Annotated in this window: 58 protein-coding genes and 1 tRNA gene (2 of these 59 only partly in view); 34 read left to right on the top strand and 25 right to left on the bottom strand. The window is 66.2% G+C overall.

The annotated features are described in order from the left end of the window. From MUK72_RS10845 to MUK72_RS10865, 5 genes are all read right to left on the bottom strand, one after another. Positions 1-141 carry the 5' portion of a lipid II:glycine glycyltransferase FemX gene (locus tag MUK72_RS10845; protein WP_244700294.1) on the bottom strand. It extends 870 nt beyond the left edge of the window, so 141 of the gene's 1011 nt are visible here — the first part of the coding sequence; its start codon is at positions 139-141; its stop codon lies beyond the left edge, outside the window. Positions 142-517: 376 nt separating this feature from the next. After that, entirely contained in the window at positions 518-1342 is an 825-nt protein-coding gene (locus tag MUK72_RS10850) for a carbon-nitrogen family hydrolase (protein WP_244700297.1), read from the bottom strand. Further along, positions 1343-1771, bottom strand: a complete 429-nt coding sequence (locus MUK72_RS10855; protein WP_244700301.1) for an SRPBCC family protein — start codon at positions 1769-1771, stop codon at positions 1343-1345. Positions 1772-1836: 65 nt separating this feature from the next. Then, positions 1837-2061, bottom strand: coding sequence for a DUF7123 family protein (locus MUK72_RS10860; RefSeq protein WP_004054626.1), 225 nt, complete (start codon positions 2059-2061; stop codon positions 1837-1839). 46 nt (positions 2062-2107) lie between these two features. Beyond that, positions 2108-2296 (bottom strand): DUF7525 family protein, encoded by a 189-nt coding sequence (locus MUK72_RS10865; protein WP_004054628.1) that lies wholly within the window; start codon positions 2294-2296, stop codon positions 2108-2110. Between the two features lie 126 nt (positions 2297-2422). On the opposite strand from MUK72_RS10865, the gene MUK72_RS10870 reads away from it, so the two are divergent. From MUK72_RS10870 to mobA, 11 genes are all read left to right on the top strand, one after another. After that, positions 2423-3382, top strand: coding sequence for an LEA/WHy family protein (locus MUK72_RS10870; RefSeq protein ID WP_244700304.1), 960 nt, complete (start codon positions 2423-2425; stop codon positions 3380-3382). 49 nt (positions 3383-3431) lie between these two features. Continuing rightward, complete coding sequence (thyX, locus tag MUK72_RS10875) at positions 3432-4175, top strand: FAD-dependent thymidylate synthase (protein WP_004054633.1); 744 nt, start codon at positions 3432-3434, stop codon at positions 4173-4175. A 59-nt stretch (positions 4176-4234) separates the two neighbouring features. Continuing rightward, on the top strand, positions 4235-5374 hold the full coding sequence (locus MUK72_RS10880; RefSeq protein WP_244700307.1) for a helix-turn-helix transcriptional regulator: 1140 nt from the start codon (positions 4235-4237) through the stop codon (positions 5372-5374). 61 nt (positions 5375-5435) lie between these two features. Beyond that, positions 5436-5510 (top strand) — tRNA-Glu (locus MUK72_RS10885). Between the two features lie 187 nt (positions 5511-5697). After that, positions 5698-6117: a peptide-methionine (R)-S-oxide reductase MsrB gene (msrB, locus tag MUK72_RS10890; protein ID WP_244700310.1), complete on the top strand. Its 420-nt coding sequence runs from the start codon at positions 5698-5700 to the stop codon at positions 6115-6117. A gap of 80 nt (positions 6118-6197) precedes the next feature. After that, a complete protein-coding gene (locus MUK72_RS10895; RefSeq protein ID WP_244700313.1) occupies positions 6198-7286 on the top strand; it encodes a PstS family phosphate ABC transporter substrate-binding protein in 1089 nt (362 codons plus the stop codon). Beyond that, positions 7283-8335 (top strand): phosphate ABC transporter permease subunit PstC, encoded by a 1053-nt coding sequence (pstC, locus tag MUK72_RS10900; protein WP_004054639.1) that lies wholly within the window; start codon positions 7283-7285, stop codon positions 8333-8335. Before MUK72_RS10895 ends, pstC begins: the two co-directional genes overlap by 4 nt. Continuing rightward, the gene (gene pstA / locus MUK72_RS10905) at positions 8332-9969 is read left to right on the top strand and encodes a phosphate ABC transporter permease PstA (RefSeq protein ID WP_244700315.1); all 1638 of its coding nucleotides are present in this window, start codon (positions 8332-8334) and stop codon (positions 9967-9969) included. The genes pstC and pstA overlap by 4 nt, the downstream gene beginning before the upstream one ends. Then, positions 9966-10844: a phosphate ABC transporter ATP-binding protein PstB gene (pstB, locus tag MUK72_RS10910; protein ID WP_244700318.1), complete on the top strand. Its 879-nt coding sequence runs from the start codon at positions 9966-9968 to the stop codon at positions 10842-10844. Before pstA ends, pstB begins: the two co-directional genes overlap by 4 nt. A gap of 51 nt (positions 10845-10895) precedes the next feature. Next, the gene (locus MUK72_RS10915) at positions 10896-12905 is read left to right on the top strand and encodes a molybdopterin oxidoreductase family protein (protein ID WP_244700321.1); all 2010 of its coding nucleotides are present in this window, start codon (positions 10896-10898) and stop codon (positions 12903-12905) included. Beyond that, on the top strand, positions 12902-13528 hold the full coding sequence (mobA, locus tag MUK72_RS10920) for a molybdenum cofactor guanylyltransferase (protein ID WP_244700324.1): 627 nt from the start codon (positions 12902-12904) through the stop codon (positions 13526-13528). The genes MUK72_RS10915 and mobA overlap by 4 nt, the downstream gene beginning before the upstream one ends. A gap of 18 nt (positions 13529-13546) precedes the next feature. Here mobA and moaA read toward each other — a convergent pair whose 3' ends face one another. Together moaA and MUK72_RS10930 are read right to left on the bottom strand one after the other, a co-directional pair. Continuing rightward, a complete protein-coding gene (gene moaA / locus MUK72_RS10925) occupies positions 13547-14506 on the bottom strand; it encodes a GTP 3',8-cyclase MoaA (RefSeq protein ID WP_244700367.1) in 960 nt (319 codons plus the stop codon). A gap of 119 nt (positions 14507-14625) precedes the next feature. Further along, positions 14626-15552: a WD40/YVTN/BNR-like repeat-containing protein gene (locus MUK72_RS10930; protein WP_244700370.1), complete on the bottom strand. Its 927-nt coding sequence runs from the start codon at positions 15550-15552 to the stop codon at positions 14626-14628. Positions 15553-15711: 159 nt separating this feature from the next. On the opposite strand from MUK72_RS10930, the gene MUK72_RS10935 reads away from it, so the two are divergent. Then, positions 15712-17328 carry a long-chain fatty acid--CoA ligase gene (locus tag MUK72_RS10935; protein ID WP_244700373.1) on the top strand — a complete coding sequence of 539 codons (1617 nt, stop codon included), beginning with the start codon at positions 15712-15714 and terminating at the stop codon, positions 17326-17328. Between the two features lie 22 nt (positions 17329-17350). Here the strand turns inward: MUK72_RS10935 and MUK72_RS10940 are convergent, their stop codons facing one another. Together MUK72_RS10940 and MUK72_RS10945 are read right to left on the bottom strand one after the other, a co-directional pair. Beyond that, the gene (locus MUK72_RS10940) at positions 17351-18631 is read right to left on the bottom strand and encodes an NAD(P)/FAD-dependent oxidoreductase (protein ID WP_244700375.1); all 1281 of its coding nucleotides are present in this window, start codon (positions 18629-18631) and stop codon (positions 17351-17353) included. A 149-nt stretch (positions 18632-18780) separates the two neighbouring features. Beyond that, positions 18781-20100 carry a dicarboxylate/amino acid:cation symporter gene (locus tag MUK72_RS10945; protein ID WP_244705324.1) on the bottom strand — a complete coding sequence of 440 codons (1320 nt, stop codon included), beginning with the start codon at positions 20098-20100 and terminating at the stop codon, positions 18781-18783. Between the two features lie 267 nt (positions 20101-20367). Between MUK72_RS10945 and MUK72_RS10950 the strand changes: the two genes are divergently transcribed. Then, complete coding sequence (locus MUK72_RS10950; protein ID WP_004054658.1) at positions 20368-20751, top strand: PaaI family thioesterase; 384 nt, start codon at positions 20368-20370, stop codon at positions 20749-20751. Between the two features lie 49 nt (positions 20752-20800). After that, on the top strand, positions 20801-21268 hold the full coding sequence (locus MUK72_RS10955; RefSeq protein ID WP_007742709.1) for a nucleoside deaminase: 468 nt from the start codon (positions 20801-20803) through the stop codon (positions 21266-21268). A gap of 37 nt (positions 21269-21305) precedes the next feature. Here the strand turns inward: MUK72_RS10955 and MUK72_RS10960 are convergent, their stop codons facing one another. Further along, the gene (locus MUK72_RS10960; protein WP_244700378.1) at positions 21306-21905 is read right to left on the bottom strand and encodes a hypothetical protein; all 600 of its coding nucleotides are present in this window, start codon (positions 21903-21905) and stop codon (positions 21306-21308) included. A 113-nt stretch (positions 21906-22018) separates the two neighbouring features. Here MUK72_RS10960 and MUK72_RS10965 point away from each other — a divergent pair, with 113 nt between their 5' ends. After that, on the top strand, positions 22019-23851 hold the full coding sequence (locus MUK72_RS10965) for a glycoside hydrolase family 15 protein (RefSeq protein ID WP_244700381.1): 1833 nt from the start codon (positions 22019-22021) through the stop codon (positions 23849-23851). Positions 23852-23898: 47 nt separating this feature from the next. Here MUK72_RS10965 and MUK72_RS10970 read toward each other — a convergent pair whose 3' ends face one another. The 4 genes from MUK72_RS10970 to MUK72_RS10985 all read right to left on the bottom strand — a co-directional run bounded on the left by MUK72_RS10970 (position 23899) and on the right by MUK72_RS10985 (position 28391). Further along, positions 23899-24702 carry a hypothetical protein gene (locus MUK72_RS10970; RefSeq protein WP_244700384.1) on the bottom strand — a complete coding sequence of 268 codons (804 nt, stop codon included), beginning with the start codon at positions 24700-24702 and terminating at the stop codon, positions 23899-23901. 103 nt (positions 24703-24805) lie between these two features. Next, on the bottom strand, positions 24806-26167 hold the full coding sequence (locus MUK72_RS10975) for an NAD-dependent succinate-semialdehyde dehydrogenase (RefSeq protein WP_244700387.1): 1362 nt from the start codon (positions 26165-26167) through the stop codon (positions 24806-24808). 47 nt (positions 26168-26214) lie between these two features. After that, positions 26215-26907 carry a helix-turn-helix domain-containing protein gene (locus MUK72_RS10980; RefSeq protein WP_244700392.1) on the bottom strand — a complete coding sequence of 231 codons (693 nt, stop codon included), beginning with the start codon at positions 26905-26907 and terminating at the stop codon, positions 26215-26217. Positions 26908-27131: 224 nt separating this feature from the next. Beyond that, positions 27132-28391: an inorganic phosphate transporter gene (locus MUK72_RS10985; protein WP_244700396.1), complete on the bottom strand. Its 1260-nt coding sequence runs from the start codon at positions 28389-28391 to the stop codon at positions 27132-27134. Between the two features lie 182 nt (positions 28392-28573). On the opposite strand from MUK72_RS10985, the gene MUK72_RS10990 reads away from it, so the two are divergent. The 3 genes from MUK72_RS10990 to MUK72_RS11000 all read left to right on the top strand — a co-directional run bounded on the left by MUK72_RS10990 (position 28574) and on the right by MUK72_RS11000 (position 31624). After that, positions 28574-28978, top strand: coding sequence for a helix-turn-helix domain-containing protein (locus MUK72_RS10990; RefSeq protein WP_244700399.1), 405 nt, complete (start codon positions 28574-28576; stop codon positions 28976-28978). Between the two features lie 63 nt (positions 28979-29041). After that, the gene (locus MUK72_RS10995; RefSeq protein ID WP_244700402.1) at positions 29042-30322 is read left to right on the top strand and encodes a DUF7405 family protein; all 1281 of its coding nucleotides are present in this window, start codon (positions 29042-29044) and stop codon (positions 30320-30322) included. 111 nt (positions 30323-30433) lie between these two features. Further along, on the top strand, positions 30434-31624 hold the full coding sequence (locus MUK72_RS11000; RefSeq protein ID WP_244700405.1) for an iron transporter: 1191 nt from the start codon (positions 30434-30436) through the stop codon (positions 31622-31624). A gap of 70 nt (positions 31625-31694) precedes the next feature. Here the strand turns inward: MUK72_RS11000 and MUK72_RS11005 are convergent, their stop codons facing one another. The 3 genes from MUK72_RS11005 to MUK72_RS11015 all read right to left on the bottom strand — a co-directional run bounded on the left by MUK72_RS11005 (position 31695) and on the right by MUK72_RS11015 (position 34107). Next, the gene (locus MUK72_RS11005) at positions 31695-32219 is read right to left on the bottom strand and encodes a winged helix-turn-helix transcriptional regulator (RefSeq protein WP_244700408.1); all 525 of its coding nucleotides are present in this window, start codon (positions 32217-32219) and stop codon (positions 31695-31697) included. Then, entirely contained in the window at positions 32203-32568 is a 366-nt protein-coding gene (locus tag MUK72_RS11010; RefSeq protein WP_244700410.1) for a DUF7471 family protein, read from the bottom strand. Before MUK72_RS11010 ends, MUK72_RS11005 begins: the two co-directional genes overlap by 17 nt. A gap of 144 nt (positions 32569-32712) precedes the next feature. Beyond that, positions 32713-34107: a hypothetical protein gene (locus tag MUK72_RS11015; RefSeq protein WP_244700413.1), complete on the bottom strand. Its 1395-nt coding sequence runs from the start codon at positions 34105-34107 to the stop codon at positions 32713-32715. A gap of 113 nt (positions 34108-34220) precedes the next feature. On the opposite strand from MUK72_RS11015, the gene MUK72_RS11020 reads away from it, so the two are divergent. Next, positions 34221-35465, top strand: coding sequence for an outer membrane protein assembly factor BamB family protein (locus MUK72_RS11020; protein ID WP_244700416.1), 1245 nt, complete (start codon positions 34221-34223; stop codon positions 35463-35465). Positions 35466-35589: 124 nt separating this feature from the next. Further along, entirely contained in the window at positions 35590-35799 is a 210-nt protein-coding gene (locus MUK72_RS11025) for a ribbon-helix-helix domain-containing protein (protein ID WP_004054695.1), read from the top strand. On the opposite strand, the gene MUK72_RS11030 is transcribed toward MUK72_RS11025, so the two are convergent. Further along, the gene (locus MUK72_RS11030; protein WP_244700419.1) at positions 35796-36239 is read right to left on the bottom strand and encodes a JAB/MPN domain protein-containing protein; all 444 of its coding nucleotides are present in this window, start codon (positions 36237-36239) and stop codon (positions 35796-35798) included. The genes MUK72_RS11025 and MUK72_RS11030 overlap by 4 nt on opposite strands. A 13-nt stretch (positions 36240-36252) precedes the next feature. Continuing rightward, positions 36253-36930 (bottom strand): MBL fold metallo-hydrolase, encoded by a 678-nt coding sequence (locus tag MUK72_RS11035; protein ID WP_244700422.1) that lies wholly within the window; start codon positions 36928-36930, stop codon positions 36253-36255. Positions 36931-37003: 73 nt separating this feature from the next. Here MUK72_RS11035 and MUK72_RS11040 point away from each other — a divergent pair, with 73 nt between their 5' ends. Next, entirely contained in the window at positions 37004-37690 is a 687-nt protein-coding gene (locus MUK72_RS11040) for a VOC family protein (RefSeq protein WP_244700425.1), read from the top strand. On the opposite strand, the gene MUK72_RS11045 is transcribed toward MUK72_RS11040, so the two are convergent. Further along, positions 37687-37983 carry a DUF5779 family protein gene (locus MUK72_RS11045; protein WP_244700428.1) on the bottom strand — a complete coding sequence of 99 codons (297 nt, stop codon included), beginning with the start codon at positions 37981-37983 and terminating at the stop codon, positions 37687-37689. The genes MUK72_RS11040 and MUK72_RS11045 overlap by 4 nt on opposite strands. Before the next feature lie 100 nt (positions 37984-38083). Beyond that, positions 38084-38263, bottom strand: a complete 180-nt coding sequence (locus tag MUK72_RS11050; protein WP_244700431.1) for a hypothetical protein — start codon at positions 38261-38263, stop codon at positions 38084-38086. A 179-nt stretch (positions 38264-38442) separates the two neighbouring features. On the opposite strand from MUK72_RS11050, the gene MUK72_RS11055 reads away from it, so the two are divergent. Then, positions 38443-38814: a hypothetical protein gene (locus MUK72_RS11055; protein ID WP_244700434.1), complete on the top strand. Its 372-nt coding sequence runs from the start codon at positions 38443-38445 to the stop codon at positions 38812-38814. A gap of 95 nt (positions 38815-38909) precedes the next feature. On the opposite strand, the gene MUK72_RS11060 is transcribed toward MUK72_RS11055, so the two are convergent. Further along, entirely contained in the window at positions 38910-39896 is a 987-nt protein-coding gene (locus MUK72_RS11060; RefSeq protein WP_244700437.1) for a bile acid:sodium symporter family protein, read from the bottom strand. A gap of 379 nt (positions 39897-40275) precedes the next feature. Here MUK72_RS11060 and MUK72_RS11065 point away from each other — a divergent pair, with 379 nt between their 5' ends. From MUK72_RS11065 to MUK72_RS11105, 9 genes are all read left to right on the top strand, one after another. Next, on the top strand, positions 40276-41463 hold the full coding sequence (locus MUK72_RS11065; RefSeq protein ID WP_244705326.1) for a LeuA family protein: 1188 nt from the start codon (positions 40276-40278) through the stop codon (positions 41461-41463). A gap of 355 nt (positions 41464-41818) precedes the next feature. Further along, entirely contained in the window at positions 41819-43621 is a 1803-nt protein-coding gene (gene ilvB / locus MUK72_RS11070; protein ID WP_244700440.1) for a biosynthetic-type acetolactate synthase large subunit, read from the top strand. Continuing rightward, positions 43618-44250: an acetolactate synthase small subunit gene (ilvN, locus tag MUK72_RS11075; RefSeq protein ID WP_244700443.1), complete on the top strand. Its 633-nt coding sequence runs from the start codon at positions 43618-43620 to the stop codon at positions 44248-44250. Before ilvB ends, ilvN begins: the two co-directional genes overlap by 4 nt. Continuing rightward, entirely contained in the window at positions 44247-45296 is a 1050-nt protein-coding gene (ilvC, locus tag MUK72_RS11080; RefSeq protein WP_244700446.1) for a ketol-acid reductoisomerase, read from the top strand. The genes ilvN and ilvC overlap by 4 nt, the downstream gene beginning before the upstream one ends. Continuing rightward, on the top strand, positions 45289-45645 hold the full coding sequence (locus tag MUK72_RS11085; protein ID WP_244700449.1) for a DUF7989 family protein: 357 nt from the start codon (positions 45289-45291) through the stop codon (positions 45643-45645). The genes ilvC and MUK72_RS11085 overlap by 8 nt, the downstream gene beginning before the upstream one ends. After that, complete coding sequence (leuC, locus tag MUK72_RS11090) at positions 45642-47063, top strand: 3-isopropylmalate dehydratase large subunit (RefSeq protein WP_244700452.1); 1422 nt, start codon at positions 45642-45644, stop codon at positions 47061-47063. Before MUK72_RS11085 ends, leuC begins: the two co-directional genes overlap by 4 nt. Next, complete coding sequence (gene leuD, locus MUK72_RS11095) at positions 47060-47671, top strand: 3-isopropylmalate dehydratase small subunit (protein ID WP_244700455.1); 612 nt, start codon at positions 47060-47062, stop codon at positions 47669-47671. Before leuC ends, leuD begins: the two co-directional genes overlap by 4 nt. After that, positions 47664-48638 carry an isocitrate/isopropylmalate dehydrogenase family protein gene (locus tag MUK72_RS11100; protein ID WP_244700471.1) on the top strand — a complete coding sequence of 325 codons (975 nt, stop codon included), beginning with the start codon at positions 47664-47666 and terminating at the stop codon, positions 48636-48638. Before leuD ends, MUK72_RS11100 begins: the two co-directional genes overlap by 8 nt. 39 nt (positions 48639-48677) lie before the next feature. After that, on the top strand, positions 48678-48824 hold the full coding sequence (locus MUK72_RS11105; protein ID WP_244700474.1) for a DUF7557 family protein: 147 nt from the start codon (positions 48678-48680) through the stop codon (positions 48822-48824). On the opposite strand, the gene MUK72_RS11110 is transcribed toward MUK72_RS11105, so the two are convergent. Together MUK72_RS11110 and MUK72_RS11115 are read right to left on the bottom strand one after the other, a co-directional pair. Next, positions 48821-49246: a DUF5799 family protein gene (locus MUK72_RS11110; protein ID WP_244700476.1), complete on the bottom strand. Its 426-nt coding sequence runs from the start codon at positions 49244-49246 to the stop codon at positions 48821-48823. The genes MUK72_RS11105 and MUK72_RS11110 overlap by 4 nt on opposite strands. A 63-nt stretch (positions 49247-49309) precedes the next feature. Further along, the gene (locus MUK72_RS11115) at positions 49310-51316 is read right to left on the bottom strand and encodes an AMP-binding protein (RefSeq protein ID WP_244700479.1); all 2007 of its coding nucleotides are present in this window, start codon (positions 51314-51316) and stop codon (positions 49310-49312) included. 118 nt (positions 51317-51434) lie between these two features. On the opposite strand from MUK72_RS11115, the gene MUK72_RS11120 reads away from it, so the two are divergent. The 3 genes from MUK72_RS11120 to mce are packed head-to-tail and all read left to right on the top strand — an operon-like array spanning position 51435 to position 54115. Next, complete coding sequence (locus MUK72_RS11120; protein WP_244700495.1) at positions 51435-52013, top strand: GNAT family N-acetyltransferase; 579 nt, start codon at positions 51435-51437, stop codon at positions 52011-52013. A 39-nt stretch (positions 52014-52052) separates the two neighbouring features. Next, positions 52053-53735 (top strand): acyl-CoA mutase large subunit family protein, encoded by a 1683-nt coding sequence (locus tag MUK72_RS11125; protein WP_244700498.1) that lies wholly within the window; start codon positions 52053-52055, stop codon positions 53733-53735. Then, entirely contained in the window at positions 53732-54115 is a 384-nt protein-coding gene (mce, locus tag MUK72_RS11130) for a methylmalonyl-CoA epimerase (protein ID WP_244700501.1), read from the top strand. Before MUK72_RS11125 ends, mce begins: the two co-directional genes overlap by 4 nt. On the opposite strand, the gene MUK72_RS11135 is transcribed toward mce, so the two are convergent. Beyond that, positions 54112-54625: the 3' portion of an alpha/beta fold hydrolase gene (locus MUK72_RS11135; RefSeq protein WP_244700503.1), read on the bottom strand. Its footprint extends 443 nt past the window's final position; only the last 514 of its 957 coding nucleotides appear in the window; the start codon falls outside the window, past its right edge — the gene reads right to left on this strand; the stop codon is at positions 54112-54114. The two genes, mce and MUK72_RS11135, sit on opposite strands and share 4 nt — an antisense overlap.

Below are 54625 nucleotides of genomic sequence, written 5' to 3' on the forward strand. Positions count from 1 at the left end.
GCGATAGCCGCCGAAGAGATGGCAGTCGCCGGATGCGTGGCGGTCGAGGACGGACAGCGCCTCGGGGGTGTGGAAGACCTCGAAGCCACGATCGGGAAGCGCCCCCGCCCACGTGTCGCGATCGAGCCGCTCGATCCTCATTGGTCGAGCGGGCGTGCGCTGGCGTTCATCATTCGGTATCTATTACGCCCCGGCAGCCGAATAAAGGGGTTGTCCTTTGCTCGTCGTGTCACACTCCGTTTGCCATGACGACGGCTGATATTGTCGGACAGAAGTACGTGAAAATTCGATTCCGAACCCACTGCAACGTACTGATTTTCCCATTACAGGTTCTCGATCGGATCTGTCCGACAGTATGACGAGTGGAACGAAACGAGCGGGACGGGGTGGGTCGCGTCCGGATCCGAGTGGGGGTGCGGGTTGCGGCGGGACGAGCGCTGTGTGCCGGCTGCGACGAGAAAAGCGTCACGTACCGGCGTTTACAGGAAAGCATCGGCGCCTGATAAGCCCCTCGTTTCTATCGCCGATCGCGGAGCGCCGGGAACTCATCACGCACGCTCGCCACGCGTTCGGGATCGATATCGGCGGTGACGATCGTCGGTTCGTCGGCGGCATGCTCACCGGAACCCGCTTGCGCCGAACTCTCACCCCAGGGATCGTAGATCGCCGAGCGCCCACAGAGTGCGGTCTCGCCGAACACGCCGGAACCGTTGCAGGCCGCCACGAACAGCTGGTTCTCGATCGCCCGCGCCCGCGGGAGGAGTTTCCAGTGATCGACGCGCGGATACGGCCACGCGCTCGGGACGAGAATCAGAGTCGCCCCCGCATCGACGAACTCGCGATACAGTTCGGGAAAGCGCAGATCGTAGCAGGTCGTGATGCCGATCGTGAACCCGTCGAATGCGGTCAGCCCGAGCGACTGGCCGGGAACGAGCAGTTCGGCCTCCCGCGACTCGTAGCCGAAGAGGTGGTGTTTGCGGTAGATCGCTCGCCGCTCGCCGTCGCGGTCGAAGAACACCGACGTGTTCGCCAGCCCATTCTCACTCGGCGTCTCGAACCCGTCACGCGTGCTTGCCGCAAGGTCCTCGACGATCGAGCCGGCGAGCACGCCGACGTCGTGGGTTCGCGCCGCGTCGGCGATCCGCGCGAGCGTCGGCCCGGCGAGCGACTCGGCCGCCCGCTCGTACTCGTCGAACGCGAAGTAGCCGACGGAGAATATCTCGGGGAGACAGACGAGATCCGCACCGTCGTCCGCGGCCGTGGCGATGGCCGCGAGCGCGCGTTCGACATTCGCCTCGATCGCACCGGGTTCGATGTCGTGTTGACAGCAGGCGAGGCGCATCTACGGCTCGGCCGCCGTATCCGCGCGGATGGCGGCTTCGAGGTTGTCGAGCTCGTCGTCGAGGTTACGCTTGAAAAATCCCTCGACGCCCGGCATCTTCCCCTCGACGGTGAAGCGGTTGCGCAGGCGGGTGCCATCGTCGACGGTTTCGAGGTCGTGTTCGCCGACGACCCGGAGGACGCGCGAGCGCCCGACGAACTCCACGTGGGTTGGCGGGTCGCGTTCGGTGTCCTCGGTCTCGACGGCGATCGTGCGGTCGACGAACGGGATCGGTAGGGCGATATGCCAGGTGGCATGGGTCTCGTCGTGGATCTCGAACGAGTCGACGACGCTGATCGCTTCGGCACGCTTGCCCGGATCGGCGATGAAGGCCCAGACCTGTTCGGGCGGGACGGCGAGCTCGAACGTACGTTCGACCCGGACTGTCATATCATCAGTAGGAGTTCAGTCGGTAAAAATCCGCCGACCCGGACGACCCGAACGCACTCGCCCACTTACCCGGGGGTGACGCGCCACGTGGTCGACTTCGCACGGCTCCACTTCTCGATGTCGATCTCCTCGGATTCCTCGTCGAGCCGCGGCAGCCGGACGCCGACCTGTTTGGCGCTCAACCCGAGCTGGTCGGCGATGTTCTTCGAGCGGAAGTAGCGCTCGCCACGCGCGACGCTGTCGTGGAGATACGCGAGGATCCGCCGATCCTCATCGGAAAAATCGGTCATTACGACCACTACGGTCGTGAGACTCTTAACGCTTTGTGGCAGCCGCTCACCCCGACAGCTGTATCGCCATGATCGCGATCGCGCCGGCGATCGAGGCCGCGGCGAACCCCCAGGCAGCGGTGAGTTGGGTTTCGAGCAGTCCACCGACGAGCGCGGCGAGCGCGCCGACGAGCGCGAGGACGACGAACAACACGGCGAAGCCGACGCCGCGGTCGGTCCCGACGGATGTGGCCATGCCGACGCTATCACCGGCGGGGACTTAGTTCGTTCCATCACGGCGGGCGCTGTAGCGGTTCACACCCGAATCGTGGCGGCCGATCGACAGCCTATTTTCCCCGACCACGAAGGCATACCCGATCGCATGAATCGTACGCGCGCCGTCGTCCTCGTGTTCGTCGTTCTCGCCGCGATCGGCGGCGTGGCCGTCCTCACCGTCGACCGTCCGACGGTCGCGGGAACCGAGAGCCGTTTTTCGGGTGTGAACGACTCGACGACGCTCGTCACGACCGAACTCCGCGTCACGAACCCGAACCCGATCCCGATCGAGCTCGGCAACACGACCGTAAACCACTCGATACGGATGAACGGCATCGAGATGGGCACCGGGAGCCGTGACGATATCCGGGCCGCACCGGGCACGTCGACGGTGAACTTCACGACCGCCATCGACAATCGGAACATTCCGACGTGGTGGGCGAGCCACGTCGAGCGCGGCGAGCGCACGCGGGTTGTCACGGGCGCGGCCGTCGACGTGCCGGTGTTCGGGACAGCGCGCGTGAGCGAGAACCGGACGCTGACGACCGACATCACCGGTGCGCTGAACACGAGCGAGCCACGGCCGATCAACGCGAGCCTCCCGTTCGTCGACGATCCCGTCCTCGTCGTCGAGCGCACGTCGGCGACGTGGGGGAACGTGACGCGCGAGAGGACGCCGCTCGACATCGGCCTTCAACTGCGAAATCCGACCGAGATCCCGATTCCCGTCGCTCGCATCGACTACACGCTCACGATGAACGGGATCGCCGTCGGCAACGGCACGACGGGCGAGGGAACGGTACTTTCGCCCGGCAGCGAGCAAACGATCACGGCGAGGGCGGCCATCCGCAACGACGAGCTCGACGACTGGTGGGTCAGCCACATCGAGCGCGACCAGCGGACCGATCTGGGGGTGTCGCTCACCGCCGTGCTCGAACTCCCTGGCAACCGAACGGTCGAACTGCCGCTCGACGATCTCGGCACGAACACCACCATCGACACCGACGTGTTCGACACGGGGAACGGGTCGGACGGCTCGACGAGTTCGATTCGGCTGACGCGCTGAGGATGCTCCTGACCGACAGGATATTACCCCGGCTGTTCCGTCGTTGGGTATGGATGTCCGTCTGCTCGAAGCGACAGAGGATCCGGAGCGAGTGATCTGTACCGCCGCGCGCAGCGACTATTCGTCGGGCTTCGTCGGTGAACAGTCGTTCGCGGAGACGATGAGCACCGTCGACGGGGAGACGACCGAGGAGAAAAAGCGCACGCTCATCGGCCGCCTGCTCGATCACGGCCACTTCGGCCCGTTCGAGCATCCCCAAGCCACGTTCGGCGTCAAGGGGATCAGCCGCTCGTGTATGGCTCAGCTCACACGTCATCGCCACGTCTCCTTCGACGTCCAGTCGATGCGCTACGTCTCCTTCGACGAGGTCGATCCCGCCGACGTACGCGAGGGCGCGATGGTCGTCACGCCACCGTCGGCGACCGATCCCGACTGGGTGGGGCGCAATCAGAGCGGCGGTGCGGTCGACGACGAGGTGGTCGAAAAACGCGAGCGGATCTTCCGCGAATCGGTCACGGAATCGGTCGAATCGTATCAGAAGCTGCTCGATACGGGGATGCCCCCGGAGGACGCCCGGTTCGTGCTGCCGATCGGCACCGAGGTGAACATGGTGCTGTCGATGAACGTCAGGATGCTGATGCACGTCGCGGACATGCGCGCCGCCGCCGACAGCCAGTGGGAAATTCGCCATCTCACCGAGTCGATCCTCGACCACGCCGCGGAGTGGTGTCCGCTAACGTTCGCCCACTACGACGAGCAGATGAAGGGGCGCAAGAACCGGCTCGCGCCCTGAGTCGTTCGGACGGTCGTGGTCATAGCGTTTTTATATGATGGTCCGATCATCTACGATGGATGAAGCGGCTGTCGGTGCTCGGCCTCGTCGCCGCGATAGTGCTCGGAGCAGTTTTGCTCCCCGCCGTAGCGATCGGCGACGCACAGGCCGCCCCGTCGAACGGCTCCGACACCGCGACGTCGTTCAACGACGCACGGTTCGTCGTCACGGTCTACGAGAACGGCTCTGCGCGCTGGACCCAGCGCTACAACCAACCGCTCACCAACGAGAGTCAGACCAGTCGCTTCCGTGCCTATGCGAACCGGTTCGGCAGCGAAGAAACGCCGTTGTACACTGATTTCAGGGAACGAGCGACGACGCTCACCGCGGACGGCTCGAACGCGACGGGACGGTCGATGGATGCGCGCGGGTTCAGGCGTGACACGCGCGTGAGTTCGCAGCCGCGGACGACGGGCGTCGTCGAGATGTCGTTCCTCTGGACGAACTTCACGTCCACCGAGGGGAGCCACACCGTCGGCGAGAGCTTCGAAAGCGGGCTCTATCTCTCCAAGGGGATGTCACTCGAATTCCGTGCCGGGCCGAACCTCGAAGTCGACTGGGAATCGGTCGAACCGGCAGCCGACGCCTCGACCAACGGCTCGGCGAACACGACCGATTCGCTGACGTACTTCGGGCCGGCACAGTTCGCGAGCGGACAGCCCCACGTCGTCTTCACCGAGGAATCGGCGCTGGCGGCCGACGAGGGCTCGTCGTCCGAACTGCCGCTCCTGTGGGGTGCTGGCATACTCATCGTCGTCCTCGTCGGCGGCGTGATCGCCTGGCGATCGGGCATCGCCGGGACGAGCGACGAACCACCCGATTCCGGAGCGGCCGCCGAAGCCGATATCGACGACGAGTCAGAGCCCGAAAGCGAGGACGAACCAGCGGCGACGACCGCACCGCCCGAACCGGCCGTGAGCGCCGCCGACATGAAGACCGATGCCGACCGGATCGCCGAGCTGCTCGACGCCAACGGCGGGCGGATGCAGCAGGGCGATATCGTCGAGCAGACCGACTGGTCGAAATCGAAGGTGAGCACGCTGCTCTCCGAGATGGCCGAGGAGGACCGAGTGAGCAAACTCCGCGTCGGTCGTGAGAACATCGTCAGCCTCGACGGCCACGAGCCCGACATCACCGGCTCGCCGTTCGAGGACGGGTAGGCTCAAAGCGCAACGGTTAAACCCGATTCGTCGCTACAAACGAGTGCAGCCACAGAGGTGTGCTCTGGTGGTGTAGTCCGGCCAATCATATCACCCTCTCACGGTGATGACCAGGGTTCGAATCCCTGCCGGAGCATTCTGCGACGAACACGAGTGAGGAGCCGATGCGACGCGGATTCGAGCACGCGAGTCGCAGCGCGCGGGTGCGACCGTCTCGCGCCAGTTCGAATCCCTGCCGGAGCATTTTCCAGCGATCACGACCGGTCAGCGACCGCTCGGTCGCATGCCACAACAGCCAAAAGCGTGCGCCCCCTTCGATAGGTATGTCGAACGAACCGGCGACGACCGGCGAGAGTCTGCCCGAGACCGACGATGAATGGCGCGAGCTGCTGACCGACGAGGAGTACGATATCCTGCGCGAGCAGGGGACCGAGCCGAAGTTCAGCGGCGAGCTGCTCGACGAGGACGACGACGGCACCTTCGTCTGTGCCGGCTGCGGCACCGAACTGTTCTCCTCGGACACCAAGTTCGAATCCAAGACCGGCTGGCCGAGCTTCTCGGACGCCGCCGACGAGAACATCGAGTTCCGGCGCGACACCAGTCACGGGATGGAGCGCACCGAAGTGGTCTGTGCGACCTGCGGTGGCCATCTCGGTCACGTCTTCGACGACGGTCCGGAACCGACTGGCAAGCGCTACTGCATCAACTCGGCGGCGCTCGGCTTCGACGAAGAGGACGCCTAACTACGCCGACCGTGCGGACACGTACCGCTATATAGATTTCATAGTAGAGTATTTATCCTCCCTGTGGCTACCGACAGACGATGCAGGGAACGCCTGTGAGTCGGCGTACGGTACTGGCTGGCGGGGCCGGGCTGTGCGCGGGGCTCGCTGGCTGTATCAGCACGAGCGCGACGCCGCCGGACAGTGCCAGCGGGAACGACTCCGAGGGGGGTGGGGCGGGCGATGTCCCGACCCTCCAGGCCGGTGGCTCCTCGACGGTGTACCCGATCGTCGACAGGGCGGCCTCCTTCTGGGGAACGAACGCGGCCCCGCCCGATGGGAAATACTGGAAACCGAAGCAATACGGCATCGAGACCGAGGAACGGCTCGCCGACTATTGGGCCGGGATGTACGGCTTCGACGCGACCGAGACAGATTCGCCGCCGGTCGCGATAAACGTCAGTCTCAGCCACTCGGGGACCGGCCTCGAAAAGCTGCGCAACGGCCGGCTCGATATCGGCAATTCGAGCGCGCCGGTGAAAGCCGAATTTCCCGATCTCGCACAGAAGAAGCTCTCGAACTATGTAGATCACGTCGTCGGCGTCGATGCCCAGCCGATCGTCGTCAGTCAGGCGATCGTGGACGCCGGCGTCAGCGAGATCTCGGCCGAGACGCTGAAGGCCATCTACAAGGGTGAGATCACCGACTGGACGGGTGTGCCGGGCTACTCCGGCCCGAGCACGGAGATTCAGGTCGTCGGGCGCGCGGAGGGATCGGGCACCGACACCGCCTTCCGCAACAACCTCTTCGGCGACCCGAACGCCGCGATCCCCGGCGTCGACATCCGGAAGGGTGAGAACCAGCAGGTGAAACAGATCGTCACCAACTCCGAGAACGCCCTCGCGTACATGGCGCTCGCGTTCGTCGACGATTCGGTGCCGGCGATCGCGCTCACCTTCCAAGGGACGAAGTACGTGCCCGGTGAAAATCTCGCCGAGGGCGGCTATCCGCTCGCGCGCGATCTGCACTGTTACACCTACGACGGCACCTCGAAGAAGGAGGCCGCGCTGCTCCGGATGCTCGTGAGCGAGTACGGCCAGCAGTCGTTCGTGACGGCCGTGGGCTACTCGGCACTGCCGCCGAAACGCCGGAAGAAACAACGGCGACAACTCCCAGACACCCAACGATGAGCGTCGAACGCGGGCTCGTCGGCCGATTGGGTGTGGGTGACAGCCCCGTCGGCGTGCTGCTCGGCGTCACGCTGCTGGCGGTCGCGCTGACCTTCTTCCTCGCGCCCGGGCTGGTGATCTACCCGCTCGCGGCGTTCGCGCTGGTCGTCGTCTACGGGATTTTCAGGGAGCAAGGGACGACCGCCCGCGTGCTCGCGCTCGCGGCGACGATCGTGACGGTGCTCGTGCTCGGACTGATCACGATCTATCTGGTGGCGCAGTCGATCCCGGCCTTCCGGATCATGGGTATCGACATTCTGACGAAGACGGGCGGCAAACTCTGGAATCCGAGTTCGGCGATCTATTCGCTCGTGCCGATGATGTGGGGGACGCTCGTCACGACGCTCATCGCCACCGCCGTCGCTGCCCCGCTCGGCGTCGCCGGCGCGGTGTTCATCGCCGAGATGGCCCCCGACTGGGCGCGCGGCCTGCTCAAACCCGCCGTCGAAGCGCTCGCGGGCATCCCGTCGATCGTCTACGGCTTCATCGGCTTCGTCGTCCTCAACCCGTTCATGGCCGAGCAGTTCTCGCTGCCGACGTTCGGCAGCCTGTTCGTCGTCGGCGTCGTCATCGGCGCGATGGCGCTACCCACGGTCGTGTCGGTCGCCGAGGACGCCATCGCGAGCGTGCCCGGCCCGATGAAGGACGGCTCGCTCGCGCTCGGCGCGACCGACTGGCAGACGACGACCGCCGTGACGCTGCCGGCGGCCTTTTCGGGCGTCTCGGCCGCCGTCCTGCTGGGCATCGGTCGCGCCGTGGGTGAGACGATGGCCGCGACGGTGATCCTCGCGCACGCACAGGTGCTGCCCGACCCGCTCTACGACGTGTTCGGCAACACCGAAACGCTCACGAGCCTCATCGCGAGCCAGTACGGCATCGCCAGCGGCTCGCAGATGAGCGCGCTGTTCGCCGCCGGCGTCGTTCTTTTCATTACTGTGCTCGGCCTGAGCATCGGCTCGCAGTACGTCGAACGACGGATGGAACGAACGCTCGGGGGCGGCGACACATGAGCACGGACACGGGCGTTGCGAGCGCGCTCGATCGGGGGAGCACCGGCCCGCTGCGGTACGCCGGCGGGGCGGTCGTCGCGATCGGTGCCATCGTACTCGTCGCGAGCCTGCTCGCGTTCGTCCAGGTCGTCCCCACCACGGTCGCGGGCGCGTCGCTGTTCGACGTGCTCGCGCTCGCGCTCGTCGCGGCGGCGTGCTGTCTGGTCGCGGTCGTCGTCGCCGCCAAACTCGGTGTGCTCGACACCGCGCCGGACCACACCGCCGGCACGTCGCTCGCGGCCGTGTTCGGTCTCGTCGGGCTCGTCGTCGGCGGACTCGTGGCCGCACAGACACTCGGTTTCAGTACTCTCTGGCCGATCGGTGCGCTCGCTGGCGCGGCACTCGGGATCGTGCTGGCGATCGTTCCCCAAGAGGATAGCGCGCTCGCGGCGACCGGTGGTGGGTTCGCGCTTCTGGTCGGCGGGGTCATTCTGACGGACGTCATCGGTCCGGACTGGCGATGGCAGCCGGAGGGGCTGTCGGCCGCGTTCACACCCGAGACGACACTGCCGATCCTGCTCGGCGTCGCCGGCCTGCTGCTCGCGTGGGTCGGCGCGCAGGCGGCCGCCGGTTTCGGCACGCAGGGGAAGGCACGCGGCGCATCGCTGCTCGTGAGCGCGAACGCGGCGGGGATGATCGCGCTGCTGGTCGTTCTCATCTCCTTCATCGCCGTGCGCGGCTGGGGACCGATGACCGAGGGCATCCGTTTCGGGTTGTTCTGGGAGCCGGTGACGTGGTTTCAGCCACCCGGCTGGGACGAATACGTCGTCATCAGCGCTCCCCTCGTCTGGTTCCACTGGCCGTTCGTGATGGAAGGGTTCGCGATCACGAACGCGATCAACGGCGTCGCGCCGGCGATCGTCGGCACCGTCTGGCTGGTCGTCGGCGCGGTGTCGGTCGCCATCCCGCTCGGGGTGGGGACCGCCGTCTTCCTGACCGAGTACGCCGAACAGGGTCGGATCACGTCGCTCGTCGAGATCGCCACGAACGGGCTCTGGAGCACCCCGAGCATCGTCTACGGTCTGTTTGGGTTGGCCTTCCTCGTACCGCGCATCGGCAACGGGAGCAGCCTGCTGTCGGGCATGCTGGTGCTCAGTTTCATGCTGCTTCCGCTCGTGATCATCACGAGCCGCGAGGCGCTGCTCAACGTGCCCGATCAGTACCGCGACGCGAGCGCCGCCCTCGGCGTGAGTCGCTGGCAGACGATCAAGAGCGTCGTCCTGCCGGCGGCGATGCCCGGCGTCGTGACCGGCGCGATCCTCGGTGTGGGTCGCATCGCCGGCGAGACCGCGCCCATCCTGCTCGTCCTCACCGGCGAGCCGTTTCCCGAGACCGGACCCGATCTCCTGAACTTCGGGGCGGCGTTCACCTCGTCGTTCCCGTTCGTCGAACTATCCGTTCTCAACACTGACGCACTGCTCCAGCCGGCGACCGCGCTCCCCTATCAGCTGTTCGCAACCATCACCGCCGGCGTCGGCAACGTCGGCGAGGGGTTCTCGTGGGGGACGGCGCTCGTTCTCCTGCTGGTGGTCTTCGCCTTCTACGCGGTCGGCATCGCCTCGCGGCGCTACTTCGACACCAAACTCCAATCATGAGCACGATCCAACAGGACCGAGACCGGACCGTCGGCGAAAGCGACGAGCGCATCGAACCGGAGTGGACGAACTACGACTTCGACAACGGGACGAAGTTCGCCGTCGACGACCTCGACGTCTTCTACGGCGACGAACAGGCACTCGAAGGGATCGAGCTCGACATCCCCGAAGAGAGCGTCACGGCGCTCATCGGCCCGTCGGGCTGTGGGAAATCGACGTTCCTCAGATGCCTGAACCGGATGAACGATCGCATCAAGGCCGCGCGCGTCGAGGGGAGCGTCGCACTCGACGGCCAGGAAATTTACGGCGACGACGTCGATCTCGTCGAGCTCAGAAAGCGCGTCGGGATGGTGTTCCAGCAGCCGAACCCGTTCCCCAAATCCATCCGGAAGAACGTCTCCTACGGCCCGCGCAAACACGGCGACATCGAGACTGGCCTGCTTGCACGGCTGTTCGGCGACGACGCCGGCGACGAGGATACCCTCGTCGAACGCGCGCTCCGGCAGGCCGCCCTCTGGGACGAGGTCGACGACCGCCTGGACGACAACGCGCTCGGACTGTCAGGAGGACAACAACAGCGCCTCTGCATCGCGCGCTGTCTCGCGGTCGATCCCGAAGTGATCCTGATGGACGAGCCCGCGAGCGCACTCGATCCGATCGCGACCGCGAAGATCGAGGACCTCATCGAAGACCTCGCCGAGGACTACACCGTGGTCGTCGTCACCCACAACATGCAGCAAGCCGCCCGCATCTCCGATCAGACCGCCGTCTTCCTCACCGGTGGCGAGCTCGTCGAGTACGGCGACACGAACGAGATCTTCGAGAACCCCGAGAGCCAGCGCGTCGAGGACTACATCACCGGCAAGTTCGGCTGACCCCAGGAACCCTTTTGCGTCCGTCGCGGTAAGGAGAGAGTCGACGAACCGATGAGCGAGCCACACGAGGACATCAAAAGCATCTGCCCGCTCTGTGCAGTCGGCTGTAGCGTCCGCTACGACGGAGCCACGGGCCGTGCGCGCGGCTGGCCGGGCGCACCCGTCAACGAGGGTGGCGAGCTCTGTCCGAAAGGGATCGCCGCTTTCGACGTGTTCGACGACGCGGAGCGCCTCACCCATCCCCTGATGCGACGGAACGGTGACCTCGAACCCGTCTCCTGGAACGAGGCGTACGACCGCATCGAGCGCGAGTTCGGGGAGATCGTCGCCGACCACGGCCCGGACGCGCTGGCCTTTCTCGGCGCGCCACACTGTACGAACGAGGAGAACTACCTCTTCGGGAAGCTCGCGCGGAGCCTCGGCACGAACAACGTCGACAACCGGGCACGGCTCTGCCACGATTCGACCATGTCGGCGATGGAAGAGCGCCTCGGTTCCGGCGGGATGACGAACTCGCTCGCCGATCTCGCCGAGGCCGGGGCGTTTCTGGTGATCGGCTCGAACCCAGCCGACCAGCAGCCGGTCGCGTTCGACTCGTACGTCCGGCCCGCGGTCAACGCGGGCGCACAGCTGATCCACGTCGATCCGCGCGCGAACGCGACGACCCGCCTCGCCGACACGCACATCGCGCCACGACCGGGCACGGACGCGCTTGTGGTCGCGCTACTCGTGAAGACGATCCTGGACGAGGGGCTGGTCGACGAGGAGTTCGTCGCCGATCGGACTGAAGGATTCGCGGCGTTCGCCGCATCGGTCGACGAGATGGATACGGAGACGCTCGCGGGGCGCGCCGGCGTCGATCCGGCGGCGATCCAGGAAGCCGCCCGTGCGTTCGGCGAGGCCGAGCGGGCGGCCGTCGTCGCTGGCACTGGCGTGGAGGGCGACAGTCCCGACGACAGCGCCACCGCCGACGCGCTGTTGAACCTCCTCCTGCTCACCGGGAACCTCGGCAAGCGCGGCGCGGGCATGAACCTCTTCCGCGGGCTCAACAACGAGCAGGGGGCCTGTGACGCCGGCGCGCTCCCCCACCGATTGCCGGGCGGTCGTCCCGTCACCGACCCGGCGGCGCGCGCGCAGGTGGCCGACGTCTGGGGGTTCGAACCGCCCGCCGAGCCCGGACCGACGGAGCTCGATCTCGTGCGCGAGTTCGGTGCGGGGATCCAGGCTGCGTTCGTCCTCGGCGAGAACCCCGCAGTGACGAAACTCGACAGGCAGGGCGTCGCGCGCGGTCTCCAGTCGCTCGAATTCCTGGTTGTGCAGGACGTCACCCACACCGAGACGACCGCCCACGCCGACGTCGTGCTGCCGGCGGCCGTCTGGTCGGAGAAAGCTGGAACCGTGACGAACCTCGATCGCCAGGTCCAGCGGACGCGCGTGCTCGAATCGCCACCGAGTGCTGCGCGCAGCGATCTCGAAATTCTGTGTGCACTCGGCGAGCGCCTCGTCGGAGACGGGTTCGAGTACGATGGTCCACAGGAGGTGTTCGACGAACTCGCCGCCGTCAACCCGCAGTACGCGGGGATGAGCTACGAAGGGATCGGCATGGATAGTCAGCGCTGGCCGTTTCCCGACGGCGCAGACGAGGGAACCGACGTGCTCCATCGGGAGGAGTTCATGACCGGCGAGCGCCGCGCGCCGTTCGTCACGATCCCCACCACCGAGCCCGCCGACGGGGGCATTGGGGACGACGAACTCGTGTTGCTCACCGGCTCGCGCAGCGGCGACATCGCCATGACGACGATGGGGAGCGAGGTGGGGACACACGACGACACCCTCGTCATCCATCCCGTGGACGCCGACGCGCGGGGCGTGGCCGACGGCGATCGGGTCGTCGTCGAGAATCAGGATGGGCGCGTCGAACTCGTCGCCGAGCGGAGCCAGGGCGTTCGACGGGGCACCGTCTTCGTCCACGCCGGCGTCGCCGATCCGCTGCTCGGTGCCGGACGAACGCGCATCGACGCCACTCCAGCCTCCGAGCGTGCCGCCGAGAACGAACGATGAGTGACGATTCGCGCGGTGGTGTCGTCATTGCCGGCGGTCGCTCGACACGCTTCGGCGAGCGGGACAAAGTCCTCGCTGAGCTCGCTGGCGTGCCGCTGGTACGCCGGGTCGCCGAGCAACTCAGGGGACTGGACGAACTCGTCATCAGCTGTCGGACCGACCAGACCACAGCCATCGAGCGCGCGCTCGATGGAATTGAGTTCCGCTGTGTCACGGACCCCGACCCCGATGGCGGGCCACTCGTCGGCGTTCGGGCCGGGCTGCGCGCGCTCGATACCGACTACGCAGCCGTCGTCGCCGCCGACATGCCGTTCGTCGATCCCGAATTCATCTCCTCTCTATTCACGCGCGCGGCGGGCCACGACGCGGCCGTGCCGCGACACGAGGACTGGTTCCAGCCAACGCAGGCGGTCTATCGAACCGACGCGATGGCCGATGCCTGCGCGGCGGCGCTCTCGCGTGGCGAGCGCGAACTGCGTGCGGCGCTCGACGTGCTCGATCACGTCGTCGTAACGGAGAGCGAGATCCGAGAACACGCCGACCCCCGGACGTTCGTGAACCTCAATACGCGTCGGGAGTTTGCCGCCGCCGAGCACGCGCTCGAAACGGACGACTGCTCGTGAAAATCCCCTATTCGTGCTCTACGCGCCGACGTACTCCTCGTTGACTTCCCAGCCGCCGTCGCCGTCGCGGATCATGTACTCGCCGTAGTAGGGGACTCTGTTGTCGACGACCTCGCGGAAGGTCGTGCGGATTTCGTCCCGGCTCATCTCGCCCATCGGACGAAGGTCGTCGTTGCGATTCAGACAGCCCTTGAGATAGCCCTCGTGAGTCACTCTGACCCGGTGGCAGTTCGCACAGAACGTCTCGTTCTCGACGGGATCGACGATCTCGACCATCCCGCCATCGACCCAGTAGCGCCGCCGGTCGTGCATCTCGCGGTGTTCGATTCGGTCGGCACGCTCGTCGAGCCACTCGTGGACGCGCGCAATATCGATCGCCCACTCGGGATGGCCGGCGATCTCGGGCATGTATTCGATGAGCTGGAGTCTGAGCCCCGAGTTGTCGCCGACGTGGTCGACCATCTCGGGGATGAACTCCGCTGTGTCCTCGAAGACGACCATGTTGAGCTTCACCGGGTCGAGCCCGGCGTCGAGTGCCGCCTCGACACCTTCGAGGACCTTATCGTACGCGCCGGCTTTCGTGATCTCGGCGAACGCCTCTCGATCGAGGGCGTCCTGCGAGACGTTCACCCTATCGAGCCCCGCCTCGTGTAGCTCCTCGGCACGACCCGGGAGGAAAGTACCGTTGGTGGTGAGCGAGGTCTCCATCCCGTCCGGCGTGCGCCGGATGATCTCCGCCAGATCCTGACGGAGCATCGGCTCGCCGCCGGTGAACTTCACCTTCTCGACGCCGAACTCGCGGACGACCTCCAGAAACCGCACCACGTCGTCGGTACCCATTTCGTTGTCGGCCGGCTCCATCGGTCCGCGCGTGTCGCCGAGCCCCTCGTTGTGACAGTAGACGCAGTCGAAGTTGCAGCGGTCGGTCAGCGAGACCCGCACCCCCGAGACCTCGCGGCCGAACCCGTCGACAAGCATACCAACCCGTTCGTTCGTGTACGGTTAAAACTGCGCGCCGTTTGCGGGCTCGTGTAATCGTATATGGTTACAAAAGTAGAGGTTCGAAACGACACGTGCGGTCGCGAGCAACCGGATGCTCAGTCGAGGGTCGCGAGCGAGCGAATCCTCGTTGAGATGGTGCCGAGCGTCGTCCAGCCATCGACTTCGCGGGCGAGCAGCCGTCCCTCGTTGGTGCCGGCGAGCGCGCGCCCGTCGTTGATCGTCCACGCGAGGACGACCTCGGTCGGTGCGCCCGGATACGGGACGTTGCCGAACGAGTCACCTCCATCGGTCGATTCGAACAGCGCCGCGTCAGCACCGCGCGAGCCCTCCCAGTTCGGCGGTGCCCCGCTCGCCGCGGCGGCGTACAGCCGTCCGTCCGCTGCGATCGTCTCCCGAAAGTATCGTTGATCGACGTCCGTATCGAGTCGCGTCCAGGACCGGCCAGCATCGTGGGTTCGATAGCAGCCGTCGCCGCAGGCGGCGACGTAGTCGTCGGGCCCGACGACGAGCACATGGTGGACATCATCGTGGACTCCTGTTCGTCGCTCGGTCCACGTCTCGCCGCGGTCCTCGCTCACGTGGACGCCGCCGACCTCGACGCCGGCGACCAGCCGGTCGGGCGCGTCGGGGTGGACGCCGAGGCTGCGAAGGTGAGCCTCATTGCGATGGCGCGGCGTGTGCCACTCGTCGCGGCTGGGCAGTTCCTGAAACCCATCGAGTTCGCGCCACGTCGCCCCGTCGTCGGTCGAGACGTACAGATGGGCGGGATGCGTCCCCGCGTACAGACGCTCGCCGTCGGGACTCGCGACGACCGAGAACACCTCCTCGCGCGGCACGCCGAGATCCGTCCACGAGTCGCCATCGGTCGATCGGTAGAGCCCACTTCTCGTCGCGGCGAAGGCGATACCGTCGAAGGTCCGAACACGGAGCGCATCGTCCGCATCGAGCACTCGTTCGGTTTCGTCGAGCGTTCCCACCGCGGAGCGAACGACGCCGTCGTCGGTACCGATGAGCAGCGCCATGCGGAAAGAATACCGCGGGTAGACATAAGCGGTACTGTGATGTCTCGCGATGTCGCGGGCGCTCGTTACGAAGCGGTTTCACGGAACATCGCCACGTTCCACCCAGTAGGCGGTCCGAAAGCATATCACCGTGGTATGCTATAATTCACCACGACTATGATGGACGTTCAGCTCACGCTCGGCGAACTGCTGGACCGCGCCGTACGTCTCTTTCCCGACCGGGAGATAGTTACCAAGCAGCCGGATGGAGACCGTCACCGCTACACGTACGGCGAGGCGGGAGCGCGAATCAATCAGCTCGCACATGCGCTCGACGAACTCGGAGTGGAGTCGGGTGAGCGAGTTGCGACGGTGGCACTTAACCACTACCGCCACTTCGAGTTGTACTTCGCACCACCGTGCTCGGGGCGGTCGATTCACATGTGCAACATGCGTCTGCCCGACGAGCATTTCCAGTATATCATCAACGACGCCGCCGACCGCGTCGTCTTCGTCGATCCGGCGTTCATCGAGAAGATCGAGGCAAACGCCGATGCCTTCGAGACCGTCGAACAGTACGTCGTCCTCGCTGACGACGTCCCGAAGACGTCGCTCTCACCGGTCGTGGCCTACGAGGACCTCATCGAAGGTCAGCCCACGGAGTATGACTGGCCCGCCATCGACGAAAGCGACGAGTGTGGAACGTGCTACACCTCCGGAACCACGGGCAAACCGAAAGGTGTCAGCTACTCTCATCGGGGGGTCTATCTCCACAGCATGATGTCCGGCCACACCGACACCAATGGCATCAGCCAGCGCGATACCGTTCTCCCCGTAGTGCCGATGTTCCACGCCAACGGCTGGGGAGTACCCTACGCTGCGACGTTCGTCGGCGCGAAGCAGGTGCTTCCCGGTGTTCACACCGACCCCGGCCCGGTCGCGGAGCTCATCGACGACGAGGGTGTCACGATGTCCGCCGCCGTCCCGACCATCTGGCTCGAGATGGCCGAGTATCTGGACGATAACCCCGACGTGGATATCTCGAACATCGACCGGCTCACCGTCGGTGGGGCTGCCCCACCGGAGTCGCTGATTCGCCGCTATGACGAGGAATACGACGCCCCGATCATACAGGGTTGGGGAATGACCGAAACCAGTCCGCTGGGAACGATGAGCACGCTCCGCAAAGAGCTGGAAGATCGCGATCCCGAGGAGCGGTATGCCTATCGGGCGAAAGCCGGCATACCTGTCCCTGGATTCCGAACGCGCATCATCGACGACGATGACGAAGAAGTCCCGGCGGACGACGAAACGATGGGCGAGTTGACGGTGCGAGCACCGTGGGTTGCCGACACTTATCACGATCGTCCGTCGGCGAACCGCGAGTCGTTCACCGAGGACGGATGGCTCCGCACCGGCGACATCGCCACCCACGACGAGCAGGGCTATATCGACATCGTGGACCGGACGAAGGACGTCATCAAATCGGGCGGCGAGTGGATCTCCAGTGTGGAGCTCGAAAACGAACTGATGGCCCACGACGCCGTCACGGAGGCGACGGTCATCGCTGTTGCCCACGAGAAATGGCAAGAACGACCGCTGGCGTGTGTCGTCACCGGCGAGCACGAGGTGACCGCCGACGAACTCCGTGACCACCTCGGCGAGCGGTTCCCCGACTGGTGGCTCCCCGATGAGTTCGAGTTTCTCGATGAAATCCCGCGCACTTCGACCGGCAAGTTCGACAAAATGGCGCTGCGCGAGCGACTCGACGACGCGACCGTCGACACCAAACCCTGATCCAGCCCGGTTGCGCCGTCCGTTACATGTCGCTCCAGGAGCGTGCCGCGCGCTGCACCGACGTGATCGACTCGATCCAGCGCGCCGAGATCGCCTTCTTGACGATGCGCGCGCCGAGTCCGCCGAAGGTGTTGATCGGGATACCGATGACGTCGTGGGCGACGGCCGTGTCGCCGATCGAGACGACCGTACCCTTGTTCATGTACGCCGGTACATCGGTTTGTGTGGCTCGTCGTAGCTGGCCTGAGACGACCGTACCCTTGTTCATGTACGCCCAGTGCTCGCGATCGCGGTCCGCGACGGCCCGTGCGACGTTCTCGCCGATGTGTTCGCCCTCCTCCCAGGCAGCCTCGGCGGTCGGCGGCGGCACGTCCGCGAGGTCGTCGTCGACGATCGTCTCCCAGATCGCCTCCTCGGTGATCGGCCCCTCCTCGTTATCCTGGTGGACCAGCGCCGAGTCGCCGAGCGCGAACACGCGGTCGTCGCTCGTTTCGAGGGTCGCGTCGGTGTAGAGTCGGTTGTGATCCTTGTCGATGTCGGTCGTTTCGAGCGCGTCCTGCCCGGTGACGCCACCAGTCCAGATCAGCACGTCGTACGCCATCGGGTCACGCTCGTCGAAGGCGATCGTCTCGTCCTCGACGGCCGTTATCGCGGTCCGGGTGTCGATCTCGACGTCGTGGGCTTCGAGCTGGTTCCGGATCGCCCCCTGAAACTCGTGGTCGTGGCCGGGGAAGACGTCCGCCGAGTGCTCGACGAGATCGATCTCCATCGACGCGTCGTGCTCGTCGGCCCACGATGCCACCTCGCCGGCGACCTGAATGCCCGTGAGACCGCCACCGCCGACGACGATCCGTGCGGGATCGCTCCGCGAGGCCTCGCGCGTGGCGTCGACGAGATGCTCGTTGATCGCCAGCGCGTCGCCGAGACTCTTGACCGTGAGCGCGTGTGCTTCGAGCCCGTCAACGCCGTGAAAGGCGGTTCGACTGCCGAGCCCGACGACGGCGTAGTCGTAGTCAATATCGTCGCGATCGGCGAGTTCGATGACACGATCATCGATATCGATACCGGTCACGGTCGCCTGCACGAACCGGGTGTCGTCGTTTTTGATCGCTCCGACCGGGATCGTGACCGATTCGCGCGCGTCGGGCGTCCGGATACACCGGTGGACCTCGTGAAGCAGGAGGTGGTAGTCCTCCTCGGCGATCCAGACCAGTTCGTCCTCGTCGCCGAGTTCGTCTTCGAGGCTGCGGATCGCCGCACAGCCGCCGTAACCCGCGCCGAGGACGACGATACGATCGGTCATCGCACTCCGATCCACGGATCGTTCGTCGCGCCGTCCGTCTGCCGTGCGTCATCCGTTGGCCGTTCGCCATCCGTCGGTCGTGCGGCGTCGCTATCCATGCCCAGTCGTTTTCGGCAGTCCAGTAAACAGTAGGGCTTGAATCGGCAGGCTCAGTCGTCGACGGCGGGCGCTCCCGACGGGGCGCTGTCGCCGCTCGCCCAGACACCGTCGTCGAGATCGATAGCGTCGTTCCATTTCGCCGCGAGCGTCGAGACCGCGAGATCGCCGGTGACGTTGTTGAGGGTCGCCACGCGCCCGAGCACCGGATCGACGGCCGCGACGAAGCCGACGATCGTCAGGGGCAGGCCGGCCTGCTGGAGCACGACGGTGAGCATGATCAGCCCCGCGCCGGGGACGCCCGCGGTGCCGATGCTGATCAGCACAGTAACGAGGAGGATGGCGACCTGTTCGCCGAGGCCGAGCGACTGGCCGACGACGTTCGCGGCGAAGACGACGGTGACGGCCTGGCGGATCGCCGCGCCGTCCATGTTGGCCGTCGAGCCCAGCGGGAGCGAGAACCCATATATACTCTCGTCGATCTTGAGGTTCTCCTCGGCGTCGCTCATCGTCACCGGCAGCGTCGCGCTCGACGAACGGATGGTGAACGCCGTCACCATCGCGTTGCGCGCGCCCTGGAGGAACGAGCCCGGTGATTTGCCGACGAGTCCGGAGACGATGACGAGAAGATAGGTGAACGCGATGTGGATGGCGATCGCGAGCGTGACGACGGCGACCAGCGAGCCGAGCGCGACGATCGCGCCGACGTCCTTGCCGGCGAGCTCGGCCGCGACGAGCGCGAACACGCCGAGGACGCCGAACTCCATGACGCCCCAGACGATCGTGAACATCGCCTCCATGCCGGCCTCGGCGAGCGAGAAGAACGTCTCGACGCCCTCGCGCACCGTCTCGTCGTCGGTGCGATCGCGGACGAGCGCCAGCGCGATGGCGAAGACGATGATGAAGAAGATGATCGCGAGCAGATCGCCCCGGGCCAGCGCGCTGATGGGGTTCTCCGGGACGATGCCGAGAACGACCTCGCGCAGTCCCGGCGGCTGTGCGGAATCGCTGCTCCCGCCCGTGAGCATCACGCCGGTTCCTGGATCGAGCAGGTTCGCCACCCCCAGTCCGATGATCCCGGCGATCGTCGTCGTCAGCGCGTAGAGTCCGACGACGACCCCGCCGACGCGACCCATCCTGGCCGGTGAGAGCCGTCGCACACCGGATAGCAGGCTGAAGGCGACGATCGGGACGACGATCATCCCGAGTAGCCGCAAGAAGAGATCGCCGATCGGCGCGAGCGCTGCCGCCGGCGGGCCGACGGTGAACGCGACGACGACCCCGAGGACGAACGCGGCGGCGAGTCGATAGACGATCGGGACGGAGCGATACCGATTCCACACGCTGACGACCGAACCACCGAGAGCAGACATCGGCAGGGGTTGTGCGTCGAGAAAGCTATGGCTGTCGGCTTCGCGCATATTTTCGCACCGATCGGGCGTCGGTATCGATCGTCCCACCGACACGTATTGGCGCGCTCGATCGAGGCGCAAGCATGGACGTCGCCCGTGAACGACGATCCGATCGCGACGTTCCGCGGACGCGTCGATCGCGCGGAGTGAGGACGATCACGGCCACCGATTCGGCCGCAGACGCGACGCGTCGGTGCGCTTTTGTGGACGGTGGGAGTGGATTCGGACATGGACAGCGAGAACTTCTTCGAGGAGATGCCGTTCACGAACCTCCTCGGCATCGAGGTGACAGAGGCCGACGACGGCCACGCCGAGGGCCACGTCGAAATGAGCGAGGAGTTGTCCTGGAACACGAACCGAACGATGGCCCACGGCGGCGTGACGTTCACGCTCGCCGACACGGTCGGCGGCGCGGCGCTGGTCTCGCTGCTCGATCAACCCGTGCCGACGATCGACATGCGGATCGACTACCTCGAAGCGGGCACCGGCGATCTCTCCGCCACCGCCGACGTCGTGCGCGAGGGCGGGGCCATCGGCGTCGTCGACATCGAGGTCCACACCGACGACGGAACGCCGATCGCCGACGTGCGCGGTATCTACAAGACCGACTGAACGGGCGCGAAACCACGCGAGTTATCCGCACGCCCGGCGAGAAGCCGCCATGTCGACCGATGACGACCACGAGGCGTACATGGAACGGGCGTTCGAACTCGCGCGCGAGGCCGGCGAGCGCGGCGACGGCCCCTACGGCTCGCTGCTCGTTCTCGACGGCGAGATCGTCATGGAGGCGAACAACCACGAGAACACCGACGACGACATCGCTGCCCACCCTGAGCTCGCGCTTGCCCGGCGCGGCGCGAGCGAACTCACATCGGAGGAGTGCGAGCGCACGGTCATGTACACGAGCACCGAACCCTGTCCGATGTGCTCCGGCGGAATGGCGATCGCCGGCCTCGGCGGCGTCGTCTACAGCGTCGCCGCGGCCCGTGCCGCCGAGGAGTTCGACGGCGATGCAGCCATGATCCCCTGTGGCGAGGTCTTCGAGAGTTTCGATCACGACGCCGAAGTCGTTCGCGGCGTCCGCGAGGACGACGGGCTAGACATCCACCGCGAGTACCGCTCGGTCTGAGTTCGGTCAAAGACAGAGAGGGCGCGCCGGCCAGCGCTCAGGAGTCGATGCTCGAATCGCGGAGGTTGTCGGCGTTCTCGGGGAGACGGACGCGTGCGTTCGGATGCTGATCGGCGTCCTCGACGAGTTCGTGCCGTTCACGCAGGTCTTCGAGTCTGGATTTCACGGTCTCGGGGTCGGCCCGGCCGACGATGCCGGCGACTTCGATCAGGAGCTGTTCGGGCACGCCACCGCCGTTCGCTCCGAGCTCGGCCCCGTTCTCGTCGTCGAGATCGAGATTCGTGAGGAAGCTGACGTACTCGCGGAGATCGATCTCGCCGCCGAGTGCGTCGTGCCAGCTCGCCGGATAGATGCTGACGCGGTCGTCGCCGACGCGGTAGAAGGCGTCGGTGCGGTACTCGCCGTCGGTGAGGCGCTCGTCGACCGCGTCCAGGACGCCCTCCATGTCGTGGCTGTGGCCATGGTCGGTGCCCACCATCGCCTCGGTGTACGCTTCGAGGGTTGCCCACGCGATGCCGGGGCGCTCGTGGGAATGGTACTGTTCGATGAGCGTGAGGAACTCGTCGACGAGCAGCGACCCGCCGCGGTCGTCGGCTTCGGCGACGATTCGCTCGTTGATCTCGGTCACGTCAGCCATTGGGGAGACACGCCGTTAGCGTTGTCGCCCACCGCTCGGCGACAAACCGATATGCCCGCTCTCACAACGGTCGTCCACATGCAGAGAAACGAATTTCCTCGCGGCGTGAGGCGATGAGCGACTACAAACCGCTGTCGGACTACGGTATCATCGGCAACCTCGAAACCTGTGCGCTCGTCGGCCGCGACGGCGCGATCGACTGGTGCTGTCTCCCCCGGCTCAACTCGTCGAGCGTCTTCGCGGCCCTCCTCGACGACGAGATCGGCGGCCGGTTCGCCATCCATCCGGACGGCGAGTACGAGGCCGAACAGCAGTACATGGAGCGGACGAACGTGCTCCAGACGACCTTCCACACCGAGTCGGGCACCGCGCGCGTCACGGATTTCATGCCGCTGTCGCCCGACAACGACGGTAACCAGCCGAAGGTGCGCGGTATCTACCGGAACGTGACCTGCACCGAGGGCGACGTCGATCTCGCCGTCGAGTTCGATCCCCGCTTCGACTACGCCCGCGCCGACTCGCGCGTCGAGTCGATCAGTGACGGCATCGTCGCGACGGGTGACGCCAGACGGCTCACGCTGTCGAGCCCGCTCGACCTCGACTGCAGCGATAGTGCGGCCGACGGCACGCTCTCGCTGTCCGAGTACGACAGCGAGTGGTTCGTCCTCGAATACGGGACGCGCGCGCCGACCGACGACGACTCGTGTGAGCACCTGCTCGACAACACGATCGAGTTCTGGCGCGACTGGGCACACTCCTGTCCCGACGACGGCGACTGCCCGTTCGCCGACTACAGCCACGAGATGGTCGTGCGCTCCGATCTGACGCTCAAGCTGCTCACCTACCAGGGAACCGGTGGGATCACCGCCGCGCCGACGACGTCGCTGCCGGAGGTCGTCGGCGGGGTGCGCAACTGGGACTACCGCTACAACTGGCTCCGCGACGGGGCGTTCACCGTGCGCGCGTTCGGCAACCTCGGCGACACCGAGGAGGCCGTGGACTATCTCGACGACTTCCTCGAACTCGGCCAGTCGGTCGATCCGGCCGATCTCCAGCCGATCTACGGCCTCCAGCACGGCTCGACCTACGAAGAGCAAGAACTCGACCACCTCGAAGGCTATCGCGGCTCCGCACCCGTCCGCATCGGCAACGGCGCGGCCGACCAGCTCCAGCTCGGCATCTACGGCGAGCTCGTGCTGGCGATCAATCAGCTCTCCTGGTCGGATCGCTCGATCGCCGGCGACGACTGGGAGGCCGTCCGCGACATCGTCGACTACGTCTGCGAGGTCTGGGAGCGCCCCGACGCCGGCATCTGGGAGATGCGCAGCGGGCCGAAACAGTTCGTCCACTCGAAGGCGATGTGTTGGGTCGCCGTCGATCGCGGCATCCGGATGGCCGAGAACGACGACCTCGACGCCCCGCTCGACGAGTGGCGCGACGAACGCAGCCGCATCAAAGAAACCGTCCTTGAGCGCGGGTTCGACAACGACCAGAACAGTTTCACGCAGGCGTTCGACGACGATCAGATCGACGCGAGCCTGCTCCTGCTTCCGCTGTCGGGTTTTCTCTCGTTCGACGATCCGCGCATCCAGGGGACGATCGAGAGCATCATCGACCGCTTGGCGACCGAGGAGGGGCTCGTCTATCGCTACGAACACGACGAGATGCCAGGTGACGAGGGCGCGTTCGTGCTCTGCTCGTTCTGGCTCGTCGACTGTCTCGCGCGCATGGGTCGCGCCGATCGCGCCCGCGAAATCTTCGAGACGATCGAGGACCACTTCAGCCCGCTCGGCCTCGTCTCGGAGGAGATCGATCCCGAAACGGGCGACCTGCTCGGCAACTACCCACAAGCGTTCAGCCACATCGGCTTTGTCAACAGCGCGCTGTTCCTCCACGAGGCCGAGACCGGCACCGATATCCAGCCGTTCGGCCATCGCTCGGTCTGATCGCGGTCGAGCCGACTCCCCGCTCGTCAGCGGTCGCCGGCGTTGCGTCAGCGATCGTCGTCCGCGTCGTCCGCATCGCCGGCTTCAGTTCCGCTTTCGGCCTCGGGGACATCGGGTTCGGTCCACCGATCGTCGGAATCGACCGGTGCGAGCGCGTGATCGAGTTCCTCGTCGCTGTACTCCCGGTCTTCGAGGTCGAGCGCCCGGCGTCGCCACCGCTCGCCGACGGTCGTCTCGCCGTTCGGGCCGACGCGAGCGCCGTGAACGGTAAAGTAGCGCCCGCCGCGATCCATCTTCTTGCCCTCGTAGGTGTGCTGGTCGAAGATCACGTCGTGTTTCCCGCCGGGTTCGAGATCGCCGACCGGGAAATCGTATTTCGGCTCGCGACCCTCCTCTCGGGCGGCGGCCCGCTCAGCGGCGACCTGCTCGAAGTAGCCGTTTGCGTAGGTCGCCTCCCGCGTCGAGGGTGCACGGGCGGCCGCCAGTGCGGCGTGAATCCCACAGAGGCGGCCCTCCCAGCTGTCGGTGTCCCAGAACACGGTCGCCAGCTCCTCGTAGCGTTCGATGAGCAGGACGATCTCCTCGCCCGCGCGCAGATCCTCGACGACGTAGAGCGCGAGGCGATCCCAGAGGTTCCACGCGTGGCCCGACCGCGTGAGTTCCCACGCCGCCCAGGCCGCACACTCCTCGTCCGAACGGCGCACGGCCTTCTGGAGCAGGCTCGACACGTCGTAGCGGTTGTAGCCGCCCTTGGTTCCGTTCTCGTCGAGCTCCTCGCCGAAGTCGTCGGTCATCGGCTCGCCGTCCTCGACCGCGCCGCCGCCGAGGGTCGCCTGTTTGTCCTCGCTCATGGAGACAGCAATCCATCCGCGTACATGTGATTGATCATCTTCAGACGGAAGGAGGGCGGGACGGATAGGGGCCTACCGAAGAACGAAGGCGTCAGTCGCCGGACTACTCGATCCAGACCGTTTTGCGGTTGACGAACTCCTTGATGCCGGCCTCGGAGAGTTCGCGGCCGTAGCCGGAGTTCTTGACGCCGCCGAACGGAACGCGGGGATCGGATTTCGTGAGCTGGTTGACGTACGTGCAGCCAGCGTCGATGCGGCGGGCGACGCGCTGGCCGCGCTCGCGGTCCTCGGTCCAGATACTTGCGCCGAGGCCGAACTCCGTGTCGTTGGCCTTCGCGATGGCCGCGTCCTCGTCGCTCACCGAGTAGACCGACGCGACCGGGCCGAACAGTTCCTCGCTGTCGGCCGGACAGCCCTCGGGCACGTCGGTGAGGATGGTCGGCGGGTAGAAGGGACCGTCCCGATCGAGCGGCTCGCCGCCGGTGACGACGGTCGCGCCGGCGTCGACGCTTGCCTCGACCTGGTCGTGGAGGTCGTCCATCAGGTGCTCCTGGGCCTGCGGGCCGAGGTCGGTGTCCTCCTCGGTCGGGTCACCGACGGTGAGCGCTTCGCACTCCTCGACGAACCGATCGAGGAACTCGTCGTAGACGTCCTCGTGAACGATGAACCGCTTGGCGGCGATACACGACTGGCCGCCGTTCTGGTTGCGCGCCCACGCGCCGGTTTCGGCGGCCGCGTCGATATCGGCGTCGTCGAGCACGACGAACGGATCGCTCCCGCCGAGTTCCAGTACTGTTTTCTTCAGGTTCTCGCCGGCGGTCGAGGCGACGGCGCGGCCGGCCGGCCCGCTGCCGGTGAGCGTCGCCGCACGCACGCGATCGTCGGCAAGCACGTCGTCGATCTTCTCCGAACCGGCCAGCAGCGTCTGGAACGCACCATCGGGGAGGCCAGCTTTGTCGAAGACCTCCTCGATGGCGAGCGCGCATCCAGGAACGTTCGAGGCGTGTTTGAGCAGGCCGACGTTGCCCGCGGCGAGGTAGGGTACCGCGAAGCGCATCGCCTGCCAGAACGGGAAGTTCCAGGGCATCACCGCGAGCACGGGCCCCATCGGGTCGTAAACGGTCTTGACGGTCGTGCCGGGCGGGCTGGGATGGGTTTCGGCTTCGAGGTATTCGCTTGCGTGTTGAGCGTAGTGATCACAGAGCCACTGACATTTCTGGATCTCCGAGTGGGCCTGCGAGATCGGTTTACCCATCTCCTCGGTCATCAGCTCGGCGTACTCGCGCTCGTTGTCGCGGAGCACGTCGCCGGCGGCTTCGATGAGCTGCTCGCGCTCGCGGAGGGGGACGTCGCGCCACTCCGCGAAGCTGTCCTCGGCGCGCGCGAGCGCGTCGTCGATGTCGCTCGCACTGTCCTCCTCGTACGAATCGACGACTTCGCCGGTTGCCGGGTTGACCGTTTCCATGTCCTACCGACTCGTCGTGTTCGTGATTAACGTTGTGGCTGGCCATGTCATGCCCGGCGGCCGCCGATCACGTTCGGGTGGTCGATCGTCTCGTTCGACGTCGATCCGTCGAGGACGCTGTTCTGGAGAGCGTTCGAGAGCCCACGGCGCAGCCGTTCGGAGGCCGCCTGCGTGGAGATGTCGAACTCCGACGCGAGATCGCCCATCGTGATGCGGCGCGGAACGTCGAAATAACCCTTATCGACGGCCGCGGCGAGCAGTTCGGTCTGTGGAGCCGTGAGATCGTGGGCGTCCTCGGGCGCGTCGTCCGTGCATTTCAGTCCGGTGAGTTCGAACGAACAGCCCCGTGCCTGGCAGTGGTCGTGGTACTCCGAGAACGCCTCCCGATCGGGATAGCGCATCCGCATCCACATGCCGGTATGGCTGAGCGTTCCGTCGAGCAACACGCCGCCGAGATCCGTCCACGCCCAGTAGGTCGTCGTCGCGGCCGGCAAACGGATCTGATACAGTTTCCGTCCGTCGACACGGTCGCTCAACGGCTGCACGTCGTGGATCATCGACGCCTCGCCGAGTCCGGTTTCGAGCGCCCCGAAATCGTTGCCGTCGGCCCAGAACGTCACCGAGAGCGTCTCGGGATCACACGCGGTCATCCCTTCGATGACGAGCTCCATGTCGGGCACGCCGCCGAGGACTCCCTCGAATCTCGGCAGGCGGACCGTGAACTCCGCGACGAGACTCATTGCCCCCTATCGCGATCCGGCGGTTGCCGGCACGGCCGACGGCTGTGCCGTCGTGGCGTTCGTCCGCTCGCCGCGTCGCTCGGCGAATTCAGTTTGACGCGTCTCATATCAACCATAGTTGTTTTTCTATTGAAAATCTATCCGCTGGCGATACGGATAAAGCTGGCTCTCGACCGTATTCTTGCTCCAGCGGGCGAACGATCGTGTGGATCTCGATCGCGCCGTCAGAAGATGAGGAGGAAGACGAGATAGGAGCCAAGAGCCGACACCGTCGGCGTGAGCAGCCACATCGTGACGATGCGACCGGTGGCCGCCGCGTCGAAGAGATCGTCGGTCGGCAGTTCTTCGGGCTCTTCCTCGCCGATCTTCGGTACGCCCTCGCTCGGTGCGGCGGCCGGCGACGACCCCGTCGGGGCCTCGGCGGTGGCGAGATCGCCGACGGTCGGACCGGCCGGCGGTCCGCCATCGTCGCCCCCTTCAGCGGCGAGTGCGCTCACCGAGAAGTCCGGTCTGCCCTCACCCTCGATCGCCGAACCGGCGGCGTCGGTGAGCGTCACGGATCGGCTCGACCGACCCCAGCCGAGACCGATGATGCAGGAGGTCATGCTCACCGCGAGGCTCGCCGGGATGCCCAGATTCGAGAGGATCGTGATGATCGTCGCGGCGACGAGCGAGACGAGGATCGCCGCCAGAATCGGCAGATCGGTGATGCCGTCGCCGACCGTATCGAGCGTACGCCGGGCGATGGTGAACGCGCCGATCGCCATCGCGCCCACGGCGATGAGGACACCCTGTTCGACGGTGATGGCGTTGCTCCCGATCAGCGGCGCGACCGCGTTGGCGACGTTCGACGCACCGGCGGAGAAGGCGTTGTAGCAGGCGACCAGCAGGACGACGGCGGCCCCGACGAGATCGCGGGTGGTCGCCCCCTCCTGAAGCACCGGTCGGGGGATCGTTCCGGAACGGTCGAGCCTGAGCAGGCCGTTTTCGAGCCGCCCGAAAGAGATGCGGGCGTTGAGATGCGGGTAGATGTAGCGACCGATGACGACGCCCGCCCAGAAGGCGACCAGCGGGGCGACGATCCACGCCGAGACGATGCCGAACATCACCGATTCGTTGAGCGAGTCGGTCACGACGCCGAGGCCGACGATCGCGCCGACGGCGGTCATCGAGGTCGAGGCGGGGACGCCGAACAGATTCGAGATGAGCAGCGAGAGCCCGGTGAAAAAGAGCACGACGACGCTCGCGACGAGCGTGAACTGGCTCGACGGGACGATCTCGCCGCCCATCGTCGTCACGACCTCGCGGCCGACCGTCCAGCCGCCGAGGAGTGCGAACCCGGTGAACAGGACGGCAGCGAGCGTCTTGCCGGTGATGCGACTCCCCACGGCCGGGCCGAACGCCACGCCAGTCGAGGAGCCACCGATGTTGTAACCAACGAACACCGCCACGGCGATGCCGACGAGCAGCAATACTGATACCATCGACTGCTCCCTCGAAGCCCGTGACAAAACGCGTTTCGCCTCCGTGTGTCGATATGGCAGGCAATCACGCCGTGGCAGGCGACCGCGCCAGTCATGAACCGGCGATCGAGGCCCACAGGCGGTCGTTGACAGTCGTGCGCGGTATGCACAACTCCTTTAGCCGTCGTTCGCCTACGTTCGCCATGCCCGATGCAATGGTCGAGTATCTCCACTCCGATATGGAGTGCGAGGGGTTGCTCGAATGTTTCCACGGTCTCACGGATCTCGACCGCGAGTGTTTCGCGGTCGTCGTCGGGAGCGACGCGGCGCTGACGGTCGACGACGTCGCCGCCGAGGTCGACCGCGAGCGATCGACGGTCTATCGCTCGCTCCAGCGGCTGCTGACGGCGGGGTTCGTTCGGAAGGAGCAGATCAACTACGAGCAGGGCGGCTACTACCACGTCTTTCGCCCGGCCGACCCCGACGCCATCGCCGACGAGATGCAGCGCATGCTGAACGACTGGTACGCGAAGATGGGCCAACTCATCGGTGAGTTCCGCGAGAAATACGACGTCTCCGACCCGGAGGCGACACCCGTCGAAGGCTGAGGAGCGATGGGGTTTCGAGACGCGGACCAGAACCGGCTTTTCGCTGTAGCACCTTCAGCAACCATGCCACACGGCACCGAACGCGGTCTCTCCCGGCGCGCGTTCGTGAAGGCCGCCGTCGCGATCGGCGGTCCGGCGGCGCTGTCGGCCTGTCTCGCCCGCGAGAGCAGTCCCGATCTCCCACAGGGCCCCGACGACCTCTCGACGCTGCCGTCGCGCCAGCACGCCTGGAACGAGTTCCTCGCGCTCGGCGACAACGACAACCACCTCGGCCCGCGCCACCGCGTACTGCTGTATCTCCGCTATGGCAAAGAGGGAACGCCGACGCGAGACGATCGTCGGCAGACCGAACGGGCGCTGCAAGCGCTCGAACGGGCCTATCCCCACTCGCACGACGGCCTGCTGTTCACGGTGAGCTACTCGCCGGCGTATTTCGCTCGCTTCGACGAGTCGCTGCCTGAATCAGTGGATCTCCAGCAGCCGAAGGCGCTCACGCCGTTCGAGGACCCGAAGCTCGATCGGCCGGACGCGGTCGTCCACCTCGCGAGCGATCACGGGCAGGTCGTCCTCGGTGCAGAGGAAGCCCTGCTTGGCGACACCGAGAAACTGAACGGTGTCGATATCGACGCCTCACTCACGGGAGTGTTCGAGCGGATCGACCGGCGGACGGGGTTCGTCGGCGACGGCCTGCCCGCCGACAACCAGGACGTCCAGGGGATCCCCGACTCGGAACCAGTTCCCGACGACTCGCCGATGTATATGGGCTTCAAATCGGGGTTCGACAAGAACCAGGCGACCGAGGACGGGGTGACGATCGATGCCGGCCCGTTCGCGGGCGGAACGACCCAGCAGATATCGACGATCAAACTCCATCTCGATCAGTGGTACGACCAGGACAGTCGCTCGCAGCGCGTCGGCAAGATGTTCTGTCCGGCCCACGCCGAATCGGGCGCTGTCGAGGGTGTCGGCGACAATCTGGGGGATTCGAGCAAGATGGACGACTGCCCGCCCGCCGAAAAGGCCGCCCGCGAATCGGGGCTTGTCGGTCACTCGCAGAAGGCCGCCCGTGCGCGCGAGAACGACCGCCCGATCATCCTCCGGCGCGATTTCGATTCGACCGACGGCGAGGAGGCGACGCTGCATTTCCTCTCGCTTCAGCAGGCGATCGGCGATTTCACCGACACGCGCGAGTCGATGACCGGCACCGATCTCGCCGAGGAGTCCGCGCTCGGCCGGAAGAACAACAACGGCATCCTCCAGTACATGAGCGTGACGCGCCGCGGCAACTACCTCCTCCCGCCGCGCGGGCTACGGGCGCTACCTGCCGCCGTGCCGCGACAGTGATCGCCGCATCGTCGATATATCGACAGTATCGCACCCATCGTGCGAGCCATCGAGCGCGATTTCGACTGCTGAACCAGAACACACTCGAAGCGAGCAGTCCTAAAGGAAGCAATGGATAGACGAGCGTTTCTCCGGGTCGGCACGGCCGCGAGCGCGGCGGGTGCCGGCCTTCTCGCTGGCTGTTCCGGGCTATTCTCCGTCCAGACGGGATATCGAGAGCAGATGCCGCCGCTGCCCGAAAACCGCCCCGCGGCCGTCTACTACCCCTCGCATATCGAAGGGATGGAGATGGTAGGCGTCAAGACGATCGACGGGAACGGAGCGAACGCGACAAGCGCAACGAACGGGACGGATTCCGGCGGAACGAGCCGCTCGAACGGTTCAGGAGGCGGCTCGGGGACGGCCGGAGGCTATCGGTGTGCGCTCACGTACAGCTACCCCCACCGGTTCTGGACCGTCACCGGCACGGAGACCGAGAAGATCGCGATCGAGGACAACGACTCGCTCCATCTGATGGTGAGCGTCTGGGACCCGGCGACGGGCGTCTTCCCGCTGGATACGAACCCGACGATAACGGTCTCGCAGAACGGAGACTCGGTGACGACGCTCTCGCCGTGGACGATGCTCTCGCAGAACATGGGCTTTCACACGGGCGACAACCTCTCGCTGCCCGGTGCCGGCGACTACACCGTCGCGGTCGATATCCCCCCGACGTCCGTCCGGCGAACCGGCTCCTTCGAGGGGCGGTTCGACAGTCAGCGATCCGTCGAGTTCTCGTTCACGTTCGATCCGGGGACGGTGAACGATATCATGCTCGATCGACTCGGCGAGAAGGCCGGCACGCGCGGCGCGGTCGAACCGATGGAGATGAAGAAGATGCCGCTCGCGCTCGCGCCGAAGACGGGCGAACTCCCCGGTCGCCCGCTCGGAACGGTCCGGACCGGCGACGCCGTCTTCGATGTCCGGGCGCTCGACGACGCCTCCCGGTTCGGCAGCGCCGAAAAGACGTATCTCGCCGTCTCGGCACGGACGCCACACAACCGGTACGTCCTGCCGGCGATGTCGCTGTCCGCGACGGTGACACGGGGCAACGAGACGGTTTTCGACGGGGCTCTTCAGGCGACGCTCGATCCGGCGCTGAACTACCACTACGGGGCCGGCGTCGAGAGCATCGAGTCCGGTGACGAGATCGAGATCGTGACCGACGCACCGCCGCAGGTCGCCCGCCACGAGGGCTACGAGACCGCCTTCCTGAAGATGCCGTCGCGAACGCTCACCGTCGGAGGATCGGCCGGACAGTAGCGATCGTTGGATCGGTTCCGTCGATGTCACGTCGGATCGGTGTGATATTCCGAGCGACGACGATGGCCGACTACTCCCCGGCCGCGTCCTCCAGCAGTCGATCGGTCAGGCGAACGAACCGATCGACCATGCGCGCCGGCGACGAGGGGCTGACCTCCCGTAACAGTCGCGCCGTCTCGGTCGGCCGAACGAGCACGAGCGTGACGTGGTTGCGCTCGTCGCGCTCCTTCACGACGACGTCCTGCTCGACGAGATGATCGAGATGCCATTCGAGCGTGCTGCGGGCGATGTCGAGCTCGTCGGCGAGCGGCTGTGGCCGCGTCGGCCCGCGATCACAGAGCAGCGCGACGATGTCGCCGGCGGTCTCGCGGCGCAGCAGCGAGAGCGCGCCGCGCCGCCACGCGTCGCACTCGGGCGGGTAGTAGTGGGTACGGCCGTAGCGCTGCTCGTCGGTCACCGCCCCTGCCGAGCAGAGTCGCTTGAGGTGGTACTGGACCTGACCGGGTGCGAGGTCGAGCACGCGCACGAGCTCGTTGAAGTGGATGCCCGGCGACGTGTGGATGCGCCGCGCGACGCGCTTACGAGTCCCGTTCATACGTGTTCACCTCCGGTCGCGCCATCGTGCGTGCGTAGTAGACCGCGGCGAGCAGCAGAACGGCCATGACGCCGTCGAGCGTGTGCTCGATGAGGTGGTGCAGCTCCATCGAGAGCATCCCGTCCATCGCCAGTCCACCGACGAGCGTGCGCCCGACCAGCGTGCCGAGCGCCATCGTGATCAACAGATACGAACGCGAGCGCCGCTGTGCCAGCGCGACGATGCCGAGCCCGAGAACGACCAGCGAGACGACCGCCGTGACGGCGAGGACGGTCGGCAGCGCCACGTCGCCGATCGGCGTGGAGCCGTGATCGATGCCGAGGTGGGGAACGACATGCGGGAGCGTCATCGCGCGCCATCATCCCCGTTCGATGCAGAACTCTCCCCACGTTTTCGACGGCGAGGGTCGATTCCGCAGAGACGCCGTCGATTCATTGCTACTGTTTGGGAACACGTCAGAATAATCGTTCTGGTGCGCACGTCGAATCGTCACTCATGAAACGACCGGTCGCGAGATGATCCACAGCGAGAGCACCGTGTAGCCGACCATCAACACCACGAGCGGGAGATGGGCTCGCCTGGCTTGCGGGAGGGTTTCGTAGCGAGCGACCGCCACTGCGTGGGCGGCCACGACGGCGATGACGTGACCAGCAACGATCAACAGCACCTGCGATCCCCAGAAGACGGGGACCGACAGCCAACCGAGCAGATCGAGCGGTTCGATCGGCGTGACAGCGAGCGACCACGCGACGGCCGCGAGCCGGCCGAGTCGTTCGACGACGAACGGGTAGTTGTGGGCGACCTCGTAGGCCGCGGCGATCGGCACTACCGTCGGCGCGAACGCGACGGCCGTTCCTCGCCAGCCGCCGCTCCCACCGCCCCCACCGCTCTCGACGACAGCCCCCATCACCACGCTGACGCCGACGAACGCCGCGACGAACCCCGCCAGTCCGAGAACGTAGATGAACACGCTCGTCCCGGGACCGGTCGAGAGCAGCTCGCGGAGGCCGAACAGCAGTTCCTGGAACTCCGGCGTGTTCGTGAACCCGTCGAAGCTCACCGTGTAGACGGTGGCGACGACGAACGCGACGAGCCCGAACCGTTCGACGGGGCACGTACAGCCGGTCCACGGCGGCCGGAAAACGACTCGGTGGCCGTCTTCCGTCGTGACGAACCCCACGGGGGCGACCCGTCCGAACAGTCGGTAGAGCACTTCCAGCGCGTCCGCGCGTCGAAACCACTCCCGACCGAAGGCGACCGCGCCGAGCACCATCACTGCGGCGTAGCCGGCGATGACGGCGGCCGTCGCCGCCGGCGAGCGTGGGACGATGGTGAGGTTCTCCAGGATACCGATACCGACGACGAATCCACCGAGTGCGGGCCAGGAGCCGAGCCACGACGGGTAGGAACCGAGCGCAGCGATCTCGTCGCCTTCGATCCGTGTCAGCCCGTCGTAGAGCGTCCGCCACGGCGACAGCACGCGCCACGGGCTCCCGACGAGGATCGAGAGCAGGCCGACGCCCTTGAACCAGACGGCCCAGACGAACACCGTCGCGACGTTCTCGGCGGCAATCTGCGGGCCGGCGAAGCCACGGACGATCGTGACGAGAAACCCGACGAAGAAAACCGCTCGTGCGCCATATCGCACGATTGTCGCAACGTGTTTCGGGAGCACGAACGCGGGCCACGTTCGCCCCTTCTCGGATCGCTCGCCCGTGATCGCGAGCCAGGCTGCCGTGGCCGCGACCGTGACCGCAGCACCGCCGAACAGGAGGGAAAGCGGGATCGGCGCGGTGAAGCGCGAGCTCTGGACCTGATGTGCGCTCGCGACGCCGACGAACGTCGTGAGGCCGAGCAGAAGAGTGAACAGTCCCCGGCGCTCGTCCATGCCCCCGATCGCCCGAGCGCGGCAAAGAAGCCGTTGATACGCCCCGTTGGTACGGTTCTCGAATCGCCCGGCCCGACGCGAGGGCTTATTCCCGACGGGTCGATACCGACCGCATGCAGACGCGGACCGTCGTGGCGGTCGTCCTTCTCGTCTCGGTGCTCGCCGGAACGGCGTTCGTCGGCTACAGCAGCCTTGCCGGGTCCAGCGGCACGCTCGACGAACGATGGGTGAGCAACACGTCGACATCGATCCTCGGCAACCACCACGCTCCCGCCGCCGGGAAAATCGACGGCAAGGGGATGGTGTTCGCACCGGTCAGCGGAAGCGGGAACGGCAGTAGCTGCCGGCTCGTCGCGATGACCGCCGACGGCGCGACGCCGGAGTGGCGCTATCGCGTCCCGGCGGCCAACTGCACGATCCACTCGGTCGCCGATCCGACGCTCGCCGATTTCGACGACGACGGGACGAAAGAGGTCGTCGCCACCACGACCGAAGATCTCGTCACCGCGCTCGATCCCCAAACCGGCGAGCGGGAGTTCGCGTACAACCTCACCGACTACGGTTACACCCAGCCCCTCGTCGCGGACGTGACCGGCGACGGGGCGAACGAGACCGTCGTCGTCGACTTCCGCGGGACGGCGTTCGTCCTCCGGCCGAACGGCAGCGCGGTCTGGACCGAGAAACTCGACGCGAAGACGGAGGCCCAGCCCGCAGTCGCCGACTTCACGGGCGACAACGAGAGCGAGATCGCCGTCGGAGCGGGCCAGAAGGTCGTACTCCTGGACCGGAACGGCACGGTCAGATGGAATCGGACGCAGCCGTTCGACAGCTCGATCACCTGGATGACGACCGGGCAGGCCGACGAGGACGAGGCGACCGAGATCGTCGCCGCGACGTTCGGCGGGCGGGTCGTCGCGATCGACGGCGAGCGCGGGACGATCGAGTGGCAAAAGGAGTTCGGCGATCTCGCAGCGGTCCACGCCTTCGGGGACGGTGACGGCGACGGTGCAGTCGAAGTCTACGCGACCGCCAAGGACGGGAAACTCAGGAGTCTCGACGCGAGCGACGGCACCGTCGAGTGGACCACCCAGCTCACCGCCGAGGACGTGCCGATGACGCCCCCGCCGAGCATGGGCGACGTCGACGGCGACGGCGAGCCCGAGATAGTGGCCGTGACGAACGACGGGATCGTCTCGGTCGTCGACCCGAAATCCGGCGACGTCCGCGCGTCGTACGAGCGCAACGTGCCGATCTACGTCCATCCGACGGTCGCGAACACCGACGGCGATCCGGCGGCGGAGCTGTACGCGGTCTACGGCGACGGGCGCGTCGTCGCACTCTCGTACACCGAGTCGTGACGAGAGCCACGACGCGATGCGGATCGACCAGCCAGAGCAGTCGGTAGCGGCTCTCGACCCTCGCTAACGGACGATTTCCTGGAGCGAACACAACGACTATCCGACCGCTCGCCCACCCATCGTCATGACCGACTACACGACCGTCTCGATCCCGAAGGACCTCGCCGACCGAGTCGAGGAGACGATCGAGGGGACGAGCTTTCAGAGCACCTCCGATCTCGTGCGCTTTCTCCTCCGCAGCATCGTCATCCAACACCAGAAACAGGGCGAACTCACCGAGGCCCAGTTCGACGAGATCGCCGAGCAGCTCCGCGATCTGGGCTATCTGGGCTAGTCGAGCGACTCCGCCGGCGGTTCGGCAGCCACGAGGTCGAGCGAGCGCTCGATGCCGTCGCGCGAGAAGACCGCGATATCGCCCCGTTCCCACGGCGGGATCGCGACGAACACGATGCCGTGGAGATCGTCGGTCCGCGTGAGTGTGAGCCGCCCCTGTGGATGTGAGACGAACCGTCCCTGCGTCTGGCCCGCGGGCGTGCCGAGATCCATCCCGAACACTGCCGACAGCGACCGACCGGCCTCGGGAAAGTAGAAATGAGTGAACACCGGCGTCTCGGGCGGGAGTGACTCCGCGAACTCGCCGGCCGGCGTCGTCGCGAGCGCGATCGTTGCCTCCTCGGGTTCGGCCTCGCGGGCGAGATCGAGCAGCGCTTCCACCAGTCCGGCAGTCGCGTACACCGCGGGTCGGCCATCGGTCGCGTCGTGAGCGGCAGACATGGGTTCAGTTGTCTCAGTTCGCGAGGAACAGCCTGGCGGTTTTCAGGTAGAGCGACGGTGCGCGGCGGCGCGATCCCGACAGCGCCGCACCGAGCGCCGGGTTGGCGTGTTCGTGGACGCCTGCACCGTGACCCACGAGCACGCGCTCGGGGGTGAAATCCTCGAACGACTGTCGCGGCGGGAGCAGTCGCAGCGCCGGATGGACACCCAGTCGCTCGCTGTCGGTACGCATGTACTCGGCCGTCCCGAACGTCTCAGAGACGACGAGCGTGCCGTCTTCTTCGTGGTAGAGCGCGCCCTCCTGCCACAGCGGCGTGGCGACCATCCGGAGTCGGTAGCCCGTCTCGCTGAGAGTTCCATCGAAGCGCTCGATCGGCGCGTCGATCTCGTCGGCGACGCCATCCATCCAGGACGGAACGTACACCGAGACATCGTGGCGCTCGGCGAATGCGGCGGCGTCGCGTTTGTGCCGGTCCAGGAGGACGACGACGCCCGCGACGTCACCGAACTCGGCGAGTAGGTCGTCGATCCCCGCGGCGTCGACGGGATCGACCAGCCAGACGCCCTCGTCGGTCGCGAGCGCGTGGCTCGCGCGCTGCATCCGCTCGTCCGGGTAGGCGAGCCAGCCGACACCGCCGTCGAAGCGGTCGATCGCTTCGTACTCCGCCGAGCCAGAACCCTTCATCGGCATACCCATCCCTCGGGGCGGCGGCGGATGAGCGCATCGGTGGCGGATATTTATACTCGGCGACCGTTCGGGATGCATGATTTCGGCGCTACGCTGGCTCGCCCTCGAAGTCAAGGATATCGATCACGCGAGCGCGTTCTACCGCGAACAGCTCGCCCTCGATACCGTGCGGGAGAGCGAGAGCGAGGTCGTCCTCTCGGCCGGCGAGACCGACCTCGTGCTCCGCCGGCCATCGGCCATCCCTCGCGGGGGACTCCACACCCACTACGCGCTCTCGATCCCCACGAGCGAGTACGACGACTGGTACGACCAGCTTGCGGAGTCGTTCGATCTCGACGAACACACCTTCGGCAGCGCGCGCTCGCTGTATTTCTACGATACGGAGGGCAACTGCGTCGAACTCGGCGAGTCGGATGGGGAAGGGTCAGGCGTACACGGGATGTTCGAGGTCGTCCTCGAAGTCGCAGAGCTCGCCCGCGCCGAGTCGTTCTACACCGATCTCGGGATGGAGATCGTCGATCAGGGGAGCGAGCGCCGCCGGACGCGGCTCGCGGCCGACGGGTTCGCCCTCGAACTCTGGGAACCCCACCTGGGGCTGGCCGACGCCCGCGGCGGCGTCCACGTCGATCTCGGTGTCGCCGTCGGAGACCCGAAAGCGACGCTCGAAGCGGTGGGGGAATCGGTGCGATCGGTCGAACGGCTCGACGACGGGATCAGGGTTCGCGATCCCGACGGCCACTTCGTGACGTTCGTCGAGGGCTAGTCGAGTCGATCGGTATCGATGTGGACGCCCGGTGGCGTCACCAGGAGGAACTTCCGGAAGTGGATCAGTTCGCCGTCCATCTCACGGACGTCGCTCGCGAACCCGCTCGCGAGGCGGTTCAGGTCGCCCTCGACGGCGAGGACGAGCACCGCGTCGTCGGCGATTTCGGCGATCCATTCCTCACTTGGCGTCCGCCCGTCGAGCACGCCGAGAACGACGCGATGGGCGCGCTCGCCGGTCTCGTCCTCGATTTCGTTTTCGACGGTCTGGAGGTCGAGATCGAACTCGCTCATGGCCGACTCTCATCGCGCCGGGAGAAAAATCCTCGTTTTAGGGCGCGAACGGTCGGGACATCGATCGTCACGGACGAATCCCAGTTGGGCGACCGACGAATCAGTCGAGAAAGGACTCCAACCGTGCCCGATAGTAGCCGTAGCCGATCAGCAGCAGTCCGATAGCCACGAACCCGTACTGGATGAACCACGCCAGCCCGTCGAGCAGCCAAGCACCGACGAGCACGACCGCCAGCCCGCCGACCAGAAACGCGACCCACGTGTTGCTCTGCTCCGCCATTGTCCTTCGATCACCACAATCGAGGAATCAACCTTTGCATTGTCGGTCGTCGCGTTGGCGTCGTGAGGTGGATCTCGATCCAAGAACGCAGGCTGAGTTGCTGTTCGATGAACGGCGCATCTCACAGAAAGCATATACCACACCGAAGGATAGATCGCGCTATGGGTCTGGAAAAGCTGGTGCAACGAGGCTCACTGTACGGGTTCGGAGCCGGAGCAGTAACGACAGGTGTCATTGTGCTCGTCGCCAGCCTGTTCGATGTTGCACTCGGTGCTGTCGTGCTCGTGTTGGTCGCCATTGCGATGTTGGCGCTCGTCTTGTTGCTCGGGGCTCCCGGCATCGGTCCGGGTCCGGCGGTCGGCGAAATGCAATCCAGTACCGGTGGCGAATCCGGCGGGATGCAGATGCCGAGTCCGGTAGAGGCGGGTGGCGCGTCGAGAAACCCCGCCGCGATGGCAGCGGTCGTGCCAGCAACGCGGTTGGAGTACGTGATGTACTTCACCGGGTTCGGTGCGGCCGCTGTCGTCGCGCTCGTCGTTCTCCTCGGCTGAAATCCCGTAGCATCGGAGAACGATCTCGGAGCGGTGATCGATGATTCGTTCTGCTTGTTGCGGTGCAAACGCCTCAGCGACTCACCATTCCGTTGTCAGTCGTCGCTCGTGCTCGCAGCCCTCGCGTCGGTCGTCCCCGTCGACTGCCGCGAGAAGTACGTCGCGAGCGCCGGGCCGGTGACGTTGTGCCAGACGCTGAACAGTGCGGGCGGGAGCGCCGCGAGCGGGCTGAAGTAGGCCGTCGCGAGCGCGACCGCGAGTCCGCTGTTCTGGAGGGCGACCTCGAAAGTACACGCCCGCACCCGATCGGGCGACATCCCGCTCGCACGGCCGACGCCGTAGCCCGCGGCGAGCCCGATGGCGTTGTGGGCGACGACAGCGACCAACACCACCGCGCCCGCGGTCAGGATGTTCTCGACGTTCGCGCCGACGACCGCCGCGACGATGGCGACGATGGCGACGACGCTGATCGCCGGGAAGACGTTGAGCCCGGCCGCGGCGAGACGCGGCGCGTAGCGATCGAGGGTCAGCCGGAGCACGAAGCCTGCGATCACGGGGATGAGGACGACCTGGACGATGGAGGTGAACATCTCGGCGAACGTCACCTGGAGCTGCTCGCCCGCGAGCGCGACGACCCACGTCGGCATCACGATCGGGGCGGCGAGCGTCGTCACGGTCGTGATCGCAACCGAGAGCGCGACGTCACCCTTGCCGAGATAGGTCATCACGTTCGAGGCCGTGCCACCCGGCGCGGCACCCAGAAGCACCACACCGATCGCGAGCGCCGGCGGTAGCGAGAGCGCGATGGTGAGACCCCACGCGGCGAGCGGCATCACGATCCACTGGGTGAGCGCGCCGATGGCCACATCGCGCGGGCGCTCCACGATGCGCCTGAAGTCGGCGGGCCGTAGCGTCAGCCCCATCCCGAGCATGATGATGCCGAGCAACGGCGTGATGTACGGCGAGATCCAGGTGAACGTCTCCGGGGTGAGGAGCGCCGCGCCCGAAAACAGCAGCACCCACACCACGAAGTAGGTGCTCGCGACGTTACCGATCCGTTCGAGCGTGTCGAGCGCGCTCACGCCCGACCTCCATCGGTTCGCGACAGTCGACCGCCATGCAGAAACATACCGCTACCGTCCGCCACAGCGGCGCAAAAACCTTCGGACGTGATCCGTTCGGTGTCGGTCGGTCGCGCGAGCGGCGATCGGCCGGCTCGCCGTCCGATCGAGTGCAATCGTGGGTCGATCCTACCACCTGCTGCGCCGCCGGTGATTGTATGATATAAGGAACTATCGAGGGAACAAGGCCGTCGATGGCTGCCGATCCGTCGATTTCACCGGGTGAATCCGCCCGAACGGAAATTCCGGAGCGATAGGTTTATCCGTGGGATGGACATCCGACCGAGTACAATGTCCCACAACGACACGGACACGGAGGATTCGTCGGTGACCCCGGCGGATCGAGTTCTTCCAGGGCACCCTGGGAGAGACGACTGAAGTAGACACAGTTCGAGTTTTCGACACGACTCTGCGCGACGGTGAGCAGTCGCCACGCACCTCGTTCAGCTACGACGACAAGCGGGAGATCGCGGCCGTGCTGGACGAGATGGGGACGCACGTCATCGAGGCGGGCTTCCCGGTGAACTCCGACGCGGAGTTCGAGGCCGTCAGCGACATCGCCGAGAGCACCAGTGTAACGACCTGCGGGCTGGCACGCGTCGTCGAGAAGGACGTGGAAGCGGCGCTCGATTCGGGCGTCGAGATGGTCCACGTCTTCGCCTCGACGAGCGACGTCCAGCTCGAAGACGCGATGCACGCCAGTCGCGCGGAGATGAAGGAACGGTCGGTGAACGCCGTCGAGCGGGCCAAAGAGGCGGGCGTCGAGGTGATGTTCTCGCCGATGGACGCCACGCGGACCGACGAGGAGTATCTCGTCGATGTCGTCGAGGCGACCGCCGCGGCGGGGGCCGACTGGATCAACATCCCCGACACCTGCGGGGTGGCGACGCCCGCCCGGTTCGGCGAGCTCGTCGCCCGGGTCTGTGAGGTCGCCGACGCGCGGGTTGACGTCCACACCCACGACGACTTCGGGCTGGCGAGCGCGAACGCGCTCGCTGGCTTCGAGAACGGCGCGGCGCAGGCCCAGGTAAGCGTCAACGGCATCGGCGAGCGCGCCGGCAACGCCGCCTACGAGGAGGTCGTGATGAGCGCCGAATCGCTCTACGGCGTGGAGTCGGGGATCGACACGACCCGCATCACCGAACTCTCTCGACTGGTCGAGCGCGCGAGCGAGATCGAGACCCCCGGCAACAAGCCGGTGGTCGGGCAGAACGCCTTCAGCCACGAGTCGGGCATTCACGCGGCCGGCGTGATCGAGAACTCCGACACGTTCGAGCCGGGTGTGATGACCCCCGAGATGGTCGGCGCGCAGCGCGAGCTCGTCCTCGGCAAACACACCGGGACGCACTCGGTGCGCAAGCGGCTGCACGAGGCCGGCTTCGACCCGACCGACGACGAGGTACGCGAGTGTACCCGGCGGGTAAAGGAGTTCGGCGCGGAGAAAGAGCGCGTGACGATGAGCGTGCTCGAACGGTTCGCCCGCGAGGTCGGCATCGAGCAGGTCGGCAAGACGGAGGTCAACGCCTGAGCATGACCCCGTCGCACGCCTCCACCCACCAGCCACGGGTAGCGCCCGAACCCCGCGTTCGGGGCAACGTTTGCACGGCGCGCAAAGGTTATAACCGATCCCCTGGTGGGGACGACAACGATGACGCGACCGACCACCGCCCGAGGGACGCGAACTCGGAGCGGCGCACTCGGCGCGCGCGGCCGCATTATTGTAGGGGTTTAGCCCCTACAGAGCCACTTCCTTCGACCCCGACGCGTTTCGCACGGCGAACAGCACGCGCGACAGCCGACGACACACCGATGACCACACGAGAACCAGCACCGACCACACGCGACAGCCGAGCGGCATCGACGACGAACGACGGAGGCGACCGATGAGCGAGGGCCAGCAGACCCCACAGACGGGCGAGCCCGAGGACGCCGAACCGGAGACGGTCGAGGCGACCGAAGCCAGCGAGCGCCCCGTGACCAGCGGTGCGGAGTCGGTGGCGCGGGCGCTCGAACGGACGGGCGTCGAGACGCTGTTCGGCGTGCAGGGCGGGGCCATCATGCCGGTCTACGACGCGCTGTACGACTCGCCGCTCGACCACGTGACGATGGCACACGAACAGGGTGCGGCCCACGCGGCCGACGCCTTCGGCATCGTCTCGGGCGAGCCGGGCATCTGCCTGGCGACCTCCGGGCCGGGCGCGACGAACCTCGTGACCGGGCTCGCGGACGCCTCGATGGATTCGGATCCGCTGGTGGCGCTCACCGGTCAGGTCCCCTCCGAGATGGTCGGGACCGACGCCTTCCAGGAGACCGACACCACCGGTGTTACGAACCCGGTGACGAAGGAGAACTACTTCGCCGGCGACGTCGACTCGGTCGGCGACACGGTCGGCGAGGCGTTCGCGCTCGCGGATGCCGGCCGACAGGGCCCCACGCTGGTCGATCTCCCGAAGGACATCACGACCGGGCCGACCGAGAGCGAGCCGGCTGCGGGAACAGCGCCCGAGACGTACGATCCGCCCGAGCGGGCCGACGATGAGGCGATCGAAACGGCTGCCGGCGTGCTCGCGCGCGCCGACAAACCCGTGATCCTCGCGGGCGGCGGCGTCATCAAGGGCGAGGCCTGTGACGAACTCAGGGAATTCGCCACCGAGTACGGAATCCCGGTGGTGACGACGATGCCCGCGGTAGGCGCGTTCCCCGAGGGCCACGACCTCGCGATGGAGATGGCGGGGATGCACGGCACGGGCTACGCGAACATGGCCATCACGCACTGTGATGCCATGTTCGCGGTTGGAACGCGATTCGACGACCGCCTGACGGGTGGCGTCGAGACGTTCGCTCCGGGGGCCGAGATCATCCACGCCGACATCGACGCGGCGGAGATCTCGAAGAACATCGCGGCCGACTACCCACTCCTGGGTGAGGCGAGCGTCGTCATCGAGCAGGTGCACGAGGCGATGGCCGACGAGCGCGCGGCGGACATGGCGGCCACCGGCGAGCGCTTCCAGGAATGGGTCGAGCAGTGCCAGCAGTGGCAGACCGACTACCCGATGGACTACCCGATGGACGAAGATGGGCCGCTGAAACCGCAGTTCGTCGTCGAAACCGTGGACACGGCGACCGACGACGACACCATCGTCACCACGGGCGTCGGCCAGCACCAGATGTGGGCGGTCCAGTACTGGACGTACACCGAGCCGCGGACGTGGGTGTCGTCCCACGGACTGGGTACGATGGGCTACGGATTACCGTCGGCCATCGGCGCGCGATTCGCCGCGGACGACGACCAGTCGGTGGTCTGTTTCGACGGCGACGGGTCGTTCCTGATGACGCTCCAGGAGCTCGCGGTCGCCGTCCGCGAGGACCTCGACATCACGGTGATAATCCTCAACAACGAGGCCGTCGGCATGGTGCGCCAGTGGCAGGACAGCTTCCACGACGGCCGACGGATGGCCTCCGAGTACCCCTGGGTGCCCGATTTCGCCACGCTTGCCGAGGCGTTCGGCGCGCGTGGGTTCCGGATGGAGGGCCACGACGAGGTCACCGACGTCGTCGAGGACGCGCTGGCCTACGACGGCCCGTCGGTGGTCGACGCGTTCATCGACCCGACCGAGGACGTCTATCCGATGGTGCCCAGCGGTGGCTCGAACGGCCGGTTCGTGCTGGCGGAGGAGCAGCTATGACGGAAGGCCTGCAGGGACCGGCCCCCGATGAGCGCCCCCAGCCGTCGGGGCGGCGGAACGCGCAGGGCATCCGAATCGATCCCGAGATGGAGGCCGTGCACGACCCGCGGCGCACAGCGCTATCGGCGCTCGTCCAGAACGAGCCGGGCGTGCTGGCGAAGATCTCGGGACTGGTCTCGCGTCGGCAGTTCAACATCGAATCCTTGACCGTCGGCACGACGACCAACCCCGAGACCTCGCGCGTGACGCTGGTCATCGAGGAGCCCGAACCGGGCATTCGCCAGGTCGAAAAACAGCTCGAAAAGCTCGTCAACGTCATCTCGGTGCGCGAGCTCGGCGACGACGCCATCCGCCGAGAGCTGGTGGTGTTGAAGGTCCACGGCGAGGAGCCGGACAAGGTCAACGCCATCACCGACATGTACGGCGGCGAGACGCTCGATGCCGGCCCGCGCACCATCACCGTGCAGATCACCGGCGACGAGCAGAAGATCGACGACGCGATCGACGCCTTCCGACAGTTCGGTATCCGCGAGCTCGCCAGAACTGGGCAGACGGCGCTCGCGCGCGGTGAGGAGTGGACGACACACGCGGAAGAGGAGCGGTACGAACGAACGCAGGTACGACAATGACAGAACACGCAACGATCTACTACGACGACGACGCAGACAGCACCGCACTCGAAGGCAAAACTGTAGCCGTCATGGGCTACGGCTCACAGGGCCACGCCCACGCGCAGAACCTCGCCGACAGCGGGGTCGACGTGGTCGTGGGTCTCCGAGAGGATTCGAGCTCGCGCGACGCCGTCCACGAGGACGGTCTCGACGTCGCAACGCCCGTCGAGGCCGCCGCACGCGCGGACGTCGTCTCGATGCTCGTTCCCGATACCGTCCAGCCCGCAGTGTACGATGACATCGCCGACGAACTCGACGCCGGCGACACCCTCCAGTTCGCCCACGGGTTCAACATCCACTTCGGACAGATCGAGCCGGCCGACGACGTGGACGTGACGATGGTCGCGCCGAAGGGCCCGGGCCACATCGTCCGCCGGGATTACGAGCGCGGCGAGGGAACTCCCGGATTGCTCGCGGTCTACCAGGATGCGACGGGTGAGGCCAGCGAGGAAGCGCTCGCGTACGCGCAGGGGATCGGCTGTACCCGTGCGGGCGTCGTCGAGACCAGTTTCCGCGAGGAGACCGAGACCGACCTGTTCGGCGAGCAGGCGGTGCTTTGCGGTGGCGTGACGAGCCTGATCAAGCAGGCCTACGAGACGCTCGTCGATGCCGGCTACAGTCCGGAGATGGCCTACTTCGAGTGTCTCAACGAGATGAAACTGATCGTCGATCTGATGTACGAGGGCGGGCTCGGCGGCATGTGGGACTCGGTCTCCGATACGGCCGAGTTCGGCGGTCTCACCAAGGGCGACGTCGTGGTCGACGAGCACGCCCGCGAGAACATGGAGGAAGTCCTCGACGACGTGCAGAGCGGGGCATTCGCCCGTGAGTGGATCGCGGAGAACCAGGCCAACCGACCCGCCTACCGCCAGTTGCGACAGGCCGAGAAGGATCACGAGATCGAGGAGGTCGGCGAGCGCCTGCGCGACCTGTTCGCGTGGGCCGAGGACGCCGAATCGAACGAGGAACGAAACGAAACCGAACGAGTGCAAGCAGATGACTGATACACGACACGAACGAGCGACGACGATGAGCACGGTCGATCACACCCATCCCGACACCGGACGACCGTTCGGCGACGCCGTGGTCTACCAGCGTGGGCCGGCCGTCGCGGCCGACGGCGGTGAGAGAACCAACGGTTCTCGAACGACGGAAGACGGAACGTCTTCCGGAAGCGAGCGCGAACGGAGTGAGCGCGACGAGGCCGCGGACGCGGAGTCGGACGCGAGCGCCGATACCGACGAGTCGGTCGACGGGGAACGGATGAAGGACGTCGACCACGAACCACCCACGCAGGCCGAGCCCAATCGGGTGTTCGAGCGGGGGACCGAAGGCCGCGACGACGCCCGATGAGCGAGCGCACGCTCTACGACAAGGTCTGGGACGAACACACCGTCACCGAGCTGCCCACGGGCCAGACACAGCTGTTCGTGGGCCTCCACCTCATCCACGAGGTGACGAGCCCGCAGGCGTTCGGCATGCTCGGCGAGCGCGACATGGAGGTCGCCTATCCCGACCTGACCCACGCGACGGTCGATCACATCGTTCCGACGGCGGACCAGTCGCGGCCGTTCGCCGACGACGCCGCCGAGGAGATGATGAGCGAGCTGGAGACGAACGTCCGCGACTCCGGGATCGAGTTCGACGATCCCAGTAGCGGCGACCAGGGTATCGTCCACGTCATCGGCCCGGAGCAGGGACTCACCGAGCCCGGGACGACGATCGTCTGTGGCGATTCGCACACCTCGACGCACGGAGCCTTCGGCGCGCTCGCGTTCGGTATCGGCACCTCGCAAATTCGTGACGTGCTCGCGACCCAGACGGTGGCGATGGAGAAGAAGAAGGTCCGGAAGATCGAGGTGACGGGCGAGCTCGATAGTCATGTGGGTGCGAAGGACGTCATCCTCACGATCATCCGGAAGCTCGGCGTCGACGGCGGCGTCGGCTACGTCTACGAGTACGCCGGCGAGGCGATCGAGTCGCTCGACATGGAGGGACGGATGAGCATCTGCAACATGTCGATCGAGGGTGGCGCGCGAGCGGGCTACGTCAACCCCGACGAGACCACCTACGAGTGGCTCAAGGAGACGGACGCCTTCCGTGACGACCCCGAGAAGTTCGAGGCGCACAAGGAGTACTGGGAGTCGATCACGTCGGACGCGGACGCCGAGTACGACGACGTCGTCACGATCGACGGCGACGAGATCGAACCCGTCGTGACGTGGGGGACGACCCCGGGACAGGGGATCGGCGTGACGGAGGCGATCCCTGAGCCCGACGCGCTCCCCGCCGACAAACAGGAGACCGCACGGGCCTCCCAGGAGCACATGCGAGTCGAACCCGGCGAGACGATGCAGGGCTACGACATCGACGTGGCGTTCCTGGGTTCGTGTACGAACGCTCGACTGCCCGATCTCCGGGCCGCCGCCGACGTCGTCGACGGGCGGGAAGTCGATTCGAGCGTCCGTGCGATGGTCGTCCCGGGCAGCCAGCGCGTCAAGGAGGCCGCCGAGGCGGAGGGGCTCGACGAGATCTTCGAGACGGCGGGCTTCGAGTGGCGCGGTGCGGGCTGTTCGATGTGTCTCGGGATGAACGAGGATCAGTTGGAGGGCGATCAGGCCTGTGCCTCCTCGTCGAACCGGAACTTCGTCGGACGGCAGGGCTCGAAAGAGGGCAGAACCGTCCTCATGAGCCCGGTGATGGTCGCCGCGGCGGCGATCACGGGCGAGGTCACCGACGTACGCGAACTGCCGGCGGTGACGGTCCAATGACCGAGGAGGTCGTCGAGACCGTCGAACGCGTCACCGGTACCGGTATCCCAGTTCGAGGCAACGACATCGACACCGATCAGGTGATCCCGGCGCGGTTCATGAAGGTGATCACCTTCGACGGGCTCGGCGAGTTCGCCTTCTTCGACCAGCGGTTCGACGACGAGGACAACGAGAAGGACCATCCGATGAACGAGGAGCGGTTCCGCGACGCCTCGGTGCTGGTCGTCAACGCCAACTTCGGCTGTGGCTCCTCGCGCGAGCACGCCCCCCAGGCACTCATGCGCTGGGGGATCGACGCACTCATCGGCGAGAGCTTCGCCGAGATCTTCGCCGGCAACTGTCTCGCGCTCGGGATCCCGACCGTGACCGCCGACCACGAGACGGTCTCGGAAATTCAGGAGTGGATCGAGGCGAACCCCGACAGCGACATCGAGATCGACGTGGCCGACGAGACGGTGCGCTACGGCGATCGCGAGGCCACCGTCACCGTCGACGAAGCCCAGCGCCGGGCGCTCGTCGACGGCGTCTGGGACACGACTGCACTGATGCGATCGAATTCGGGCGCGGTCGCCGAGACGGCCGCCACACTCCCCTATCTCGATGACTGAAGAGATCGCCGTGATCCCGGGCGACGGCATCGGGCAGGAAGTCGTCCCGGTCGCGGTGTCGGTGCTCGACGAGGTCGGCGATTTCGCGTTCACCGAGTACGATGCCGGCGATCGAGTTCAGGAGGAAACCGGCGAGCCGCTGCCCGAAGAGACGAAACGGGCAGCCGAGACGAGCGACGCGACGCTGTTCGGCGCGGCCGGCGAGAGCGCGGCGGACGTGATCCTGCCGCTCCGGAGCGCGGTCGGCTCGTTCGCGAACGTCCGTCCCGCGAGAGCGTACCCCGGTATCGACGCGCTCCATCCCGACGCCGATCTGGTGTTCGTCCGCGAGAACACCGAGGGCGTCTACGCGGGCATCGAGAGCGATCTCACCGACGAGGTGCGGACGCTGACCCGCGTGATCACCGAACCCGCCTCGCGACGGATCGCCGAGTTCGGGTTCGACTACGCCGCCGAGCACGACTACGACGTGACGGTGGCGCACAAGGCGAACGTGATGGCCCGGACCGACGGGCTGTTCGTCGAGACCGCGGGGCAGGTGGCCGACGAGCACGGGGCCGACCACGAGACCCAGCTGATGGACGCGCTGGCGACCGATCTCGTGATGAATCCGGCCGACTACGGCGTCGTGATCTGTCCCAATCTCGCGGGCGACGTGCTCTCGGATCTGGCGGCCGGGCTCGTCGGCGGACTCGGACTGCTGCCGAGCGCGAACATCGGCCCCGAGCGCGCGCTGTTCGAGCCGGTCCACGGCAGCGCGCCGGACATCGCCGGCAAGGGGATCGCCAACCCGATCGCGACGGTGCTGAGCGCCGCGATGTGCTGTGAGTTCCTGGAGAGAGCTGACGAGGCAGAGCGGATCCGGACGGCGGTGATGGAGGTTCTCGCCGACGGCCCGCACACGCCGGATCTCGGTGGTGAAGCGACCACCGAGGAGATCGAAAGTGCACTGTTAGCACGGCTCTGACCGCCGAGGTTAAGCCGTTCGCGCTCGCACGACGAACCCATGCCCGAGATAGCACTCGACGAGGAGACGATCGAGCGCCTCGACCGACTCCGCGTCGACGAGGAATCCTACGACGAGATCGTGTCCGAACTGATCAACATCTACGAGACCGAAGAACGGACGCTCTTTCGCGGCGGCAGCCCCTAGTCGCGCGCGGCAGCACGGATCTCGTCCCATTTGCCCTGTTCTTCGAGATGGGTCTGTAACTGCTCGGCGTAGCGGTCGGCGAGACGCTCGGCCGCCGCAAGCTGTTCGTCGTGATCGTCGCCACCGCCGCCGAACAGTCCACTGATCGAGTCGAGAATGCCGCCGCCCGAATCGTCGCTTGCGGCCATCGGGGTCCGCGCGTCGATGTCGTCGAGTTCGTCCATCACGTGCGGGAGTTTCTCGGTATCGGCGACGAGTGCGGCCGACTCGTCGTCCGGGTTTTCGATATCGAACTCGACGGCCGTCATGATGAGTCCCCACTGCTGCCGGCTGAACTGCGAGCTCTCGATTGCGTCGGTGAACTCCTGATCGACGGTCATCCGATCGCCGACGATCCGATCCTGCCATGCGCGCGTGCTCATGAGTGCGATTGCGCGGGCGGTGGTATCAGGCTTTCCGCACTATGGCGGTGTCGCGAGGGAGTGCTACCGTGCCCGCTCGACGGCGTCGAGCGCGGCGGGGTTCTCGATGGAGTCCATGTCGCCGAGCTCCTCACCCCGGTAGACCGAGGCGATGGCCCGGCGGATGATCTTCCCCGACTGGGTCTTCGGGAACTCGTCGACGAACAGCACCTCGCGGGGTTTGAACGGTTTGCCGAGCTCCGCGCCGACCTGCTCGCGGAGCTCCTCGCGCAGCGCGTCCGACGGCTCCGCATGATCTTCGAGAACGACGTAGGCGACCACCGCCGTGCCCGTCGTGTCGTCGGGGACGCCGACCGCGGCGGCCTGATTGGCGTCGTCGTGTTCGATGACGGTGGCTTCGACCTCGGCGGGACCGACCTTCCGACCGGCGACGTTGAGCGCGTCGTCGGCGCGGCCGTGGAGGAACCAGAGCCCGTCCTCGTCCTTCTGGGCCCAGTCGCCGTGGTTCCAGAGCGGCGGGTCCTCGAAGGTCGACCAGTATTCGTCGAGATAGCGGTCGTCGCCGCTCCAGAGCGATTTCGTCATCGAGGGACACGAATCGCGGGCGACGAGATAGCCGCGTTCGTTTTCGTCGGCGACGCTCTCGCCTTTCTCGTTCACGATGTCGATGTTCATGCCGAGTCCCGGTCCGCCGAGCGTACAGGGTTTGAGCGGCTGGATCGGCATCGGCATCAGGAAGCAGCCACAGATCTCCGTGCCGCCGGAGATGTTGATGATCGGCGTCTCGCCGTTGCCGACGTTCTCGTGGAACCAGTTCCAGGACTCGGGATCCCAGGGCTCACCGGTCGAGCCGAGCAGCCTGAGGCTGGAGAGATCGTGCCCGTCGATCCAGTCGTCGCCCTGCTTGCGCAGCGCGCGGATGGCCGTCGGCGAGATGCCGAACTGCGTGACGTCGTGGTCGTCGATCATCCGCCAGAACCGATCGGGTTCGGGGTGGTCGGGCGCGCCCTCGTACATCACCACCGTCCCGCCGAAGGCGTGGTTGCCGATGAGCGTCCACGGCCCCATCATCCAGCCGATATCCGAGACCCAGAAGAAGCGGTCGTCGTCCTGCTGGTCGAAGCCGAAGTGGATCTCCTTCGCGCACTGCATGAGGATGCCCGCGTGCGTGTGGACGATCCCCTTCGGCGTCCCCGTCGTCCCCGAGGAGTAGAGCAGTATCGACTCCTGTGAAGCGTCGAGTTCCTTGGTGTCGTACTCGGCAGATTGACCTGCGACCGCCTCGTCCCACGTCTCGTCGCGCGCGTCGTTCCAGGGCGCTTCCCCGCTGCCCGCCGGCGTGCGCCCGAGTCGATCGAAGACGACGGTGTGCTCGACGTGGCCCGCCGTGTCGATGGCGTCGTCGGCCGCCTCCTTCAGATGGACCTCGCTGCCGCGGCGATAGAACCCGTCGCCGGTGAACAACACCGTGGGTTCGGCGTCCGCGAGCCGCGTGGCGGTCGCGTCGACGCCGAAGCCCGAGAAGATCGGGACGGCGATCGCGCCGACCTTGAAGCAGCCGTACAGGATCGAGATTACCTCGGGCACCATCGGCATGTACAGCCCGACGGTGTCACCGGTCTCGATGCCACGCTCTTCGAGGGCGTTCGCGACGCGGTTCGCCTGGGCGTGTAGCTCGCCGAAACTGATTTCCCGAACTTCACCCGGTTCGCCCTCCCAGAGACAGGCCGTCTTCTCGCGCGTATTGCCCTCTGCGTACCGATCGAGCGTGTTGTAGGCGACGTTTATTTTCCCGCCGGGATACCACTCCGAGAACTGTGGCCCGTCGGAATCGTCGCGGACGCGGTCGTAGTCCTCGTCGAACTCGATGCCGAGGTAGTCGACGAGTTCGTCCCAGAACCAGTCGATACCCGACTGCTCGACGCCGTCGACCTCGTTGCAGGTCCGTGCGATCAGCTCGTCGTAGTCGTCGATGTCGTACTCCTGCATGAACGCCCGGACGTTCGTCGATTCGACGAACTCCTCGGACGGTTCGTGGACGATCTCGTCGGTACCGGGAGCGGCTGTCATCGTGGTGTGGCTATTTCTGCGGATTCCACAAGAATCTTTGCGCCCCGTTTCTCCCGTCGTGCTCGTCGTGACCCACTCCTAAGCGACCCTTTTTATGGCCACCGCGGCTATCGTTCGTATGTACGTCCGGAACGCGAGAAACCGCGAGGAGGTCTGGCTTCTGGACCATATCGAGGCGATGGCTCTCGACGCCGCCGCCTTCCGCTCACGCGATTACGTCATCGCCATCGACGAGTCCGGAAACGAGAAGGTCGGGTTCGGCCGAATTCGGATCCATCGTGCCGACGAGCGCGTCTGCGAACTCACCGGGATCGGCGTTCTGGAGGGGTGGCGCGGCCAGGGCGTCGGCGCACATGTCATCGAGCGCCTCGTCGACCGCGCGAGCGACGAGGGGTTCGCGACGGTCTATTCGCTCACCGATCAGCCACGCTATCTCGATCGGTTCGGCTTCGACAGGATCGATCGCGAGGAGCTCCCAGCGAAGATCGAAACGCGACTCGACGAGAAACGCGACGGCAGCGTCCCCGACGCCGTCCCGCTCGCGCTCGCCACCGACGAGTTCTCGATGCCAGAAGCTCTGCGCGAGCGGTTCAAACACGCCAGCCCCGTGGGGGAGGGCGACGGCGAACCCGAGGAGACGCCCGAGGATTTCGGCATCGACAGCGAGAACGCGACCTACAAGTACGATACCAGGTAGGCCGTCAAAGGTTAAGGGCGTTCGACGCGCAGCGAAGTCATGTTCGATGCTGACGATCTCGCCGACATCCGCTCAGCGAAAGAGGAATGGGAGGACGAGACGCTCGGGCCGACGCTCGATCGCTTTGGTGAGCGCAAAGAGACGTTCACCACCGACACCGACGGCCACGAGGTCGATCGTCTCTACACGCCCAACGATGTCGGCGAGCGCGGCTACGACGACGAGTTCGGCTTCCCGGGCGAGGAGCCCTACACCCGTGGTGTCTATCCGACGATGTATCGCGGTCGGCTCTGGACGATGCGCCAGTACGCGGGCATGGGCACCGCCGAGGAGACCAACGAGCGCTACCGCTATCTCATCGACGAGGGCCAGACCGGACTCTCGATGGCGTTCGATCTCCCGACGCAGATGGGCTACGATTCGGACGACGGGATGGCCGCCGGCGAGGTCGGGAAGTCGGGCGTCGCCATCGATTCGATCCACGACATGGAGACGGTCTTCGACGGCATCTCGCTCGACGACGTTTCGACGAGCATGACGATCAACGCGCCAGCGTCGATCCTGCTGGCGATGTACATCGCCGTCGGCGACCGCCAGGGTGTCGATCGCGAGCAGCTCAGAGGGACGATCCAGAACGACGTGCTGAAGGAGTACGTCGCGCGCAACACCTACATCTACCCACCCGAGCCGTCCATGAGAATTATCACCGACATCTTCGAGTTCTGTGCGGCGGAGGTGCCGAACTTCAACACGATCTCGATCTCGGGCTATCACATCCGCGAAGCGGGCTCATCGGCGGCTCAGGAAATCGCCTTCACGCTCGGCGACGGCATCGAGTACGTCGAGCGCGCGCTCGATGCCGGCCTCGCGGTCGACGAGTTCGCCCCGCAGCTCTCCTTTTTCTTCGCCTCGTACAACAACATCTTCGAGGAAGTCGCCAAGTTCCGGGCCGCCCGCCGGATGTGGGCCAAGATCATGGAGGAACGCTTCGACGCCGAGAACCTGGACTCGAAGAAGCTCAAGTTCCACACCCAGACCGCGGGCTCGACGCTGACCGCCCAGCAGATCGACAACAACATCGTCCGGGTCGCCTATCAGGCGCTCGCCGGCGTTCTCGGCGGCACTCAGAGCCTGCACACCAACGGGAAGGACGAGGCGCTCGCCCTCCCCACTGAGGAGAGCGTCCGCACGGCGCTGCGCACCCAGCAGATCCTCGCCCACGAATCGGGTGCGGCCGACACGATCGACCCGCTCGCGGGCAGTTACTACGTCGAGAACCTCACCGACGAGCTGGAGCAGGAGGCGTTCGACATCCTCGATTCGGTCGACGATCGGGGCGGGATGCTCCAGGCGATCGAGGACCAGTGGGTCCAGCGCGAGGTCCAGGACGTCGCCTTCGAGCGCCAGCGCGAGATCGACGAGGGCGAGCGCGTCATCGTCGGCGTCAACGAGTACGAGGTCGACGAGGAGGCGGAAGTCGACATCGAGGAAGTCACCGAGGAGGACCAGCGCCGCCAGCGCGAGCGCCTCCAGGACGTCAAGGACGAGCGCGACGACGGGCCGGTCGAGGACGCGCTCGCGGCGCTCCATGACGCGGCCGAGGGCGACGACAACCTGATGCCGTACATCATCGATGCGGTGAAGGCCGAGGCCACCACCGGCGAGATCGCCGATGCGATGCGCGACGTCTTCGGCGAGCACCAGGGCGGGGCCGCGCTGTGAACTTCGACCACGCCGGCATCGCCACCGACGACGCCGACGGTCTCGCCGAACTGTACGCCGACCTGTTCGACACGCCAGTCGTTCACAAGGAGCGTTTCGACGGGATGGACGTTCGCTTTCTCGACTGCGGCGACAGCTACTTCGAACTGCTCGAACCCCACGAAGAAGGCACCATCGCGCGCTATCTCGATCGGAACGGGCCGGGCATCCACCACCTCGCGCTCACGACCGACGACATCGCAGGGGCACTCGACAGGATGGACGAACGGGGTGTCGAGCTCATCGACGAGGAGCCACGGCCGGGTGCATGGGGCCACGACGTCGCCTTCCTCCATCCGAAGGCGACCGGTGGTGTGCTCGTCGAACTGGTCGAACACTAATCGCCGACGAGCGCGTCGAAGATCCGCTCCTCGTTTTCGTCGATGGTCGAGAGATGGCCCTGTCCTGAATAGATGTGGGCTTCGGCGGTCGGGATCGCTTCGGTGTAGTGGATACCCATCGACAGCGGGACGATCCGGTCGGCCTTGCCGTACCATAACGAGGTCGGCACGTCGATCGCTCCGAGATCGAACCCCCACTCGCGGGCGGGCACGGCGAGATCGGTCACGAGCAGGCCGGAGCCGTGATGCGCCGTCGCTTCCAGACTGCTTTCGAGCAGTACCCGTCCCATCTCGCCGCGCCAGCGCTCGGCGTCCACGTCGGCGGTCTCGTCTGCCCGTTCGGCGAGATATCCCTCTGGATCGCGTCGCGCCGTCCGACCGTCGGCCCAGAGCGAGAGCGTCGCCAGCGGTCGGGCGTGTTCGGCCAGCAAGAAGGGGAGACGATCGCCGAAACCGACCGATTCGAGCGGTGCGAGCCCGCAGACGATGGCCGCGCGATCGACGCGTGGG

Source organism: Halococcus dombrowskii, from assembly GCF_022870485.1.
GTDB lineage: Archaea > Halobacteriota > Halobacteria > Halobacteriales > Halococcaceae > Halococcus > Halococcus morrhuae.

What these genes read in the sequence shown, in the direction of transcription:
- MUK72_RS10930 (WP_244700370.1), bottom strand. Translation starts at nt 15,552, where the DNA reads ATGGCGCTGCTCATCGGTACCGACGACGGCGTCGTTCGCTCCGCGGTG.
- MUK72_RS11120 (WP_244700495.1), top strand. Translation starts at nt 51,435, where the DNA reads ATGTACGTCCGGAACGCGAGAAACCGCGAGGAGGTCTGGCTTCTGGAC.
- MUK72_RS10980 (WP_244700392.1), bottom strand. Translation starts at nt 26,907, where the DNA reads ATGAGTCTCGTCGCGGAGTTCACGGTCCGCCTGCCGAGATTCGAGGGA.
- pstB (WP_244700318.1), top strand. Translation starts at nt 9,966, where the DNA reads ATGAGCACGATCCAACAGGACCGAGACCGGACCGTCGGCGAAAGCGAC.
- MUK72_RS11005 (WP_244700408.1), bottom strand. Translation starts at nt 32,219, where the DNA reads ATGAACGGGACTCGTAAGCGCGTCGCGCGGCGCATCCACACGTCGCCG.
- MUK72_RS10990 (WP_244700399.1), top strand. Translation starts at nt 28,574, where the DNA reads ATGCCCGATGCAATGGTCGAGTATCTCCACTCCGATATGGAGTGCGAG.
- MUK72_RS10880 (WP_244700307.1), top strand. Translation starts at nt 4,235, where the DNA reads ATGAAGCGGCTGTCGGTGCTCGGCCTCGTCGCCGCGATAGTGCTCGGA.
- MUK72_RS10915 (WP_244700321.1), top strand. Translation starts at nt 10,896, where the DNA reads ATGAGCGAGCCACACGAGGACATCAAAAGCATCTGCCCGCTCTGTGCA.
- MUK72_RS10935 (WP_244700373.1), top strand. Translation starts at nt 15,712, where the DNA reads ATGGACGTTCAGCTCACGCTCGGCGAACTGCTGGACCGCGCCGTACGT.
- MUK72_RS11035 (WP_244700422.1), bottom strand. Translation starts at nt 36,930, where the DNA reads ATGCCGATGAAGGGTTCTGGCTCGGCGGAGTACGAAGCGATCGACCGC.
- moaA (WP_244700367.1), bottom strand. Translation starts at nt 14,506, where the DNA reads ATGCTTGTCGACGGGTTCGGCCGCGAGGTCTCGGGGGTGCGGGTCTCG.
- pstC (WP_004054639.1), top strand. Translation starts at nt 7,283, where the DNA reads ATGAGCGTCGAACGCGGGCTCGTCGGCCGATTGGGTGTGGGTGACAGC.
- MUK72_RS11010 (WP_244700410.1), bottom strand. Translation starts at nt 32,568, where the DNA reads ATGACGCTCCCGCATGTCGTTCCCCACCTCGGCATCGATCACGGCTCC.
- MUK72_RS11030 (WP_244700419.1), bottom strand. Translation starts at nt 36,239, where the DNA reads ATGTCTGCCGCTCACGACGCGACCGATGGCCGACCCGCGGTGTACGCG.
- MUK72_RS11100 (WP_244700471.1), top strand. Translation starts at nt 47,664, where the DNA reads ATGACTGAAGAGATCGCCGTGATCCCGGGCGACGGCATCGGGCAGGAA.
- MUK72_RS10975 (WP_244700387.1), bottom strand. Translation starts at nt 26,167, where the DNA reads ATGGAAACGGTCAACCCGGCAACCGGCGAAGTCGTCGATTCGTACGAG.
- MUK72_RS11040 (WP_244700425.1), top strand. Translation starts at nt 37,004, where the DNA reads ATGATTTCGGCGCTACGCTGGCTCGCCCTCGAAGTCAAGGATATCGAT.
- MUK72_RS10850 (WP_244700297.1), bottom strand. Translation starts at nt 1,342, where the DNA reads ATGCGCCTCGCCTGCTGTCAACACGACATCGAACCCGGTGCGATCGAG.
- ilvC (WP_244700446.1), top strand. Translation starts at nt 44,247, where the DNA reads ATGACAGAACACGCAACGATCTACTACGACGACGACGCAGACAGCACC.
- MUK72_RS10855 (WP_244700301.1), bottom strand. Translation starts at nt 1,771, where the DNA reads ATGACAGTCCGGGTCGAACGTACGTTCGAGCTCGCCGTCCCGCCCGAA.
- MUK72_RS11045 (WP_244700428.1), bottom strand. Translation starts at nt 37,983, where the DNA reads ATGAGCGAGTTCGATCTCGACCTCCAGACCGTCGAAAACGAAATCGAG.
- pstA (WP_244700315.1), top strand. Translation starts at nt 8,332, where the DNA reads ATGAGCACGGACACGGGCGTTGCGAGCGCGCTCGATCGGGGGAGCACC.
- ilvB (WP_244700440.1), top strand. Translation starts at nt 41,819, where the DNA reads ATGAGCGAGGGCCAGCAGACCCCACAGACGGGCGAGCCCGAGGACGCC.
- MUK72_RS10865 (WP_004054628.1), bottom strand. Translation starts at nt 2,296, where the DNA reads ATGGCCACATCCGTCGGGACCGACCGCGGCGTCGGCTTCGCCGTGTTG.
- MUK72_RS11110 (WP_244700476.1), bottom strand. Translation starts at nt 49,246, where the DNA reads ATGAGCACGCGCGCATGGCAGGATCGGATCGTCGGCGATCGGATGACC.
- ilvN (WP_244700443.1), top strand. Translation starts at nt 43,618, where the DNA reads ATGACGGAAGGCCTGCAGGGACCGGCCCCCGATGAGCGCCCCCAGCCG.
- MUK72_RS10950 (WP_004054658.1), top strand. Translation starts at nt 20,368, where the DNA reads ATGGACAGCGAGAACTTCTTCGAGGAGATGCCGTTCACGAACCTCCTC.
- MUK72_RS10870 (WP_244700304.1), top strand. Translation starts at nt 2,423, where the DNA reads ATGAATCGTACGCGCGCCGTCGTCCTCGTGTTCGTCGTTCTCGCCGCG.
- MUK72_RS11125 (WP_244700498.1), top strand. Translation starts at nt 52,053, where the DNA reads ATGTTCGATGCTGACGATCTCGCCGACATCCGCTCAGCGAAAGAGGAA.
- MUK72_RS10955 (WP_007742709.1), top strand. Translation starts at nt 20,801, where the DNA reads ATGTCGACCGATGACGACCACGAGGCGTACATGGAACGGGCGTTCGAA.
- MUK72_RS11020 (WP_244700416.1), top strand. Translation starts at nt 34,221, where the DNA reads ATGCAGACGCGGACCGTCGTGGCGGTCGTCCTTCTCGTCTCGGTGCTC.
- MUK72_RS10985 (WP_244700396.1), bottom strand. Translation starts at nt 28,391, where the DNA reads ATGGTATCAGTATTGCTGCTCGTCGGCATCGCCGTGGCGGTGTTCGTT.
- MUK72_RS10945 (WP_244705324.1), bottom strand. Translation starts at nt 20,100, where the DNA reads ATGTCTGCTCTCGGTGGTTCGGTCGTCAGCGTGTGGAATCGGTATCGC.
- MUK72_RS10970 (WP_244700384.1), bottom strand. Translation starts at nt 24,702, where the DNA reads ATGAGCGAGGACAAACAGGCGACCCTCGGCGGCGGCGCGGTCGAGGAC.
- MUK72_RS10895 (WP_244700313.1), top strand. Translation starts at nt 6,198, where the DNA reads ATGCAGGGAACGCCTGTGAGTCGGCGTACGGTACTGGCTGGCGGGGCC.
- mobA (WP_244700324.1), top strand. Translation starts at nt 12,902, where the DNA reads ATGAGTGACGATTCGCGCGGTGGTGTCGTCATTGCCGGCGGTCGCTCG.
- MUK72_RS11115 (WP_244700479.1), bottom strand. Translation starts at nt 51,316, where the DNA reads ATGACAGCCGCTCCCGGTACCGACGAGATCGTCCACGAACCGTCCGAG.
- MUK72_RS10940 (WP_244700375.1), bottom strand. Translation starts at nt 18,631, where the DNA reads ATGACCGATCGTATCGTCGTCCTCGGCGCGGGTTACGGCGGCTGTGCG.
- MUK72_RS11105 (WP_244700474.1), top strand. Translation starts at nt 48,678, where the DNA reads ATGCCCGAGATAGCACTCGACGAGGAGACGATCGAGCGCCTCGACCGA.
- MUK72_RS10860 (WP_004054626.1), bottom strand. Translation starts at nt 2,061, where the DNA reads ATGACCGATTTTTCCGATGAGGATCGGCGGATCCTCGCGTATCTCCAC.
- thyX (WP_004054633.1), top strand. Translation starts at nt 3,432, where the DNA reads ATGGATGTCCGTCTGCTCGAAGCGACAGAGGATCCGGAGCGAGTGATC.
- MUK72_RS10965 (WP_244700381.1), top strand. Translation starts at nt 22,019, where the DNA reads ATGAGCGACTACAAACCGCTGTCGGACTACGGTATCATCGGCAACCTC.
- MUK72_RS11085 (WP_244700449.1), top strand. Translation starts at nt 45,289, where the DNA reads ATGACTGATACACGACACGAACGAGCGACGACGATGAGCACGGTCGAT.
- MUK72_RS11015 (WP_244700413.1), bottom strand. Translation starts at nt 34,107, where the DNA reads ATGGACGAGCGCCGGGGACTGTTCACTCTTCTGCTCGGCCTCACGACG.
- leuC (WP_244700452.1), top strand. Translation starts at nt 45,642, where the DNA reads ATGAGCGAGCGCACGCTCTACGACAAGGTCTGGGACGAACACACCGTC.
- msrB (WP_244700310.1), top strand. Translation starts at nt 5,698, where the DNA reads ATGTCGAACGAACCGGCGACGACCGGCGAGAGTCTGCCCGAGACCGAC.
- MUK72_RS11025 (WP_004054695.1), top strand. Translation starts at nt 35,590, where the DNA reads ATGACCGACTACACGACCGTCTCGATCCCGAAGGACCTCGCCGACCGA.
- MUK72_RS11000 (WP_244700405.1), top strand. Translation starts at nt 30,434, where the DNA reads ATGGATAGACGAGCGTTTCTCCGGGTCGGCACGGCCGCGAGCGCGGCG.
- leuD (WP_244700455.1), top strand. Translation starts at nt 47,060, where the DNA reads ATGACCGAGGAGGTCGTCGAGACCGTCGAACGCGTCACCGGTACCGGT.
- MUK72_RS10995 (WP_244700402.1), top strand. Translation starts at nt 29,042, where the DNA reads ATGCCACACGGCACCGAACGCGGTCTCTCCCGGCGCGCGTTCGTGAAG.
- MUK72_RS11050 (WP_244700431.1), bottom strand. Translation starts at nt 38,263, where the DNA reads ATGGCGGAGCAGAGCAACACGTGGGTCGCGTTTCTGGTCGGCGGGCTG.
- MUK72_RS10960 (WP_244700378.1), bottom strand. Translation starts at nt 21,905, where the DNA reads ATGGCTGACGTGACCGAGATCAACGAGCGAATCGTCGCCGAAGCCGAC.